The organism is Vibrio sp. ER1A, from assembly GCF_000733315.1.
Taxonomy (GTDB): domain Bacteria; phylum Pseudomonadota; class Gammaproteobacteria; order Enterobacterales; family Vibrionaceae; genus Vibrio; species Vibrio mediterranei.
In genome coordinates this window covers 931,384-978,110 of the sequence record NZ_JPJA01000086.1, presented here as the reverse complement: position 1 = coordinate 978,110, position 46,727 = coordinate 931,384, and the positions used below count along the sequence as shown (strand labels likewise).

General features: G+C 43.9%; 40 protein-coding genes and 1 pseudogene. 23 read left to right on the top strand and 18 right to left on the bottom strand.

The window, feature by feature from the left end; translation table 11 throughout:
• Positions 1-445: 445 nt before the first annotated feature.
• Entirely contained in the window at positions 446-715 is a 270-nt protein-coding gene (locus tag HW45_RS11425; RefSeq protein WP_006069509.1) for a hypothetical protein, read from the top strand.
• Positions 716-799: 84 nt separating this feature from the next.
• On the opposite strand, the gene HW45_RS11420 is transcribed toward HW45_RS11425, so the two are convergent.
• Positions 800-2,581, bottom strand: a complete 1,782-nt coding sequence (locus tag HW45_RS11420; protein ID WP_038227059.1) for an ABC transporter ATP-binding protein/permease — start codon at positions 2,579-2,581, stop codon at positions 800-802.
• A gap of 355 nt (positions 2,582-2,936) precedes the next feature.
• Here HW45_RS11420 and HW45_RS11415 point away from each other — a divergent pair, with 355 nt between their 5' ends.
• The 6 genes and pseudogenes from HW45_RS11415 (at position 2,937) to HW45_RS11390 (ending at position 10,767) form a co-directional block, all read left to right on the top strand.
• Positions 2,937-4,058, top strand: a complete 1,122-nt coding sequence (locus HW45_RS11415; RefSeq protein ID WP_235225450.1) for an ABC transporter substrate-binding protein — start codon at positions 2,937-2,939, stop codon at positions 4,056-4,058.
• A 116-nt stretch (positions 4,059-4,174) separates the two neighbouring features.
• Entirely contained in the window at positions 4,175-5,116 is a 942-nt protein-coding gene (locus tag HW45_RS11410) for a sensor domain-containing diguanylate cyclase (protein ID WP_160171216.1), read from the top strand.
• A gap of 197 nt (positions 5,117-5,313) precedes the next feature.
• On the top strand, positions 5,314-7,110 hold the full coding sequence (locus tag HW45_RS11405) for an extracellular solute-binding protein (protein ID WP_235225488.1): 1,797 nt from the start codon (positions 5,314-5,316) through the stop codon (positions 7,108-7,110).
• A gap of 9 nt (positions 7,111-7,119) precedes the next feature.
• On the top strand, positions 7,120-8,208 hold the full coding sequence (locus HW45_RS11400) for a microcin C ABC transporter permease YejB (RefSeq protein WP_038227056.1): 1,089 nt from the start codon (positions 7,120-7,122) through the stop codon (positions 8,206-8,208).
• A complete protein-coding gene (locus tag HW45_RS11395; RefSeq protein ID WP_006069525.1) occupies positions 8,209-9,231 on the top strand; it encodes an ABC transporter permease in 1,023 nt (340 codons plus the stop codon). It begins immediately after the preceding gene.
• A 10-nt stretch (positions 9,232-9,241) separates the two neighbouring features.
• Positions 9,242-10,767, top strand: a pseudogene (locus tag HW45_RS11390) (ABC transporter ATP-binding protein).
• Positions 10,768-10,841: 74 nt separating this feature from the next.
• Here HW45_RS11390 and HW45_RS11385 read toward each other — a convergent pair.
• The 4 genes from HW45_RS11385 to HW45_RS11370 form a co-directional block, all read right to left on the bottom strand.
• Positions 10,842-11,381, bottom strand: a complete 540-nt coding sequence (locus tag HW45_RS11385; protein ID WP_038227055.1) for a hypothetical protein — start codon at positions 11,379-11,381, stop codon at positions 10,842-10,844.
• Positions 11,382-11,391: 10 nt separating this feature from the next.
• Positions 11,392-12,075: a hypothetical protein gene (locus tag HW45_RS11380; RefSeq protein WP_038227054.1), complete on the bottom strand. Its 684-nt coding sequence runs from the start codon at positions 12,073-12,075 to the stop codon at positions 11,392-11,394.
• 73 nt (positions 12,076-12,148) lie between these two features.
• Entirely contained in the window at positions 12,149-13,171 is a 1,023-nt protein-coding gene (locus HW45_RS28380) for a hypothetical protein (RefSeq protein WP_051868018.1), read from the bottom strand.
• A gap of 179 nt (positions 13,172-13,350) precedes the next feature.
• Complete coding sequence (locus HW45_RS11370) at positions 13,351-14,268, bottom strand: LysR family transcriptional regulator (protein ID WP_038227053.1); 918 nt, start codon at positions 14,266-14,268, stop codon at positions 13,351-13,353.
• Positions 14,269-14,425: 157 nt separating this feature from the next.
• Here HW45_RS11370 and HW45_RS11365 point away from each other — a divergent pair, with 157 nt between their 5' ends.
• Positions 14,426-16,423, top strand: a complete 1,998-nt coding sequence (locus HW45_RS11365; RefSeq protein ID WP_038227052.1) for a methyl-accepting chemotaxis protein — start codon at positions 14,426-14,428, stop codon at positions 16,421-16,423.
• Positions 16,424-16,484: 61 nt separating this feature from the next.
• On the opposite strand, the gene HW45_RS11360 is transcribed toward HW45_RS11365, so the two are convergent.
• The 3 genes from HW45_RS11360 to HW45_RS11350 form a co-directional block, all read right to left on the bottom strand.
• Complete coding sequence (locus HW45_RS11360; RefSeq protein WP_006069530.1) at positions 16,485-16,952, bottom strand: YjiG family protein; 468 nt, start codon at positions 16,950-16,952, stop codon at positions 16,485-16,487.
• Positions 16,949-17,686, bottom strand: a complete 738-nt coding sequence (locus HW45_RS11355; protein ID WP_006069531.1) for a nucleoside recognition domain-containing protein — start codon at positions 17,684-17,686, stop codon at positions 16,949-16,951. The genes HW45_RS11360 and HW45_RS11355 overlap by 4 nt, the downstream gene beginning before the upstream one ends.
• Positions 17,687-17,996: 310 nt before the next feature.
• Complete coding sequence (locus tag HW45_RS11350; protein WP_038227051.1) at positions 17,997-19,142, bottom strand: ribosomal protein uL16 3-hydroxylase; 1,146 nt, start codon at positions 19,140-19,142, stop codon at positions 17,997-17,999.
• Between the two features lie 158 nt (positions 19,143-19,300).
• Here HW45_RS11350 and HW45_RS11345 point away from each other — a divergent pair, with 158 nt between their 5' ends.
• Complete coding sequence (locus tag HW45_RS11345; protein WP_006069534.1) at positions 19,301-19,960, top strand: DUF3313 family protein; 660 nt, start codon at positions 19,301-19,303, stop codon at positions 19,958-19,960.
• Between the two features lie 49 nt (positions 19,961-20,009).
• Here HW45_RS11345 and pstB read toward each other — a convergent pair whose 3' ends face one another.
• The 4 genes from pstB to pstS all read right to left on the bottom strand — a co-directional run bounded on the left by pstB (position 20,010) and on the right by pstS (position 23,732).
• Positions 20,010-20,756: a phosphate ABC transporter ATP-binding protein PstB gene (pstB, locus tag HW45_RS11340; RefSeq protein WP_327196417.1), complete on the bottom strand. Its 747-nt coding sequence runs from the start codon at positions 20,754-20,756 to the stop codon at positions 20,010-20,012.
• Positions 20,757-20,872: 116 nt separating this feature from the next.
• A complete protein-coding gene (pstA, locus tag HW45_RS11335) occupies positions 20,873-21,709 on the bottom strand; it encodes a phosphate ABC transporter permease PstA (protein ID WP_038227050.1) in 837 nt (278 codons plus the stop codon).
• Positions 21,706-22,635 carry a phosphate ABC transporter permease subunit PstC gene (pstC, locus tag HW45_RS11330; protein ID WP_038227049.1) on the bottom strand — a complete coding sequence of 310 codons (930 nt, stop codon included), beginning with the start codon at positions 22,633-22,635 and terminating at the stop codon, positions 21,706-21,708. Before pstC ends, pstA begins: the two co-directional genes overlap by 4 nt.
• A gap of 53 nt (positions 22,636-22,688) precedes the next feature.
• On the bottom strand, positions 22,689-23,732 hold the full coding sequence (gene pstS / locus HW45_RS11325) for a phosphate ABC transporter substrate-binding protein PstS (RefSeq protein WP_038227048.1): 1,044 nt from the start codon (positions 23,730-23,732) through the stop codon (positions 22,689-22,691).
• Positions 23,733-24,169: 437 nt separating this feature from the next.
• Between pstS and HW45_RS11320 the strand changes: the two genes are divergently transcribed.
• Entirely contained in the window at positions 24,170-25,444 is a 1,275-nt protein-coding gene (locus tag HW45_RS11320; protein WP_235225448.1) for a sensor histidine kinase, read from the top strand.
• Entirely contained in the window at positions 25,441-26,073 is a 633-nt protein-coding gene (locus tag HW45_RS11315; RefSeq protein WP_031496042.1) for a response regulator, read from the top strand. The genes HW45_RS11320 and HW45_RS11315 overlap by 4 nt, the downstream gene beginning before the upstream one ends.
• Positions 26,074-26,232: 159 nt before the next feature.
• On the opposite strand, the gene HW45_RS11310 is transcribed toward HW45_RS11315, so the two are convergent.
• Positions 26,233-27,510, bottom strand: coding sequence for an NAD(P)/FAD-dependent oxidoreductase (locus HW45_RS11310; protein ID WP_038227046.1), 1,278 nt, complete (start codon positions 27,508-27,510; stop codon positions 26,233-26,235).
• A 13-nt stretch (positions 27,511-27,523) separates the two neighbouring features.
• Positions 27,524-28,936: a glutamine synthetase family protein gene (locus tag HW45_RS11305; protein WP_038227754.1), complete on the bottom strand. Its 1,413-nt coding sequence runs from the start codon at positions 28,934-28,936 to the stop codon at positions 27,524-27,526.
• A gap of 236 nt (positions 28,937-29,172) precedes the next feature.
• Between HW45_RS11305 and HW45_RS11300 the strand changes: the two genes are divergently transcribed.
• From HW45_RS11300 to HW45_RS11265, 8 genes are all read left to right on the top strand, one after another.
• On the top strand, positions 29,173-30,504 hold the full coding sequence (locus HW45_RS11300; protein ID WP_038227045.1) for a glutamine synthetase family protein: 1,332 nt from the start codon (positions 29,173-29,175) through the stop codon (positions 30,502-30,504).
• 60 nt (positions 30,505-30,564) lie between these two features.
• On the top strand, positions 30,565-31,929 hold the full coding sequence (locus HW45_RS11295; RefSeq protein ID WP_006069544.1) for an aspartate aminotransferase family protein: 1,365 nt from the start codon (positions 30,565-30,567) through the stop codon (positions 31,927-31,929).
• Between the two features lie 58 nt (positions 31,930-31,987).
• Positions 31,988-33,097, top strand: coding sequence for a polyamine ABC transporter substrate-binding protein (locus HW45_RS11290; protein WP_038227044.1), 1,110 nt, complete (start codon positions 31,988-31,990; stop codon positions 33,095-33,097).
• 55 nt (positions 33,098-33,152) lie between these two features.
• Positions 33,153-34,295, top strand: coding sequence for a putrescine ABC transporter ATP-binding subunit PotG (gene potG / locus HW45_RS11285; RefSeq protein ID WP_031494535.1), 1,143 nt, complete (start codon positions 33,153-33,155; stop codon positions 34,293-34,295).
• Positions 34,292-35,209, top strand: coding sequence for a putrescine ABC transporter permease PotH (gene potH / locus HW45_RS11280; RefSeq protein ID WP_006069547.1), 918 nt, complete (start codon positions 34,292-34,294; stop codon positions 35,207-35,209). Before potG ends, potH begins: the two co-directional genes overlap by 4 nt.
• A complete protein-coding gene (locus HW45_RS11275) occupies positions 35,206-36,048 on the top strand; it encodes an ABC transporter permease subunit (RefSeq protein WP_006069548.1) in 843 nt (280 codons plus the stop codon). Before potH ends, HW45_RS11275 begins: the two co-directional genes overlap by 4 nt.
• A gap of 50 nt (positions 36,049-36,098) precedes the next feature.
• Positions 36,099-36,641 carry a cupin domain-containing protein gene (locus HW45_RS11270; protein ID WP_006069549.1) on the top strand — a complete coding sequence of 181 codons (543 nt, stop codon included), beginning with the start codon at positions 36,099-36,101 and terminating at the stop codon, positions 36,639-36,641.
• A gap of 209 nt (positions 36,642-36,850) precedes the next feature.
• Positions 36,851-37,381, top strand: coding sequence for a hypothetical protein (locus tag HW45_RS11265; protein ID WP_143696320.1), 531 nt, complete (start codon positions 36,851-36,853; stop codon positions 37,379-37,381).
• A 54-nt stretch (positions 37,382-37,435) separates the two neighbouring features.
• On the opposite strand, the gene HW45_RS11260 is transcribed toward HW45_RS11265, so the two are convergent.
• Positions 37,436-38,923 carry an aldehyde dehydrogenase gene (locus HW45_RS11260; RefSeq protein WP_038227042.1) on the bottom strand — a complete coding sequence of 496 codons (1,488 nt, stop codon included), beginning with the start codon at positions 38,921-38,923 and terminating at the stop codon, positions 37,436-37,438.
• Positions 38,924-38,940: 17 nt separating this feature from the next.
• Entirely contained in the window at positions 38,941-39,489 is a 549-nt protein-coding gene (locus HW45_RS11255) for a cupin domain-containing protein (RefSeq protein WP_038227041.1), read from the bottom strand.
• Positions 39,490-39,726: 237 nt separating this feature from the next.
• Here HW45_RS11255 and HW45_RS11250 point away from each other — a divergent pair, with 237 nt between their 5' ends.
• From HW45_RS11250 to HW45_RS11240, 3 genes are read left to right on the top strand one after another with little or no spacing between them, the layout of a single operon-like run.
• The gene (locus HW45_RS11250; protein ID WP_038227040.1) at positions 39,727-41,073 is read left to right on the top strand and encodes an aspartate aminotransferase family protein; all 1,347 of its coding nucleotides are present in this window, start codon (positions 39,727-39,729) and stop codon (positions 41,071-41,073) included.
• 4 nt (positions 41,074-41,077) lie between these two features.
• On the top strand, positions 41,078-42,574 hold the full coding sequence (locus HW45_RS11245) for a CoA-acylating methylmalonate-semialdehyde dehydrogenase (protein WP_038227039.1): 1,497 nt from the start codon (positions 41,078-41,080) through the stop codon (positions 42,572-42,574).
• Positions 42,575-42,581: 7 nt separating this feature from the next.
• Positions 42,582-43,322: a type 1 glutamine amidotransferase gene (locus tag HW45_RS11240; RefSeq protein WP_038227038.1), complete on the top strand. Its 741-nt coding sequence runs from the start codon at positions 42,582-42,584 to the stop codon at positions 43,320-43,322.
• 195 nt (positions 43,323-43,517) lie between these two features.
• Here the strand turns inward: HW45_RS11240 and HW45_RS11235 are convergent, their stop codons facing one another.
• Positions 43,518-43,877, bottom strand: coding sequence for a glutaredoxin domain-containing protein (locus HW45_RS11235; protein WP_038227037.1), 360 nt, complete (start codon positions 43,875-43,877; stop codon positions 43,518-43,520).
• A 107-nt stretch (positions 43,878-43,984) separates the two neighbouring features.
• The gene (gene norR, locus HW45_RS11230; protein ID WP_006069556.1) at positions 43,985-45,568 is read right to left on the bottom strand and encodes a nitric oxide reductase transcriptional regulator NorR; all 1,584 of its coding nucleotides are present in this window, start codon (positions 45,566-45,568) and stop codon (positions 43,985-43,987) included.
• A 302-nt stretch (positions 45,569-45,870) separates the two neighbouring features.
• Between norR and hmpA the strand changes: the two genes are divergently transcribed.
• Positions 45,871-46,727: NO-inducible flavohemoprotein (gene hmpA / locus HW45_RS29565; protein WP_081875806.1), on the top strand; the 857-nt coding region annotated here is incomplete at its 3' end.

Sequence of the window (46,727 nt, the reverse complement as noted above, 5' to 3'; positions counted from 1 at the left end):
GTCGTCTACTCGACAAAAATAAGCTAGCCTCGTCACTTAGTTTGCTGGGTGGACCATATGATTCAGTGGGCGTTGTCAGTAGATTCCTGCCTTCGCAGGAATGACAGGGTTTGAGTTTGGGCATTTTCCAGTCATTAGCTCAACTCTGAAAAGAGCAATAATAAGCTAGCCTCGTCACTCAGTTTGCGGAGTGGACCATATGATTCAGTGGCGCTGTCAGTAGATTCCTGCCTTCGCAGGAATAACGGGGTTTGAGTTTGGGTATTTTTCTTTGGAAATTTGCCCATCCTGAAATGCGCAGGGGAGTCGAAGAATTACAGTGACGGGTGTTGTAAATGTCAGCGTATTAATGAGTGATCACTCAAGATTTGACAGTTTGTGTTGGCGAAATGACCAGACTTGGCTAGCTTCATAGAGTGACTACACTAACGACAAGGAGAATGCGATGGATTGTAGCTCGCTTGCGGTTTGCATGAATATTAACGGAACGGATTTGACGTTAGCATGGGGACCTAACAAAACTAAACAGCAGTGTCTTGACGAATACCACAGTATAACGGCCGACCTTAATGCTAAAACCTATACGCTCAACCTGAAAGATCATGCTGGCTCAACGCTGGTTAAACCGATTTCACACCGAAAAGCCTCTGAGTTAATGGACGAGTGGGGTGATATACAAAACAACTTGAACCAAGATCTAGATATCCACTGGTAGCGGTTCGAATAGAAGCTTCTAAGCCCTTGTTTGGATTTGACTAAACAAGGGCTTTTACACTAATGATTTGTATAACTGCCGCTATTATCTCACGATGGGCTGTTTAAACTGTAACTCCACCAAACGCTTATATAGTTCGCAATTTTCTAGCAACGAATGATGATCGCCAATATCGACCAAACGACCATGGTCTAACACCGCAATTTGATCTGCGTGCTGAATAGTTGAAAGACGGTGCGCGATGATGATAGTGGTTCTTCCGACCATTAACTCTTCTAATGCTTGTTGTACATGATGTTCACTCTCGCTATCGAGGGCGCTTGTGGCTTCATCAAGCAGAAGGATTTTTGGATCTTTGAGGATAGCGCGCGCAATAGCGATGCGTTGGCGTTGTCCTCCAGAAAGTCGCACGCCCCTTTCTCCTAGGAAGCTGTGATAGCCATCTGGCAATTGCATGATGAAATCATGGGCATGGGCTTTTTTCGCCGCTTCAATTACTTGCTCATCGGTCGCGTCTGGATTGCCGTAACGGATATTGTGAAAGACATCGTGACTAAACAAAGCGGGTTGTTGTGGAACTAGGGCCATTTGCTTGCGAAGTTCGTGAGGGTCAAACTCTCGAATATCGACGTTACCTAACTTCACTTGTCCGGCTTGAGGGTCGTAGAAACGCTGCAAAAGCTCGAATACCGTTGTTTTACCTGCTCCAGACGGCCCAACGAGTGCAAGTACTTTACCTTCGTCTGCTTTGAGTGTTAACCGTTCAGTGGCAGGTTGAGAAGGTCGGGAAGGGTAGTGGAAGGTTACATCGTCAAAGGTAACTTCAGATCGCAGCGTATTGGTAGCATTGAAGATGCTTTTGGGCGCCTTGATATGGCTGTCAACTTGCAGGATTTCGACCAAGCGCTCGGTTGCGCCTGCAGCGCGTTGCAGCTCACCTAAGACTTCTGAAATGGTCGCTAAAGAAGAAGCCACCATAATGGCGTAGAAAACAAAAGCACCAAGGTCACCGGCTGACATAGTGCCGTGGATCACGTCGCTGCCCCCAACCCAAAGCATGCCAGCAATAGCAGTAAAAACAATAACGATAACGCCAGAAATCAAGATAGCGCGCTGCTTAACGCGCCTACGTCCAATGTCATAAGCTCGTTCTACTTCCTCAGCAAAAGCCGCACGCTCTTGCGCCTCAAAACTGTAACTTTGGACCGTTTTGATATGTTCAATCGCTTCGCCTGCGTAGCTGCCTACGTCCGCCATAGAGTCTTGGCTTTGACGTGAGAGTGCTCTTACACGACGCCCGTAGAACAAGATGGGAATCAAAATAAACGGAACCGATGCTAACACAATGAGCGTCAACTTAATGTTGGTGGCAAACAGCATGATAATGGCACCAATACACATAAGCGCACTGCGCATTGCCATAGAAAAAGAAGAACCAATGATACTTTGCAATAGCGTCGTATCCGTGGTTATTCGAGACATGATATCGCCGCTGCCGTTGGTCTCAAAATAACTCGGATGCAGGGTAATGATGTGATTGAATACCGCGAGGCGAATATCTGCGCTGACGCGTTCACCAACAGAAGAAACTAAATAGAATCTAAAAAAGGTGCCAATGGAAATGCACACGGTGACCAACATGATAAATTGAATCGCATTACCCAAGTCTTGCAGTGATTGCTGAGCAAAGCCTTGGTCAATTAGGATTCGAACACCATGACCAACAGACAGAGTGAGGCCTGCGGTGAAGATGAGTGCTACCAGAGCGGCAAATACTTTGGCTTGGTATGGGCGAATGAAGTTAACCAGTTCTAATAGAATACCTAAGTTTTTGCTCTTAGCTCTGGATTGATCTTGTTGTTGCATTGATGTGCCTAATCGTTCGCTTTATTACTTAAGGTTATGGGGGTGGATTAACAAATAGCAACACTATTGCCTATTTCTGATCCCAAAAGCGTGAGCTTGAATAGCCAGAGAATGAATTTTCATGAAATATTTCAACCTAAAGCAATGATTAATATAAGTTAAATTATGCAAATTATAGAAAAGTTTCATGAGTGAGAAGGTTTCTGTGCAACGCTTTTTAGTTTTAACAAATAGGCAACCCATTGCCGATCCAATGTGGTTTTAGTCACGTTTATAAACCGAATTCCTCGCTAGTATCCTTGAAAAACAACGATAACGAACTTCGCCTACACAGTTCATAAACAAGGATAGATAGATGAAAAAAACGCTGCTTCTTACTTCTGCAATTGCTGCATCAATGGTTATCCCCGCTCACGCTGAAGAGTCGTCTTCCATGCCAAACTTGAAGATTCTCAACGAATTCTCAACTGGCTGGGTGCGTAACTTTAACCCTTGGTTTGGTGGTCGTTCAGACTTTGCTTATGAATCGCTATACATCTTCGATATCTTAGACTCGAAAAATGTCCATCCTTGGTTAGCAACAGGCTATGAACTAAGCGATGATTTGACGGTACTGACTGTTGATCTTCGTGAGGGTGTTCTTTGGTCTGATGGGAAACCGTTCACGGCTGATGATGTTGTGTTTACTTACGAGTATCCGAAAGCACATCCAGAGATCGATACCGGCGGTGTCAGCGGTAAAGTTGACAAAGTCGAGAAGGTTAATGACCTACAAGTTAAAATCTATCTAAAAGAACCGAATGCGTTTGCAGCGCGCGATGTTCTTGGTGAAACGGTTCGTATCGTCCCTAAACATATTTGGGAAGGTAATGATTCGCCAGCCCAAAGCACGAATGATAACCCGGTGGGCACGGGCCCATTCACAGAAATCCAGCGTTTTACACCACAAGTTTATGTTCAGTGTCGTAACCCAAATTACTGGAATAAAGACCTCAAAATCGACTGTTTAGAGTTCCCGCAATTCTCAAGTAACGATGCAGCGCTTGAGATGCTTTCAAAAGGAATCGTGGACTGGGCAGGTATCTTTATTCCTGATATCGAGCGTACGTTTGTTTCTAAACATCCAAATAACAAGTACTGGTTCCCATCAAACGATGGTGTTCGAATCACATTCAACTACAAAACAGAGAATGAAGGCGCAAATAAAGCCTTCCATGATGTGAACTTCCGTAAAGCGGTAAGCCTATCAATGGACCGTGAAGCCATGATGATGATTGGTTCCTATGGTTACGTTGTCGGTGGAAACCCAGCAACAAACTTACCAAAAGGTATGTGGAATTGGCGTGACGAACAAGCCGACAAAACTTGGGCTGAAGTGAACCAGTACGACATTAACAAAGCTAAGCAGTTATTAGCAGACGGCGGTTACAAATTATGTGATGTTGGTTCAAAAATGTGGAGCGTCTACCAAATTTAAACTTTTGGCTTAAAAAAAGGGATATCGTCGAAGCAATATCGCTAACTAGGGTTTAGACTCTATTATTCGATATTCAACGTTATGCACTTTTTTTACGATTTATGCTTGAACTTATATTGTCAGCACATCAAGGTTCCTCCGAAGAATTACTAGGCTTATCCGAAGTCTTTGATGCGGTGGATGCTTATATTTTCATTAAAGACAATAAAGGGAAGTACCAGTATGTGAATCGTAAAGTACTCGACAACTTTGATGTCACAATGAAAGGGATAAAAGGCAAAACGGATTGGCACCTGTTCAACTTCAGTGTTGCTAAAAAAATGCGTATCAATGACAAAAAGGTGATTGCAACTAAGAAGCCGACGCAGCAAAAAATCCCTTTCAATATCGATAATCAGGAGTTGTACCACTTAACGGTTTCGTCACCCATTATCAAGAGCGGCAAAGTGCTTGGAGTTATTGGGTTTGCTGTTGATGTCTCAAAGGATATGGAAGAACGTCAGACCTTGCTAGAAGAAGCTAACACTGATGGCCTTACCGGATGTTTCAATCGACGTTACCTGCATTTAGCCTTAGAACAGCAAAAACAGAACTTTGCTCAGAGCCAAACGCCAAGTTCACTGCTTATTATTGATGTAGATCGCTTTAAACCAATTAATGATAAATATGGTCACTCCATAGGAGATAGAGTATTAATTGACGTCGTTAAGGTTATTAAACGCTTCACGCGTGAAGAAGATATGCTGTGCCGATATGGCGGTGATGAGTTTGTACTTTTGTTGCCGGGCAGCAATATCGATCAAGCCTATGCATTAGCGGGGCGTTTGTCCGAAAAAATAGATAAGTTAACCTTTAATAGCAGCGGGGGTAAGTCGTTCAATGTTTCTTGCTCCATCGGGGTAGCTACTCATACGGTCGACGATGCGAACATCATTGAGCTGGCTGATAAAGCTTTGTATGTCTCGAAGAAAGGCTGTTCAGAAAAAGTACATATGCATTGTCCTAAAACTCAACAAATCCTTCATTGTCACTATTGTGATGCAGAAGTGAGCGCCTAGCTCCAACTGTTGCAAAGATTAACTGTTTATTAGCACGCTAGAGCCTTCCTCCCCTTGAAAACCCTGTGAAATACAGCTATTTATATCAGTATAAATACGTTTAAGCATCACGATGATGATAAGAAGAGAAAGGACGTTTCAACTCGGCCTTTCTCTATTTTGGGGAGAAAGGAATGGCGCTATTGAAGAGAGCAGCAATGGCTGTGGGAGTTGGTTTATTCACGAGTAGCGTATGGGCTGCCAATGTAATAGAGACGACAACCTTGGTGGGTTTTGGAACCGCAAAATACCCCGCAGACTTTAAACACTTCGATTATGTCAATCCTGACGCACCCAAATACGGAAAAGTAACCTACGGCCAAAACGGCACGTTTGATAACTTCAACCGATACGCCTCTCGCGGACAACCTGCTGCCGCTACTGGTAACCTCTACGATACACTTATGTTCTCTCCAAGCGATGAGATCGATGCATTTTATCCTCTGATTGCTGAGAAAGTGCGTTACTCAGACGATTATTCGTGGCTTGAAGTCGATATCAATCCTAAAGCGAAATTTAACGATGGTGTTCCTATTACCGCCAAAGACGTTGAGTTTACTTATGCCAAGTTTGTAAAAGAGGGGGTACCGCAATTTCGTGCATACTATAAAGACGTTAAAAGCGTAAAAGCAATTTCTGATCTCACTGTGCGTATCGAAATGTCGGTTCCAAATAAGGAAAAGTTATTCAGTTTAGCGCAAAGCACTCGTGTGTTGCCTGAGCACTACTGGAAAGATAAGAACTTTTCGGAGCCGTTAAATGAACCTCCTGTTGGCAGTGGTGCTTATAAGATCGTCGATTATAAGATGGGACAATCTCTAACTTACCAACTCGATGAAAACTATTGGGCAAAAGATCTTCCGGTGAATGTCGGACGCAATAACTTCAAAACGATTCAGTACGATTACTATCGTGATGACACTGTTATGTTAGAAGCATTCAAAGCAGGGGAGTTTGATTTTAGGGAAGAGTCCAGTGCTAAGTTTTGGGCTAGTTCCTATAACGGTGTGAATTTTGATAAAGGTTATATCAAGAAAGAAGAGATTGAGCACCACAAACCAATGGCTACTCAAGCATTTGTGTTTAACACGGAGCGTCCTGTATTTAGCGACCCCAAAGTGCGCGAAGCTCTAAACTACGCCATGGATTTTGAGTGGATGAACAAGAATATGTTCTATAGCCAGTACACTCGAACTCGTAGTTATTTCCAAAACACCGACTATGAAGCGAAGGGTCTACCATCTGAAGCAGAACTTGAGGTCTTAAATAAATATAAAGGTAAGATCCCAGAGCGCGTCTTCACCGATGAATATAATCCACCGGTCACAGACGGGTCAGGTCGCATCAGACCACAAATGCGCAAGGCCTTTGCACTGCTAAAAGAAGCCGGCTGGCAGTTAAAGAATAAAGTCATGACTAACATGGAAACGGGTGAGCCGCTGAGCTTTGAACTATTGATTTATAGCCCAACTTCCGAACGATTCGCGATTCCGGTGCAAAAGAACATGCGTGCTATGGGTATCTATATGCGTATTCGTACTGTCGACACTACGCAATATTTGAAACGTTGGCGTGACCGAGACTTTGACATGGTCTCATCTCGTTACACAGCACATCCATATCCAAGCTCTGACTTGAAGATTGTTTGGAACTCTAATTTCATCGATTCGACCTATAACCAAGCGGGCGTTAAGGATCCTGTTATTGATGATCTGACTGACTTGATTGAACAAAATCAGCAAAACCCTGAAAACTTATTAGCGTTGGGAAGGTCTTTAGATAGAGTACTTCAGTGGAACTTTTACATTATCCCTCAGTGGTATATCAAAAAATACCGTGTAGCCACTTGGGATAAATTTGAGCGCCCTGATGTCTTACCTACTTACGACTTAGGTGTCGATACTTGGTGGGTGTCTAAAGAGAAAGCTGAAAAGCTTCCTGCAAAACGTCGATAAGAGGGATAGATGGCGGCTTATATATTCCGGCGCTTGTTGCTGGTGATTCCAACACTTTGGGCAATTATAACCATTAACTTCTTCATTATTCAGATTGCACCTGGAGGGCCTGTAGAACAGGCTCTTGCTCAAATGCAAGGTCTGGAATCTGGAGTCATGGAGCGCTTTAGTGGCGGCGGGAGCGAGGTTGATCTTGATTCAGGCCCTAGTGATGAAGCAACGGGATACAAAGGTTCCCGTGGGCTAGATCCTGAAGTTGTAGAGGCAATTAAAAAGCAGTTTGGTTTTGATAAACCAATGCATGAACGCTATTTTGACATGCTCAAAAACTACGCGATGTTCAACTTTGGAGACAGTTTGTTTCGTGGCGGTAATGTCATAGCTCTCATTAAAGAGCGGCTGCCAGTATCGATATCATTGGGGTTATGGAGTACCCTAATTATCTACTTGATATCGATACCATTAGGCATTCTTAAAGCGATACATCATGGATCTCGCTTCGATATTTGGTCGAGCGCAGTTGTCATTGTCGGTTATGCTATCCCAGGCTTTTTGTTCGCTATTATCCTCATCATCTTTTTTGCCAGCGGCAATTATTTCAGTTGGTTCCCATTAAGAGGTTTGGTGTCGAGCAACTTTGATCAATTGACTTGGTATCAGCAAATCGTCGACTATTTTTGGCATTTAACCTTGCCGATTCTAGCTATGGTTATTGGCGGTTTTGCTACGCTCAGTATGCTGACCAAAAACTCTTTCCTAGATGAAATTAACAAGCAATATGTGGTGACAGCTAGAGCGAAAGGGCTTGATGAAAGCAGTATTCTCTACAAGCATGTATTCCGAAATGCAATGCTGATCATCATTGCCGGTTTCCCTAGTGCTTTTATCAGCATTTTCTTCACCGGTTCTATGTTGATAGAGGTCATGTTCTCGCTTGAGGGGATAGGGTTACTTGGTTTTGAATCTACTATTCAACGTGATTACCCCGTGGTATTCAGTTCTCTCTACATTATGACGTTACTAGGTCTGATCTTGAGTATTATTTCTGACTTAACTTATACGTGGGTTGACCCTCGTATCGATTTCGAGGCGCGTTAAATGGCAATGAATCCTCTTACAAGAGCTCGTTGGCAGCGTTTTAAAGCCAATAAACGTGGGTACTGGTCAACATGGGTATTCTTCGTTCTTTTTTTCTTAAGTCTGTTTGCTGAGTTTATCGCCAACGATAAGCCACTACTGGTGGAATACGACAACCAATGGTATTACCCAATTTTCACACAGTATGCAGAAACGAAGTTTGGTGGGGAGTTTGAAACAGAAGCAGATTATACCGATCCATATGTTATTGACCTTATTGAAGAAAAAGGCTTTATCATTTGGCCATTAATCCGCTTTAGCTACGATACCATCAACTACGATATAGTGGCGTCAGTTCCGTCTGCACCGGATAACGTCAACTGGCTGGGTACAGATGATAAAGGTCGGGATGTGTTAGCTCGGATTATTTATGGCTTTCGAATATCTGTATTGTTCGGCTTTATCCTAACCATAGTATCCAGTGTGATAGGTGTTGCAGTGGGTGCGACACAAGGTTATTACGGCGGTTGGATAGATTTATTCGGTCAACGCTTTATTGAAGTGTGGTCTGGCATGCCGACTCTGTTCTTATTGATTATCTTATCGAGTTTTGTTGAACCAAACTTCTGGTGGCTACTGGGTATTATGGTGCTATTCAGTTGGATGAGTTTAGTTGGTGTCGTTCGGGCTGAATTTCTAAGATGCCGAAATTTCGATTACGTGAAAGCGGCTCATGCGATGGGCGTAGACGACAAGCGAATCATGCTTAGGCATATGTTACCCAATGCGATGGTTGCGTCACTGACGATGATGCCATTCATCCTCTCTGGCTCAGTGACTACGCTAACGTCGCTAGACTTCTTAGGATTTGGTTTACCCGCAGGGTCGCCGTCGCTAGGTGAATTGCTGGCGCAAGGGAAAGCTAACCTACAAGCGCCTTGGCTTGGTTTGTCGGCGTTTGCCGTTCTATCGATAATGTTAACGCTACTTGTATTTGCTGGTGAAGCGGTACGAGACGCATTTGACCCTCATCAGCAAGGTTAATAGGCAACGTATGACGAAAGATGATCCAAAACACGTACTTGCTATTGAGGACCTTTCCGTTGGGTTTGGTAGAGGTAAGCAAGTAGAACAAGTGACCTATGATGTTTCCCTAAAAATCCGCAAAGGGGAAACTTTAGCATTAGTAGGAGAGAGTGGTTCAGGTAAATCGGTAACAGCCAACGCGATCCTTAAGCTGCTGCCGAAAGGCTCTAGCCACTATCTAAACGGTCACATTACGTTTGATGATATCGATATGCTTAATTGCTCCGAGCGGCAACTTCGAGGTATTCGAGGTGGTCGCATCGGAATGATTTTCCAAGAGCCGATGGTGTCATTGAACCCGTTGCATAAAATAGGCAAACAGCTCGTAGAAACTTTAGCGATTCACCGAGGTATGAGAACCAGTAAAGCAGAGTCGCTGGCGAGCGTCAACGTGTCATGATTGCCATGGCGCTGATTAACGAACCTGAACTCCTAATCGCTGATGAACCTACCACTGCACTAGATGTGTCGGTCCAAGCACAGATTTTGGACCTTCTGAAAGATCTACAACATGAACTCGGCATGGCGATGCTGTTTATTACTCATGATTTGAGTATTGTGCGCCGTATTGCTGATAGAGTGGCGGTCATGCAACAAGGTCGTTTGGTTGAGGTTGGCGAGTGTCATCAAGTGTTTAATGCACCTGAACATCCTTATACACAAAAGCTGATCAACTCCGACCCTAGAGGCTTACCCGTTGAGGTCTCTGCCTCCGCGAAACCACTGCTTGCTGTTGATGATTTGAAAGTTTGGTTTCCTATCACGGGTGGCTTGTTCAAACGCGTTGTCAGTCATGTCAAAGCAGTAACCAATATGCAGTTTGAACTTAAGCAGGGTTACTCGATTGGCTTAGTTGGAGAGAGCGGTTCAGGCAAATCAACGACGGGCATGGCGATTCTTAAGTTAGTTCAAAGTGAAGGTATCATTGAGTTTGATGGCCAAGACATTCAGACGTTGGACCGCAAAGGTATGTTGCCTTTTAGAAGCCGAATGCAGGTTGTGTTTCAAGATCCTTTCTCAGCACTAAACCCAAGAATGTCTGTGGCACAGGTCATTGGAGAAGGATTAAGAGTTCATTTTGAGCACGACGAGGCAACTCTAGAAAAGATGATTTGTGACGTGATGCAAGAGGTGGACTTAGACCCTGAAACAAGACACCGATATCCAAATGAGTTCTCTGGAGGACAAAGGCAGCGTATTGCGATTGCAAGGGCATTGATTCTCAAACCAGAATTTATCTTGCTAGATGAGCCTACGTCTTCTCTAGATAGAACAGTGCAAGCACAAGTTCTTGATTTGCTCAAAGAGCTACAAATAAAACATGGGCTGACTTATCTATTTATTAGCCACGACTTGAATGTTGTAAAGTCACTTTGCCATTACACCATCGTAATGAAAGATGGCGAAATTGTGGAGCAGGGCGATACACAAACGCTGTTCGCAACACCTCAAAAAGACTACACAAAGACCTTGGTTTCGTTATCGGCATTCTAGAATGGCTGCGAGAAAAATCCCCCTACCAAAACAGAGAGGTAGGGGGTGAGCTACCAATGAAACTTGGCAAAAATCTAAAAGCTCCAGCCGATTCGTGTAATGAAGTGAGTGAGCTGCCCATTGTGAGAGTCCACTAAGCTGGTTTCTAATCCTCCTGATAGAGTTAAACCAAAATCGAAACTAGCAAGTACTCCGGTGCCTAATGCAAGAGCTTTGTTGTCCTCATCTTTATAACGATAATCACCTACACCGCCTGAGAAATAGAACGCGACGTTATCAGTAAATCCGTAAGAAGCACCGAGCATATAGGTTTGAAGTGACGGCTTTTCTCCGCGTATCTCAGAGTATTTTAAGTGTTGGTAACTCAATAGCGGCGCCCAGCCATCCTTACTAGGCATTTTTCCAGCCATGGCACCGATATTGTGTTGTAGAGAGTTGCTCCATGTGTCGCTCCAAGCAAAGCCTGCTGACACGAATAGTTTGTTTTTGTCTTCACTGTTAATAGCGTCGTCTTGCTTCGCTTCCGCAAGTGAAAGCCCTCCTAATAAAAGGAAGACTGTTGCAATTAATTTAGATATCCAAGATGGTTTAGCTTGCTCTGATTGCATATTCATATTGTCACTTCTATTTAAAGTTGAGATTGAAACCAAATTCGTAAGTACCTTCCGTGGTTCGAGGTTCACCTGGACGCACACGGTGCTGCCCATATCGGTACTTCACATAGGGTTCAATGTATTTAGGTTTAAAAGTAAGAGTAAAGTCGGCGTGATAAATACTAGGCTCTAGTGTGGTTTCCGACATAATTCGCTCGTGGTTTAACGAGTAGCTAAAGTTAAGCCAGTTAATTGGCGTATAACTTGTTCCAATGCTCGCTTTCCATTCTCGATGAGTGTTGAAGTTTGGACTTAAAATCGGGAAGTCATCACTTTGAAATACACTCTTACGCCATTCGTACGACGTAGAACCGAAAATTAAGACTTCATTGGTGAGCATTTTTCCAGCGAAAACGCCAAGGTTATATATATCAGCGAGGTCGGCCCTACCGTATGTGGCGAACGCTTCGGTATAGGTTTCTCCTAGTAACATACCGTAGCCAGCTCCTAGCTCGAGGTAACCAGTCGAATCGACCTCAAACCCAAGGTTTATTTCTTCAGTCGCTTGAACTGTTCCAGAAAGCGTTCCAACCCAAGTATCACCAACCTTTGATGTTTGAAAACTCATTGTTGGTTCGTAATACGACAGTTCGTGATGGTCCGCCATTACCAATATAGGTAGAAACGCCATCGCTGTAACAATGTATTTATTCATGTTTCATTCGCTCAAAATAAAAGGAGTCGAATAAATCCGACTCCTTTGGTTTTATTTTATTATTGTGTTTCTATTAAGAGCGACCAACACGGTCTTTAACTGCCTGTTTAATTTGCTGGCGTTGTTCTTGGGTTAGAGATTGAAGTTTAGATTTCAATTCCTGACGATCGATATCGTTACTAGGAAGGTGCCCAACACTGCCTTCAATTTTGTCTCGGAAGAACGCTTTTGCCTGTTCATTCGCATGAATGCTTACAATCTTACCATGTTGGTCAGTTGTAAATTCAACATCTCCTCCGTTGAAGCCAGAAACGCGAACTATCACTGTTCCGTCTGGTCCTTCAAAACGGTCTACTTGCTTAATGATTCGGTCATTACCAAAGCCTGGGTCAGTTTCAATTGGGTGGTCTATTTCAGGAGCGTCCCAACCAATACGACTAATTACACCATTGTCGATTGTTATTGCTAGGCGACCTTTGCCAGGAACTTTAATCTCAACGTATCCGCCATAGTTGATTACTTGAATTAACTTTACCTCGCCAGAATCACCAATGACTACTTCATAAGTGCCTGTTCCATCGACAACATTGTCTGTTGGAGTAACTGTTCCGACGGTTTCTCCGTTGAATTTTAGTTCGCCTGTTTCAGTATCTATGTACCAGACATCACTTACGTCTGGACCATCAAAACCTGGGTCACGCTCACTGTGAATAACGTCTGATACGATAAGGCGACCATTCTCTACGTGTAAGCGATACTCGTCACCAGTCTCCAAACGGAGTATTAGTGATTCACCTTCTTTTTGTACATGACCAACAATTTCTGCTTGGTCATTGATAACTGCGTTTCCGTCAGTAACGAAGAAGTTTTCGCCGTTGACGTTGATTAGAGCTTGGCCTTCTGAGTTACCTGTAACTACAACGTTGTTACCATTGTCACCCTTTATTAAGACTGAGTTGGTGTCTTCATTGTATATGACATCAGCAACGCCATCTTGTGGTGCAGGGCCAGACTCGCCACCATTACTAGAACCACTAGATGAACAACCCGCTAAAAATGATGCCGCGATAACTGCACTGATTAATTTAAGTTTCATTTGTATCTCTCAAAAATGTGTTGGAACAAAAGGATGCGTCTTGCTTATGAGTTGGCGTTCCTGGCCGATGAGAGAAGTCTATTTAAATGGAAAAAAAGGCTCTAATGAAAGGCTTTAATAAGGCAGATTACCCTAAGTTATTAATAAGGAAGGGGAATGGAAGTGATAACCAAAGGTTATCACTTGTTTAGGATATCGGACAACATGGTTCGTAACCATTGAGTGGTTGGGTTATTTCGGTGTTTAAAGTGGTAGAAAGCGTTTATATCTGTATTGATCTCAGTGTTTCCAAATAAAATATCTAGCGCACGGAGTCCAGGGTGTGCATCCAAATTTAAGTACTTAGAACCTGGGAAAAGGATGTCGCTGTTCTTAACTACATCAATAACCGCCGAGGGCAGCTCTGAACGAAAAACCACATTGGGCTGGAATCCACGCATCTTTAACATTTTTTCTGCATGTGACAAGTTTGAATTCCAATCTGCAGCAATAAGGGTAGCGATTTCAAATTCGACACCATCCTGGAACTCAACATGGTCTTTCTCATATGGATGCTCTTTTCTGACGTACGCTTTAAATCTATCCGCAACCATGTGTTTCTGAATCACTTCTTTGGGTGCATGAGAGATCCCATAGTTCATACCAATGTGAACATCTCCATTTACCAGATCTTGAAGCGTGGTTTTACTCCAATTGAGCAGGTGTATTTGTACATTAGGCGCTTCTATCCTGACTTTAGATAGAAACGGGCTTGCTATACCAGATAAAAAGTAGGGAGAAATCGCGATTTTTATTACGCCATCGAGCTGTGATGGGGAGAACTTCGAGCTATGATTCACTGCGCTGGATAAGTCATCGAGTATCGGTCCAATTGCTTCTGCCAATTGTGTCGCTTTTTGAGTCGCTCTCAATCCATGATGAGTCTTAACAAACAGCTCATCATCAAAATGGTCACGTAGACGTTGGAGCGCTTTACTAATAGCAGGTTGCGATACAAATAGCCTTTCTGACGCTTTTCGCATATTGCGTTCTTGATTAAGAATGATGAAGGTTCTTAGTAGGTTCAAATCTAGGTTCGCGAATAGATCTTTTGCCATTAGAAAGTTCCTAATACTGCTTAGCATTTACTCAATAATAAGTACAAACACTTACCTTCGCAAAGAGTTGGTAACAAATCGTAAAACAAAACATTGAATTTTCGAGATAGATGCCGATATAGTGATAAATTAATCAGGATTTTATAGAGGTTTAAGGATGAAGCTCTCGATATCGGGTAAGCTCAGAACAAGTTTTCTGGCGCTTGGCGTACTTTTTATCGTCTCATCACTTTTTGTGTATCGCAGTGTAGAAAGCGTGCAAGCAGACACCCAGTCTTTGTTATTACATGACCTTCCAACGGTCGATGCCAGTCGGCAACTTGGTCAGTCTATTCAAGAAACGGTTTCAGAATTGCGAGGCTTTCTGCTCTTAGTGGGCTCTGAAGAGCAAGTCGAAAGCTATCGTGGAGAGGTTCTCTCAAAAACAGATCTAGTTGATATCCAGTTGATTAGCTTGGAGTCATTGATTTCTTCTCAGCAATACCAAGTCATCAATGATGAATGGAGCACTATTAAAGCCACTTCAGCTGATATTTTAGCAATAAGCCATACCGATGAAAATTTACCGGCGCATTCTCTATTTATTAATGAAGCCGCTCCTATTGCGGAAGTGGCTCTCGATCAGTTGCAAGGACTTATCAATGATGAAGCCGGAAAAACGGAAGGTGGAGAGAGAAAGCGACTCTTTAAGCTTTATGCCGATGGTTATAACTCTCTCGCAAATGCATTAGCGGCGCTACGTGACTACTTGCAATATGGTGCGCAAGATTATCTAGATAAGTATGCGGACTTGATGAAATTCCACGACCAAGTCGTGACCCAAATTGGTTACAAGCAATCGTTCATGAGTGATAGTGACCAGAGCTTATGGTCTCTATTTAACGAAATGAAAGCGTTGTATGTTCCGCTAGCAAAGCAAGTTATTGAGATACGACAATCGGATGGTTGGAATCGCTCGAATAGTCTGATGTCTGACACTTTGCTGCCTGCGATTAATGTGGTTCAAAATGAACTGAATGGTATCGTTAGCGCACAACAACAAAAAGCGTCATCGACAGAACAAAGTATCAGCAGTAGCGTGACCGCACTTATTACGGTGTTAGGTATCAGTTGTATTGCAGTACTTGTCGCAGCGTTTGTCATTTCTCATATTATGGGACGCCAAATAGGAGGGCGTATTTCCCTTATTGTCAAACGAGCTCAAATAATCGCGGAAGGTAACGTTTCGAGTGAACCACTGGCGGTGTCTGGCAGTGATGAGCTTGCTGATTTGACCAAATCTATTAACGCCATGAACCATGCACTCGCAACATTAGTTGGTCAAGTGACCAATAGTGTAGAAGCTGTTGAACTGAGGATGGGCGATTTAACTCAAAACAGCCGTGAAAGTTTGACTAAAGTTGAACAGCAGTCACAACATGTCGATGAAATCGGTCACTCTTTGTCTGAGGTTGCGGTAGGGTCTGAGCAAACGGCCAGTCAAGTACAGTTGTCGTCCTCTGCATTGGTTGATGCAAAACAAGAACTGGTTTCTGGTGAGGACGTGTTGACTGAAAACCATACCAACATGACTTCGTTAGTCACGACCATTGAAACAACTCAGCAGTTAGTTGAACAATTAAGTAACGAGAGTCAAGCGATCGGTAAAGTGACTGAGGTTATCGAAGGGCTAGCAGAGCAAACCAACTTACTGGCACTGAACGCAGCGATAGAAGCTGCGAGGGCTGGAGAACAAGGGCGAGGCTTTGCCGTTGTTGCTGACGAGGTGCGAATGCTGGCTAGTAGAACGACGGAATCGACAACGGAAATCAACACTATCATTCAAGCTATTCGAACTTCCACAAGTAAAGTTGTAGAGCAAATCAATGTCGGCACCACCATAGCATCCGAAGCTATGGAACAAACTAGTGGCGCATTGAGTCGAATTCAATCATCTGGTGAACAGGTAGAGCTCGTAAATGACCAGATGGCAAGCTTAGCGGCAACCGCGGAGCAGCAGGCGGTGGCTACTCAGTCTATTTCGAAGCTTGTTAACGAGATTAATGAATCGCTTAAATTAGTAGCGGAACAATCTCGCACAACAAACCATGTGACGGAGCAAGTCACCAGCAACGTAGGGGAGTTGCACGCTCAAGTCGCTAAATTCAAGGTCTAGAAAACAAAAAATGCCCTTCATATGAAGGGCATTTTCTTTACATATGTTAAGCGCTGCTGAGTTAAACCAAAATGTTCATTAGGAACATAGCGCCAAACGCGTTCAAGACAGAAATTGCAATCATTACTGGGATATAACGACCCTCTGTACCGATTGGCCCCATGATACGTCCCATATATTGAATTTGAGAACCCATCAAATAGATAGCTGGAGCTAGGATGGCAATATGAGTGCCGTTTAGAATGCCTTGGTCGAATAAAGTGATTACCACACCGACGGCACCGCCCATAGACATCCAAGCACCGATAAGTACAGCAGCAGCTTCACCCGGTAGGCCAAATACAGCCATCACAGGAGAGAATAAAGCGCCCATTGCATCTAATGCGCCTGTTATCTGTAGCGCTTTAATAATGACAAACGCCATTAGAACGTTAGGGACTGTAGATGTGGTCGCAATAACCCAACCTTTCTTAGCACCTTCAACAAAGATGTCCGTCACCATAGGTTTTTTCGCTTTTACTTCACTCATGATGTCGCCTCTTGTTTAGTCATAGTTTCGTCGTCTTTATTCGACTTGTCTTCTTTACCTTCAGTGATATTTAGGTAAACACGGAATAGATTGGCACCGACAAACTTAAATAGGAACATAACGGCTACCGCTAAACCGATTGAGGAAGAAACAGCTAGTGAGCCGTCCATCATCGTTAACGTAAACAGCACCGCGCCAGAAGAGAAGAAGTTAACAATTGCTGCACCAGCAGTGAACTGGAACATAGTGAAGACATCCGTTTCGCGTTTGGTCAAATGACCTTCGTCTTTCAACTGTCGAGTCATCGCAGCACCCGCATCAGTACTTTGAAGTGAAGCGATAAGTGCCAAGCCGGAGTTTCCTGGGATACCCATTAAAGGACGGAGAAGAGGAGAAAGAAGCTTGCGAGCCGCATCAAGTGCTCCGTAGTGCTCTAAAACATTGATCATGCCCAGTGCAAACATAACGGTTGGAATTAGTGTTAGTGCAAAAATGAATCCGTCACGAGCACCGCTACCACCAACACCTCGAAACGAAGTGGTAGCAGCTTGTACGCCAGCTTCCGTTTCAGTTACGTTGTGGGCAACTTGTCCAAATGCGCCGTTGAGTGTTGTAAAGTCAAATACCCCATACCATTCGTTGGATTGGAGTAACCCAGAGAAAAACACAATAGCAAAAGCTAGCGCAATGTAGCTTCCTATCGTTACCTTACGTTCTTTAGTTGAATCAGTCATATGACAGCCTTGAGATAGTGGAACAGTGTGCATATTTTGAGGAGTTTGATGTGCTAGAGAGATGATCGCGGTCAATTAGAATATGTATTTATATGAAGCGACTGTAACAAAATATATATCTGTGAATTAGCTTTGAAATTAGATATAGCTCTGCTAATCCCAAGGTTAAATTTTCTAATGAGAGTGAATGATATCTTCGTTTTTATGTTGCGCGTTGGATAATGTATTGACGGTAAAACGAAATGAGTAAGGCGAGATTATTAATACGCACTTGCATTGAAGTGAGGCAAGTGCGCCTGTTGAGTGACGGCTATTCTACGAACCAGTAACCTTTGTTTACTAGTTCAGTGATTAATGAAACCAATGCTGAGCTTTGGGTCAAACATTCACCACTATTTTCAAGAGAGATTGCATCTTGGTCAGTGAGCAGTTTTGCGAAGTTCGTTAACTCTTCAGGAATTTTGAACATCTCTCCGTTTACATAGATGATGTTTGGTTCTGCTTCGTGTATAAGCGCTCTTAGCCCCAATACTTTGAATATCTCGCCACCATTCTCTAGGTGCTGATACACATCCTCGCAACTCCACTTTGAACTAGGTTCAATAATGTTAAGTTGGTGTCGAGATTGGCTCAGCATGCATCCCATAAAATCTTTGATAGTGTCTTCGTCATCCAGTTTCGATTTTAGCATGCTGACTAGGGATTCTAAGTCGCTCGTTGAAATCTTACCAAAGTTGTCTTGTGTGCGAAGCTCGGGCTTGTGGAGATGCTCATCACCATAATCGTGAGCCAAAATGTAATCTGCGAAGTTACTAATAAGTTCTTGTTCTTTTGGAGAGCGGAATCCAACAGAGTAGCTCATTGAAAGTTCAAGGGCGTATCCATCGTGTGGGAAACCAGGTGGAATGTAAAGAATGTCACCGGGTTCCAAAATGTCATCAATCTCTGCTTCGAAAGATTCGATTTGGCGTAGCGCTTCATGGCGCTGAGTTTCTTTATACTGTCCAACATCTTTTGCGCCAACTCGCCAATGACGTTTACCCATACCCTGAATAATGAATACATCATATTGATCGATATGAGGACCAACACCACCACCCTCGACAGAGTAGCTAATCATTAGATCATCAAATAACCATTGCGGCATAGTTTGAAAAGGTTTAACAAGTTGCGCTGCGCCGTCATGCCAATGGTTCGCCGCCTGAACGATAAAAGACCAATTACTCTCAGGCAGAGAGGCGAACTTATCATCACCAAAAGGACCGTGTTCGGCTTGCCAATTATTATCAAGATTAGATACAAAACGTGAGTCGACCACTTCTTCCATCGTTAATCCTGCGAGCTCCTCGGGAGTGAGAGGGTCTTGAAATTCAGCGAATCCCCCCTTGATGATTGTTGGCTGTTTTTGCCAATAATTGCGTAAGAACTCGTCGAGAGAGATGGTCAATTTATACATGGTTTTACCTAGTCTTCGTTTGATTGCGGAGGGATTCTAACAAAAACAGCTAGCAACACCCACGATAATCACGATGGCTCACGTTTTTCACTCTCGACACTGTTTATTAAGTGAGTGGCGCCTATGCTTGAAAGGTGACAATTGAGGAGGTCCGGAGCTTGAAAGTAAAAATCTTGGTGTTATCGATGATGTTAGCTGTGACGGGATGTACAAATACGCTTCCAACGCAGTCAGACTATAAGCCGCAAGACAGTTATCGACACTTTGCGGTGGAAACCATAGGTACGTATGACGGCGTTTCTTGGTATGAACAAGGCTTTAGTCTCAATAACTACGCTGCTCTAGAATTAGGAACCGTCACCGCGGAGCGTAAAGCAAACCAAGCGTATGTGTCACAGAGTGTCGTTGATACATTGCGCTCTGAACTTGAGCAATCGCTACGAAAGCGAATAGAAAATCACTCTGTGAAATCATCGATGAATAGCAAACAAACTCTGGAAGTGGCTGTTGATGTACAGAACATTGAAGGAGTTTCCGGTGCAGTGAAGCCAACGGATTTCATTCCTATTGGTGCGGTTATCGATTTAGCTAAGGTTGTTTCAGGCACACGTGATCGTAACCTGCGATTGATTGTGTCCGTCGAACTTGTTGAGAGCGAGAGCAAACAAGTAGTAGGAAAGAGATTATTCGTTATCACTGATAAAGGGGTATTGGAGAATCGAAACTCAGAAATAACAGTAAAGTTACTTGAGCCAGATGTTAAAGAAATCTCTGATAACGTTTCTGCTTTCATCGAATATTTGAGTCAGAGAAGTTAGCCCACTCGATAAGAGCGGGCCATGAAGATGAGTCGTTGGTTGCGTAATACTAACCAAAGTCCCCTGAAATATAGCGCCTTGTGCGCTCGTTTGCCGGGTTATGGAAGATGGTCTCAGTAAGGGAAAACTCTTCGAGTTCTCCCAAATACATAAAGCCTGTGTAGTCAGAGATACGCATTGCTTGTTGCATATTATGTGTGACGATAACGATCGTGTATTTCTCTCGTAACTCTGTGATTAAGGTTTCTATTGCGGCAGTCGCAATAGGATCAAGCGCCGAAGTCGGTTCATCCATCAAAATAACTTCAGGCTCAAGGGCAATCGTACGTGCAATACATAGCCGTTGCTGCTGCCCACCCGAAAGGCCATTCGCATCGTGATGCAACTTATCTTTTACTTCTTCCCATAGGTGCGCTCGTTTAAGTGCCGATTGAATACGAGCGTCAATCTCGGCTTTTGATAGCTCGCCTTGTATCTTTAACCCAAACGCCATGTTGTCGTAAATAGACATTGGGAATGGTGTGGGTTTTTGGAATACCATCCCGACTTTAGAGCGCAGTTCATTTACATCGGTATTAGAAAATATGGATTCGCCATCAAGAAGAATCTCACCTTCTGCGTATTGGTTACCATAAAGATCATAAATGCGATTTAAGGTACGCAGTAGCGTGGATTTTCCACAGCCTGACGGTCCAATTAGTGCCGTTACTCGGTTTTTATAAATCGGCATTGACACATTCTTCAATGCTGGATTTAGCCCTTTAGCATAGAAAAAGTTTAGATTCTGAATATCCATGCGGTGTGTCAGATTCGACACGTCGTTGGCGTTGTTTGTCTCACAATCAAGGGTAGAAATGCAGCTTCCAAGAATGGATTGTTCGCTATTTTGAATTATGTTTGCAGTCGCCATATTTATGCCTTTCTCGCTTTTAGAAGTTTCGGCAAAGCTGTTGCCGTGATATTAACAATCAAAATAAAGGTGGTAACGATGAGAGCGCCCGCCCATGCTAGTTCTTGCCAAGAGGCGAAAGGACTCATAGCAAATTGATATATGGTGACAGGCAAGTTAGCCATTGGTTTGCTCAAATCAGTAGTTAAGAAACTGCTGTTCAATGAAGTGAAAAGCAGAGGAGCCGTTTCGCCAGAAATACGTGCGATAGACAGTAATACGGCAGTCATAATTCCGGGTCCAGCGGCTCGATATCCAAGCTGGGTGATGACTCGCCACTTCGGAGCGCCTAGGCCACTTCCTGCTTCTTTCAATGTTGGCGGAACCAAGCGTAGCATCTCTTCTGTCGACGCTACGATTACAGGTAACGCCAATATTGCTAATGCAATTGCACCTGCCCAGCCTGAATAACCTCCGGTTGGAACCACGATAACCGCATAAACAAACAAGCCAACTAGGATTGAAGGCGCACTCATAAGCATTCCGTTTAGGAAGCGAATTGATTCGGCAACTTTATTGCCAGGCTGAGCCTCTGCTAACCATGTTCCAGCAAGTACCCCGATAGGTGTAGCTATGAGGATACCTATAGTGGTGAGCATTAAGCTCCCTAATAGAGCATTTTTGAGTCCACCGTGACTGCCAGGACCTGGAGTAATCTCAGTAAAGACTGCCCACGTGATGCCTTTGATTCCTTCACCCACTAAGGTATACAGTACGCAAGCCAATACAAACACACCACATGCTGCAGAGAAGGTACAGAATGCAAGAAACAGCTGATTCTTTAGCTTTCTTATTTTCATGATGCTCTCCCTACTAGACGACGAGCAAATCCCATCACGAAGAACGTAATAAAGAAAAGTACAACGCCAAGCGCAATCAGTGATGCAATATGCGTTGGGTCGGTGGCTTCATTAAACTGCTGAGCGATCGTCGATGAGATTGATGCAGCAGGCATAAAGAAAGAAGTTTCAATACGGTTTGCACCTCCAATCACAAATGCGACCGCCATGGTTTCGCCTAGTGCTCGACCCAAACCCAGGATACCAGCACTCACGGTTGCATTTTTAACTTTAGGAATCAGTACCTTGGTAATCACCTCAAAAGGTGTCGCTCCGGTACCATAAGCTGCTTCTCTCAACACATTGGGGATAGACTTTAGTGCATCTCGTGTAAGTGACGTCATGATTGGTAAAATCATGAAGGACAGAATAATGCCCGCAGTAAGAAGTCCGATGCCAATAGGCGGACCATTAAACCAAGGTCCGATGATGGGGATTTCAATAAGGTGTTGACCAGCCCAGGTTTGGAAGCCATTTGAGAACCAAGGAGAAAAGACAAAAAGACCCCACATACCATAAATAATGCTCGGAATAGCCGCTAGCAATTCGATCGCTTTACTTACCGGTACGCTGACCCATTTAGGCGCTAACTCGGCGAGAAATATTGCTGTACCTAAGGCAATAGGGACGGCAATAATAATGGCAATTAGTGATGTCACTAGAGTACCGTAGATGGCTGACGCAGCGCCGAACTGACCTCGAATTGGATCCCACACGTTATGGAATACAAAGCCCGGTCCGAATTCTTTAAATGCAGGCCATCCTCCATCAATGAGTGACAGTAAGATTCCAGAAAGAGTAACAAGAATAAGTAGGGCACTAGTAAAGCTCAATCGTTCGAAAATTGAGTCGCCATTTACTTTGTTGGATAAAGTTAAAGTAGTCATAATACTGGGAATACGAGCCTGAACCTCGAGAGGCTAGGCTCGTTAATAGTGAATTATTTAATAATGGCTTGATTGTTGGTTTTTAGACTTTGTTTCCAAGTGTCATTAACCATGCTAACGACTTTCTTCGGCATTGGAATATAGTCGAGTTCTTCAGCAGCTTTGCCTTGGGTATAGCTCCATTCAAAGAACTTAATAATCTCTTGTGCTTTCTTGGCGTCAGGTTGGTCCTTATGCATTAAGATGAAAGTTGCGGCGGTCATCGGCCACGAATCAGCTCCCGGTTGGTTGTTAAGAAGTAAATGATATCCTGGAGCGTCTTCCCAATCGGCGTTTGCGGCAGCGGCTTGGAAGGTTTTCATGGTTGGCATTAGATATGCACCATCGCGAGCCTGCATTTGTGTGTACGCCAAATCATTTTGTTTAGCGAATGCATATTCTACGTAGCCGATAGCACCACGAGTGCGCGTAACGAAGTTGGCGACACCAGCGTTACCGTTTCCACCAATTGCCGTCGCTGCCGAAGGCAATGCAATGTCTTTACTTGCACCGATTTTTTCGTGCCATTCGGGGCTAACTTGATCAAGATATTCAGTGAAATTGAATGTAGTACCTGACCCATCCGAGCGGTGGACAACATAAATAGGTTGGTTCGGGAGCGCTATATCTGGGTTAAGTCCCGTAATAGCTTTATCGTTCCAGTTCTTGATATTTCCTAAGTAGATATCAGCTAATACTTCGCCTGTCAGTTTTAATTGACCCGCCTTGATACCCGGTAGGTTGATCACAGGGACAATCGCGCCCATGACCATAGGAAATTGAATCATGTCTTCTTTATTCAACTCTTCGATGGTAAGCGGTGCATCTGTCGCGCCAAAGTCTACCGTTTTTGCTGTGATCTGACGAATGCCACCACCAGAACCGATAGCTTGATAGTTGATCTGGATACCCGTTTCCTTTTGGTATTGCTCAGCCCACTTTGCATAGATTGGATGAGGGAAAGTCGCGCCCGCACCGTTAATAGTGGTCTTTGCTGCCAAGCCGAATGATGCAGTGACTAACACAGAAGACAAGAGAGCTGATCTGATAAATTTCACAATATATCTCCGATATAATTCGTTTAGTGTGGGCCATTAAAAAGGAGTAATACTTTTTAATGGCCCGGTTTAGTTTTGTGTTCAAATAAAACTAAGGTGATTGAAACTACTCAATCCATTAATCGGTATGTACCAATCAACAAAGCGGAGATTAAGAACCAAATATTACAGTTATATTAATCGAATACGTGACAGTGCTATTTAACGCAAAGTTTTATATAAAACGATGCCCATCTGATAATAAAACTTCACAACATTTTACTTGGTTGTTTTAGCATGTAATACTTCTATTAACAGGTAACTTAACGATGTGAATTAAAATATTACAAAGTATGGATGAATTACTTACTTTTTCAGTTTATTTGGTTTATGGACTCGCTTTCTTTGCGATCTTTTTCGCTATATTGTTTCGAGACCTGAGTCAAAGTCGTATTACAATGGCATCGGCACTACCGACGCTTGCTGCGTTCGGTTTATTACATGGTCTACATGAGTGGTCTGAGCTATATCTTGTTATTTACGCTGACGACCTAGAAAGTGTCACGGGCTTAGCAACCTTCAAGGTCGCCAAGTTGTGGCTGTCGTATATTGCATTGGGTGCTTTTGCGTGGCAGTTGCTTTCAGTCACCACTTGGCGGCAGATAAGATGGATAAAAGCATTAGGTTGCGCTGCGTTTATCTATTTCATGTTCAGTGTGGTTATCCAGTACTGGGCGTTAAGCTATAGCGATTACCTGCAACTGATTGCCAATCAAGTTCGCTTGATTTTTGGCTTTGGTGCTGCTTGTTCAGCAGGGTTAGTGATGTATGTTTACGCGAATGAGCTTGAACACGAAGGGCATGGTGCTTCAAAACCGTTTAAATTAACTGGACTCGCATTAGTTTTATATGGCATATCAGCAGGAGTACTTACTGCCGAGCTTGGTATCTGGGTGATAATACTGCGAACGGTTAGCGCAATACTCATACTCATCTTCATTTGGAGAGCTTTGCGAGTCTTTGATCGTGAGCGAGATATACAGTTAGAAACTCGGCTTCAGCAGTCACTGCATGACGTGAAACTTCGTGAATTGGGAGAGCTATCGTCAGCCGTGGCCCACGAAATCAAGACACCACTCTCAAGTGCAACGATGGGCTGTGATATTCTTGAGCGTCAGCTACCTGAAAACGATGTATATCAACGCCAGTTGACGCGAATTCGTACTGGGCTTGAACGAGCTGCAGATATCAGTCAAGAAGTCCTAAATTACGCACATAAAAAGCCCGTATTACGAGAACGAGTGAACGTACAAGACGTGATCTACAATACATTTGAGCTTAATCGATTTCGACTTGATGGCACTGACTGGCAAGTAGATTGTCAACATGATTTAGAGGTAGTTGGTGATGCTCAAGCTTTGCAAGATGTAATTTCTAACCTGATATCGAATGCTTGTGATGCTAGAAAAGATGGGTTAATTATAACCTTTAAGGCCTATCAAGAGCAGTTGAACGCAGTCCTAGTGTTTAAAGATAATGCTGGCGGTATGAGTAAAGAGATCATTGCGAATGCTTGTAAGCCATTTTTCACAACGAAACCAAAAGGTGAAGGGATAGGGATGGGGCTTGCTATAGTGAATCAATTGGTAATGCAGCACAATGGGTCAATGAACCTCTACAACGAAGGTTGTGGTTTGACCGTAGAAATAAAACTTCCGAGATATTTGAAATGACACTGAGATTGTTACTAGCAGAAGATGACAAAGAACTGCAAGAAGCACTGATTGAAGCACTTAGCCTCGAGTCATTTGATGTCGTTGCATTTGATAATGCCGAAGATGCCATTGAGGCTGCATTGGTACAACACTTTGATGTTGCGTTACTCGATGTTGTGATGCCTGGTATAACGGGCATAGAAGCGTTATCAAGTCTTCGTCGAATTCACCCGAACATTGGCATAGTGATTTCTACGGCATTTGCGACGGTTGATGTTGCTGTGGATGCGATGAAAAAGGGAGCGGACGAGTTTCTTACCAAACCTTTTAACCTCACTACGGTTTCGACAACCTTGAAACGAATTCATGCTCAGCGATCTCCTAAGTCCCCTAAGCTAGAGCGGGATGATGATTTAGTGTTTAGCGCTCTGTCGAATCCTATTCGACGACAAGTGCTTAAACAATTACGACTGCATCGTAAAATGAAGTTCATGGATCTATGTCGAGTAGTGGGGGTAGAAGATCACACCAAATTCAATTTTCATTTGCGTCAATTAGTTAAAGCCGGGCTGGTGTTCAAGGGTGAAGGGAAAATTTATTCTTTGACCCAAATGGGGCTGCAAGTCCATTCAGGGTTATTAAAATAATGATGGGGGATTTAATTGATATAACAATTAAATCCCTAAGAAAAGCATTACACATTATCTATCAAACTATGACGTTAATATAACTCAATAGCTTGTTGGTTAATTCAATATTTAGAAATCTAAAAAAAGGAGCTACTATCAGCTCCTTTTTTATCTACTTTATAAAAGGTCTCGAACTCTAAAATAAGACATGGCTAGAACCAACGCTGGGGTTCTAAACATTCGACCACCCGGGAAGGGCATGTGTTTGATTTTATCAAATATAGAGAATCGCTCTGCTGTGGTCGCAATACACTCCGCCATTAATGTACCTGCCATACCTGTCGCGGCGATACCATGGCCTGAAAAACCTTGCGCAAAATAGACGTTTGGTTTTAGCCGGCCAAAGTGGGGGGCTCGATTCATAGTGATGGCGACATTTCCGCCCCAAGCGTATTCGATTTTTGTGTCTTTAAGCTGTGGGAATATATCAAGCATCCGCGCGCGCATGGCTTTTTCTAAGTTAAATGGTGCGACGCCTGAATAACTCACCCTTCCACCAAATAGCATACGGTGATCACCGGAACATCGGTAGTAATCGAGAACGAAGTTGATATCGCAAGCTGAGATATGATCTTGCATCAGCGCACCTGTTACTTCCTCGCCCAATGGCTCGGTCGCGCAAATATAAGTACCAACCGGCATTACTTTATTTTCGAGTTTCGATTCCAGCCCTTCCATATAGGCATTACAAGCAAGAATGACGTGATTTGCTTTTACTTTTCCATCTCTAGTAAACAGCGTTGCCGGATCACCATGTTCAATCTTGTTTACTGCGCTATCTTCATAAAATTCTGCCCCAGCGATTTTGGCTGCATTAACCAAACCTAAGGTATAGTTGAGCGGGTGTAAGTGGCCACTGTTACTATCAAACATTCCAGAGGTATACTTGGTACTTGCAATGCGACTGGCAACTTCATCTTTGTCCCACATTTCTAATGATTCATAACCATAGTTTTCAGTTAAATCGTCATACCATGCTTTTAACTCTTTATCGTGGCGTGGTTTCATACCCACATGAACCATGCCATCACGCCAGTCGCAATCAATGTTGTATTTGTTGATGTTCGATTTCGTTAACGCCAGCGCTTCGACAGAGATGTCCCAAAGCTTTTTTGCATCGGATTTACCGACTAATTTCTCAAGAGTGTCTTGCTCTGATGCCCAACCGAAGATGGCTTGGCCTCCACTGCGACCAGATGCCCCCCAGCCCACGCGGTTAGCTTCTAACACAATGACTTTAAAGCCTTTGTTAGCCAGCTCTAATGCAGCGGTGGCTCCGGTGATTCCGGAGCCTATCACACAGACGTCGGCAACATGTTCTCCCATAAGTTTGGGGAAATCGAAATGCTGATTTCTTGATGCTGCATAGTAAGAGTCTGTGTGTTTGACTTTCATTTTGTATCCTTACTTATTTGTACCACTGGTATTCTAATGGAGAGACTTGTGCTGAAAAGCGCGCCTGTTCATGTTTTTTATTGGCAAGATAGACTTTACAAAACTCTTCACCAAAACTGCTTTTCATAAACTGACTGTTTTCAAACTCATGGAGAGACATATCCCATGAAATAGGAAGCATAGGCAGTTCTAGTAGGGTCGCATCCCCTTCAATTGGTGCTGGTGGAGTCAGTTTGTTCTCTATTCCGTCGATTATTGATGCTAGCAATACTGCTACGGTGAGATAAGGGTTTACGTCCGCGCCGGAGAGTCGATGTTCAATTCTTTTGTCTTCGGTACCGCTCGCTGGAATTCTTACTGCTACAGTGCGATTGTCCCATCCCCATGTAGCGTGAAGTGGTACAAACATATTGGGTTGAAGTCGACGATAGGAGTTCGCATTGGGCGCAAATATTGCCATGCTATCCTCTAAATGAGCGAGAACGCCCGCGATGGCATTGAGTAGTAGTTCTTCATTTTCACCAAATACGTTGTTGCCGACGTCGTCTTGCAGGCTAATGTGGACATGGCAGCCGTTACCAGCATACTCGGTGTAGGGCTTGGCCATAAAGTTGGCGTAGAAGCCGTGTTTCTTAGCTACTGCTCGCACTACGCGTTTTAGCAGCATAGCTTGGTCACACGCCAGAAGTACGTCGCTCGTATGTTTGAGGTTGACCTCAAATTGTCCAGGTGCGTATTCGGCGGTGATATTGTCGGCAGGGATATTTTGAGCGTTGCAGGTCTCAATCACCTCATCTAGAAACGCTTTAAACTCATCGAGCTCTTCGAGTGAGTAGACTTGCGTTTGTGTCATCCTTTCACCGCTTATCGGCATTAATGGTGGTTGCGGGTTACCCGCTTCATCGGGCTCAAGGTCTTGTAAGTAAAACTCGAGCTCAACGGCTATACAGGGCTTTAAGCCTTTCGTAGCTAATTTGTCTAGCTGTACTTCTAGTACGTGGCGAGGATCGGCAAAAAACGGTTGATTGGATGTGGGCTCAAACATAGTCACAATGGCTTGAGCACTGTTTTCCTGCCATGGTGTAGTAACCAAAGAACTTGTGACCATACGACAAATTCTGTCACCATCGCCTTTTTCGAATCCCAAACCAGTTTCTTCTACGGTTTCTCCGCAAATATCTAAGGCAAATACAGAAGCCGGAAGACAGATACCTTGCTCTAGTACCTTATTTAGTTGTGATAAAGGAACGCGCTTACCTCTCACTACGCCGTTCATATCGAACAATATGAGATCCAACGTAGTCACGTCAGGGTGGTGTTCAATAAATCGTTCAATTGTTAGCTTATCGTGACTAACCTGTATTGGTTCTATGTTGTCAGCACTGTTTGAAAGTTGACTTGTTCCCACTGTGGCTCCTCCACTTATCTCCAACCTATCCATGTATAGCAAGCCTTTGTTTTGAATCTTGCGCCACTGGTTGCTTTTTAACCATAGACATAATGTTCAGTAAAAGACAACACAAATGTATATAAAATGTTAATCAGTATCTCAAAAGTTACAAAATAATTAACATATTTGTTTGACAATTGTACAGCTTGCTGCCAATCCTAAATGGAGCTTATTGATAAATTCGTTGAGCAATTTTTGAAAAAGAAGGATTTATGGAAACGATTAGGAAATGGATAGAAGAGAACCGTATTACTGAAGTTGAGTGCCTGATCCCCGATATTACAGGCAACGCGCGAGGCAAGATTATGCCTGCGAAAAAATTCCTTCGAGAAGGGGGCATGCGTCTTCCCGAAGTGGTTTTTTTCCAGACTGTAACCGGAGACTGGCCAGACGATGAAAGTATGATCGACCTGACAGAGAAGGATATGACTCTGGAGCCTGACCAAAATACCATTCGTTTTGTTCCATGGACAAAAGAGCCTACCGCTCAGGTTATCCATGATTGTTTTACCGTCGATGGAGACCCGGTAGATATCTCACCGAGAGCCGTGCTGCGTCGAGTGCTAAACCTCTATGCTAAAGAGGGGTGGCAACCTGTAGTTGCCCCAGAACTTGAGTTCTTTCTGGTACAGAAGAATCTAGATTGGGACTATCCATTAGAGCCGCCAATTGGTCGAAATGGACGCCCTGAAACAGCTCGTCAGTCTTTTAGTATTGATGCGGTGAATGAGTTCGATCCTATTTTTGAAGACATGTACGACTACTGTGAAGCTCAAGAATTGGACGTCGATACTTTGGTGCATGAATCTGGCGCTGCACAAATGGAGTTGAACTTTGACCACGGTGAGCCGCTCGATAGAGCTGACCAAGTGTTCTTATTTAAACGCACTGTACGTGAAGCAGCTTTAAGACATGATGTGTATGCCACCTTTATGGCAAAACCATTGGAAGATGAGCCTGGTAGTGCAATGCATATTCACCAGAGTTTGGTGGATAAAAACGGAAAAAACCTGTTTGCCAATGAAGATGGTACTAACAGTGACCTTTTCTTGAATTATATCGGCGGTATGCAGAAATACACGCCAGCGGCTATTGCGTTCTTCGCGCCTAACGTGAACTCCTATCGCCGTTTAGTATTTGGTGACTCTGCACCAACGAACGTGGCTTGGGGTGAAGATAATCGTACTGTTGGATTACGTGTGCCTATCTCTGATAAAGAGTCTCGCCGTCTTGAAAACCGTTACGCCGGCGCGGATGCAAACCCTTATCTCGCCATGGCATTGACGTTGGCATGTGGCTACTTAGGTATGAAAGAGAAGCTTACACCAACGGAAAAAAGCACAGGTGATATGACCACTGAGCCATACTCACTTCCTCATAACCTAGAAGACGCTTTGGTGTTGTTAGAAAACAGTGACGAGCTGAGAGAAATTTTAGGTGACCGATTCGTATCTGCTTACGTAGCCATCAAACGTAAGGAGTACAGAACGTATTTCCAAGTCATCAGTTCTTGGGAAAGAGAGTTCTTATTATTGAACGTTTAATACAGGCAACGCTATAGAGAAAAGCAAACCCGTTAATACAGCGAGAAATGGAATTAAGTTATGTCAAAACAAACTGGGTCTAAATGGATTGAACAAGATAGTGCACACTGCTTGCACCCATTTACCAACTTTAAAGCACTCAACGATAAAGGCTCACGCGTTATTACCCGAGCGGAAGGCATTTATATTTACGACGAAGATGACAACAAAATCCTAGATGGAATGGCAGGGTTATGGTGCGTCAATATGGGCTATAACTGCCAGCCACTTATCGAGGCTGCGACGAATCAACTTCAAGAGTTGCCTTACTACAATTTGTTTTTCCAAACCACTCATCCACCAGCTGTAGAGCTTTCAACTTTGCTTGCCGAAGTAGCGCCTGAAGGCATGAACCACGTGTTCTTTACCGGTTCAGGCTCAGAGTGCAACGACACCGTGGTTAGAATGGTGCGCCATTACTGGGCAAGCTTAGATAAGCCAAATAAACAAACCATTATCAGTCGCAAGAATGCATATCACGGCAGTACGATGGCAGGGGCAAGTCTAGGTGGCATGGCATTTATGCATGCCCAAGGTGGTCTACCACTACCGAATATTGTTCATATTGATCAACCTTATCATTTTGGTGAAGGACAAGGGATCGACGCGAATGAATTTGGTCTAGAACGTGCGCAGCAGCTTGAAGCCAAAATCCTAGAACTGGGTGAAGACAATGTCGCTGCGTTTATTGCGGAACCCATTCAGGGTGCAGGTGGCGTTATTATTCCGCCTGACAGTTATTGGCCTGAAATTCAACGTATCTGTGACAAGTATGAAGTCTTACTTATTGCTGATGAAGTCATTTGCGGCTTTGGGCGCACCGGTGAGTGGTTCGCAAGCCAAACATTCAACATCAAACCTGATCTGATGTGTATGGCGAAAGGCATTACTTCTGGGTATTTACCACTTGGCGGTGTAATGGTTCGAGACCATGTCGCACAAGTGTTGACAGACGCAGATACTGAATTCGCTCATGGCTTTACCTATTCGGGTCACCCAGCGGCATGTGCAGTTGCTATCGCCAACATTAAAGAGATGCAAAAACACAATATTGTTAATCGTGTGCGTGAAGATATTGCTCCGTATTTTGCTTCTCGGTGGAATGAACTTCTTGAACACCCAATGGTGGCAGAAGCTAGAACGAAAGGACTGGTCGGGGCTATTGAATTAGTCAAAGACAAGACCACCAATGAGCGTTTTGACAAAGAACTTGATGTCGGTACTCGATGTCGTGAACACTGCTTTGCCGCGGGTGTCGTGTTGCGAGCTGTTGGCGACACCATGATCTGTTCACCACCGCTTATCATTACACGTGCAGAAATTGATGAGTTTATCGACAAGGCAAAAATAGCCTTAGACAACACACTCGCCGACGTTTCGCAGTAGCCGACGAGATTTATACCCAAAGGTATTAACCAAAGAGCAAACAGGAACGGAGATCCAAATGGAGAAAACAAAAGCATGCTTCGGTATCGCGTTAGGGATGACGATAGGACTTAGCTCAATGACATCCTATGCGGCTGAGGAAAAAGTGCTCAATATCTATAACTGGTCAGACTATATCGCGGAAGATACGATTAAAAAGTTTGAGGAAGAGACAGGCATCAAGGTGGTTTACGATGTATTCGACTCAAATGAAGTATTAGAGGCGAAGATATTATCTGGTAATACAGGCTTTGACTTAGTTGTGCCAAGTAATGATTTTCTGGGACGTCAAGCCAAAGCTGGCGCGTTCCAAAAGCTGGATAAGTCAAAGCTAACTAACTACAGCAACCTAGACCCTAAATTAATGGGGATTCTGGCGGACACTGTCGACCCCGACAACGCTTACTCTGTGCCATATCTTTGGGGCACAACGGGCATCGGTTACAACGTTGCTAAAGTGAAAGAGGTCTTGGGTGAAGACGCGCCAGTGGATAGCTGGGATTTAGTATTCAAACCAGAAAACATGGAGAAACTTTCTAAGTGTGGTGTTGGTTTCCTGAATGCACCGACAGAGATCATGGCAGCGGCGCTGAACTATATCGGCAAAGATCCAAACAGTGCTGATCCTAACGCTTATAAAAAAGATGCGCTTGCACTGCTTAAACAAGTTCGTCCTTATGTAACCTATTTCCACTCATCACAATACATCAATGACCTAGCTAACGGCGATGTATGTGTGGCGATTGGTTGGTCAGGCGATGTTCTGCAAGCGGCAGATCGTGCAGCTGAAGCAGATAATGGCGTAGAAGTGGCTTACTCGATTCCAAAAGAGGGAGCGCTTGCCTGGTTTGATTTAATAGCGATTCCAAAAGAAGCGAAGCACCCAGAAAACGCTCACTTGTTTATCAACTATCTACTTCGTCCAGAAGTGATTGCTGAAATCAGTAACTATGTTTGGTATGCGAATCCAAACCCACCATCACGTGAGTTTATTGACGCAGAAATCTTGGAAGATCCAGGAATCTACCCAACAGAAGAAGCGCAAGCGAAGTTATATAGCTCAAAGATGTTACCGCATAAGACATCACGTGCTATGACTCGTGCTTGGACGGATTTCATTAAGAACTGATCAAACCCTAATTTGGCGACTCGCTTTGAGTCGCCAATTTTGCTTGGAGACTACCATGACAGTGATGTCACTTGATACAGAACTCAATCACCAACATGTTTCGCCGGTGCCACCAAAACCATTATTAGAAATCCGAGGACTGACGAAGGACTTCGGCGGCCATCTTGCGGTAGATAACATCGATCTTACGATCAACCAAGGTGAACTGTTTGCGCTATTAGGCGCGTCGGGGTGCGGAAAATCAACCTTGCTACGAATGCTCGCTGGATTTGAACAACCAAGCGCAGGACAGATTATTCTTGATGGTGAAGATCTTGCCGATATCCCTCCATACAAACGACCTGTCAATATGATGTTTCAGTCCTATGCACTGTTTCCTCACATGACCGTAGAAAAGAACATTGCGTTTGGGTTAAAGCAAGACGGTATGCCAAGCCAAGAAATTGCTAGTACCGTTAAGCATATGCTTGAGCTGGTCAGAATGACAGATTTCGCGAAGCGTAAACCGCACCAATTATCTGGTGGTCAAAAACAACGTGTTGCACTCGCCAGAAGCCTAGCTAAAAAACCAAAGTTACTTTTGCTAGACGAGCCAATGGGTGCACTGGATAAAAACTTACGCGAAAAAATGCAGCTTGAGGTGGTCGACATACTGGAAAGTGTGGGTGTTACCTGTGTGATGGTCACGCATGACCAAGAAGAAGCGATGACCATGGCAACACGTATCGCCATTATGAACAAAGGCCAGTTTGTGCAAATTGGTTCTCCAGAAGCTATTTACGAGCATCCGAACTCGAAGTTTGCCGCGAAATTCATCGGCTCGGTCAATATTTTTGAGGGTGTTCTAGAAACCAATCTTAGCGATAAATCGACGGTTCGAACCCCAGACCTATCGAATGTGATTACTATTAATCATGGTATTTCAGGTGCTCCGGGTATCCCTTTGATGATAGCTGTTCGACCAGAAAAAATGACGCTATGTGACCATACCCATCACTCTAGTAATTCTTGTAGTGGGGTGGTGGAAGATATCGCCTATATGGGCAACCAATCCATTTACCATGTTCGTTTGGATTCCGGCAAGTTGGTCACTGCAACGCTACAAAACACGAGCCGTGTGAGAAAAGGTATGCCAACGTGGGAGCAAAGAGTCAATCTTTGCTGGGACATGGAAAGCTGCGTGGTACTGAAACTATGAAGAAACAAGCCAAACTCAATATTTGGCGTATTGTTCCCACGCCAAAGTGCTTATTGCTTGCTGTTCCCTACGGATGGTTACTGCTGTTCTTTCTATTGCCGTTTCTAATCGTATTCAAAATCAGTTTTGCTGAAGCTCAAATATCGATTCCACCTTATTCTGAATTGCTTAGTTATGCTGAGCAGCAGTTGCAGCTGTTACTCAACGTCGGCAACTATCAATATTTGATAGAAGATGACTTATACGCGTCGTCGTATTTACAGTCGATTCGTATTGCACTTATCTCTACATTACTCTGCTTAGTGATTGGTTTTCCGATTGCCTGGGCTATTGTTCATTCGAAGCCGTCAACTCGAAATGTGTTATTAATGCTGATCATATTGCCATCGTGGACCAGCTTTTTGATTCGTGTTTATGCTTGGATAGGAATCCTTAAGAATAACGGCCTTCTGAACAATATGTTGATGACCTTTGGTGTTATTGAGGAACCGCTAAAGATATTGCACACAGATACTGCAGTTTATATTGGTATTATCTATACCTATTTACCCTTTATGGTTCTGCCTCTTTATACCGCATTGATGCGAGTGGATTACTCGTTACTGGAAGCGGCAAGTGATCTCGGGGCGAAACCAGTAACGACACTATTCACTGTCCTCGTACCATTGACACGTGCCGGTATTATCGCAGGGTCGATGTTAGTGTTCATCCCTGCTGTGGGAGAGTTTGTTATACCTGAACTACTTGGCGGGCCTGATACAGTACTGATCGGTAAAGTCTTGTGGCAAGAGTTCTTTAACAACCGAGATTGGCCAGTCGCTTCGGCGGTAGCTATCGTAATGTTGCTTATTTTGATGTTGCCTATCTTATGGTTCCATCGTTATCAAAAACGTGAACTGGAGGCGCAAGCATGAACGACATTCCGGTCTATAACAGTAAACTGAAGTGGTGTATTTTGGCGGCGGGTTTTACCTTTCTCTATCTGCCAATCCTGATTCTGATTGTTTATTCATTTAACGAAAACCGATTGGTTACCGTATGGTCTGGTTTTTCGTTCAAATGGTATTTTGAGCTGTTAGAAGATGATCTGCTCATGGGCGGTGTGAAGCTGAGCCTGATGATAGGCTTTTTATCAGCCAGCGCGGCTGTTGTTCTAGGTACTATTGCTGCATTTGTATTGAACCGCTTTGGGAAATTTAAAGGTGAAACTGGGTTTGCCTTTATGATCACGGCGCCCTTAGTTATGCCAGAGGTTATTACAGGTCTTTCTCTACTATTGTTATTCATTGCGATGGGACAAGTGTTTGACCTCTTTAGCCAGCGAGGCATGATGACCATTTGGATTGCCCATGTAACTTTCTGTACGGCTTATGTCACGGTAGTAGTGAGCTCTCGACTTCAAGAAGTCGATCGTTCTATCGAAGAAGCTGCTATGGACTTGGGCGCGCCACCTTGGAAAGTGTTCTTACAGATAACACTGCCTTCGATTGCACCCGCTATTTTGGCGGGGTGGTTATTAGCGTTCACCTTGTCATTAGATGACTTAGTGATTGCGAGCTTCGTATCTGGTCCGAGTGCGACAACATTACCTATGGTGGTATTCTCAAGTGTCCGTTTAGGTGTTAGCCCTAAAATCAATGCATTAGCAACACTGACCATATTAGCAGTGTCTTGTGCCACGTTTATTGCGTGGTGGTTGATGGCGAAGGCGGAAAAGCGTAGGCTGCTTGAAATGAAAATGAGTCAACAATAGTTCAGCAAGTGGTTGATGCTAAGTAATCGGTTCTAATTTGGGAGAAAGACATGGATGTAGGTAAGCAACTAAAAACAATTCGTACCATGCGTGGGATGTCACAGCGTGAACTTGCTAAACGAAGTGGTGTAACCAACTCCATGATCTCTCAAATAGAACAGAACTTAGTAAACCCGTCCGTTGGCTCTTTGAAAAAGATCCTCGATGCTATACCAATCTCAATGGGAGAGTTCTTCACCCTCGACGTTGAGCCTAAAGATGACATCTTCTTTAGTGCGGAACAGATGGCGGATTTAGGGGATGGACAGATAAAAATGTTGCTAGTTGGTGCAAAGCGAGAAGGTCGCCAATTAGCAGTCTTAAGAGAAATCTATCCGCCAGGCTCAGATACTGGTACTGACTTCATTGAGCATGATGGAGAAGAGGGTGGCGTCATAATTCGCGGAGAGATTGAGATTACGGTTGGTAGCCATACCAGAGTATTGAAGGCGGGCGACTCGTATTACTTTGAAACTCGCAAACCACATCGCTTCCGCAACAAGGGAAAGGTCGAATGTGAACTTATTAGTGCGGCGACACCTCCAACTTTCTAAATCTATCCCTCCTGTTACTTATGGCGAAGCTATGCTTCGCCATTTTTCATTCCTACAAACTATTACGAACTCATTCAAAGCAGGACAAAGAATAAGTATATTTCACTTATTGATTTGTAAATAATAATTGTTATTCCTATGCCGTCGTATAGTTAGCTGCGAACCTATATAGACATTTAACCTATCATTTACATTAATAAATAATAACAATGAAAAAATACATATTCACTTTGTTGTCGTTCATGCTATTTGGTTGCTCTACGACGCCACCTGCGTCTACTGTTGAGTACCAGAAACACTCGTTTGTCTATGACACTACATTGACTTCGTTTCATTGGCAGGGTGGGTATTCCACTTCGGTTAACAATAAACATAAAATCGAACTTGTTCGAGGTCTAGTGTATGAAGGCTCACACGCAAACCTCACATTTGAATTTGATACTACCCCCTTTCGCGTGAAGAACCTTGAGCTGTCTGACGAGGGGAACAAATCGGTTATTGTGATGCCACGAGTAGGGGCGTCATCAACCAAGAGTGGAAAAGTTCGTAACACGTTTAAACTCAGCTGTGCCGATCTGGATGCATTGCCAACCCTAGACACCGCTTATTTGTCAGTTATCGAAGGAAAGTCGAAAAAGCAACATAAGTTGCAGGGCAGCCCCTTAGCCGATTTCCTAAAAGAGATTCATGACTACTGTCATATGAGTAACAATGGTCAAACAGCTTACGCTCAGCGTTAGGTTATTTTGGTAGAGTTTAATAATAAGGCCTAGCGTTAGCTAGGCCTTGTCATTTTAGTCTAATTCAATCCAAGTTGATTTTACTTCAGTGTACTTATGCAGCGCATGCAGCGATTTATCACGACCGTTGCCACTTTGCTTGTAGCCACCAAACGGCATGGTCATGTCACCACCGTCCCAGTTATTTACGAATACCGTTCCCGCTCTTAATGCACGAGAGCATTTAATGGCTGTTGACATGTCAGATGTCCAAATACCTGCCGCCAACCCGTATTCGCTATCGTTAGCAAGTTGGATCGCTTCATCAATCGAGTCAAAACTAGTAACACATATAACGGGCCCAAAAATCTCTTCTTTATAGATGCGCATATTGGGTGTGACATCAGTAAACAAGGCGGGTTGAATAAAGAAACCATCGGTGTTGCTCATTGCGGGCTTACCACCGTAAGCTAGTGTTGCTCCTTCTGTCTGACCAATGTCGATGTAACTTAATACACGCTCATACTGTGCAGCATCTACTATCGCACCGACCCGCGTATCACTCTCAAGAGGATCGGCAGGCTGCCAATTCGCCATGTATTTCTTAACCAGTTCAATAAACTCATCTTTAATAGAGGAATGAACCAGAAGTCGTGAACCTGCTGTACACACTTCCCCTTGGTTGTAACAGATAGCGGAGGCGGCGGTTGCAGCAGCTTTTTCTATATCTTTAACATCGTGATGTACAATGTGGGGGCTCTTGCCGCCACATTCCATAAATGCACGTTTTAGGTTGGATTCACCCGCGAAAGATAACAGCTTTTTACCTACGGCGGTTGAACCAGTAAAAGTGATACAATCGACATCGTTGTGAAGCGCTAATGCTTGTCCTGCCTCATGGCCAAAGCCAGGTAGCACTTGAAACACTCCGTCTGGAATACCTGCTTGTTTGGCCAAGTCGGCGAGCAAAATAGCGGTGAGAGGTGATTTCTCAGAAGGCTTCACAATAACTGAATTACCGGTTGCTAATGCGGGCCCAATCTTCCAAGCCGCCATAACAGTAGGGAAGTTCCAAGGTACGATTGCCGCAACGACACCTAGTGCCTCGTGAGTCACAAGTGCTAATGCTCCTTCTGTTACTGGGGCTACTTCATCATATACTTTGTCTATGGCTTCTGCGTTCCATTGAATGCAGCGCGCGGTAGCCGGCGCGTCATATCCCATTGCATCTGATATCGGTTTACCCATATCGAGTGACTCGAGAAGGGCAAACTCTTCTTTATGTTCGTCAATGAGCTTAGCGTAGTTAAGTAGGATCGCTTTACGCTCTGCTGGTGGTAGACCGCACCAGACACGGCTCTCAAACGCTTGGCGAGCAGCATTTACCGCAATCTCAACATCTTTATCTGTGCAGCGGGCGACATGCGCCAATAGGTGACCTGTTGCCGGGTTGATGATTTCAAACGTATCGCCGGAGACTGAATCAACAAAGTGTCCGTTGATAAAGGCCTGAGTACGAAAACTCAACGCTTCGGCTTTATCATGCCAAGTCATAGTGTCCATATTGTTTACCTTCTTCCTTAAAAACTGGCTGGTGAGTTTGCACTGACAATGATGCAATCAATATCAGAAGTATTTCTAAATCGGTGAGTACGTGTACTGTCGAAATAATAGCTGTCGCCTTCATGTAGAACGACGACTTCACTGTCGACCGTGAGCTCTAACTCGCCTTGAACAATAACACCGCATTCTTGACCTTCGTGAGCGAGCATCTCATCTCCGGTGTCTGCACCTGGAGCGAGGGTTTCTCTCAACATGCCAATTTGCCTGTCGTCGTGATAGTGACCTATCTGGCGATAGCTGATCTTTCCTCGGCCTATTTCTGGTTGTTGCTGTTTGCGTGAAAAAAACTGATCAGGCTTTGGTTCATCAACAGCAAAAAACTCCGCCATAGATGAAGGGATCTTGCTAAGTAGTTTACTCAGCGACGCGACAGAAGGGCTTACGGCGTTACTTTCAATCTGAGAAATGAATCCATTGGTCACGCCGGCTCTTTTGGCTAACTCACGCTGTGATAAGCCTGCACGCTCTCTTAGTGCTTTAAACCTTGGTCCTATTTCTGTTTCCATTGGGCGAAATCTCCAACTCTTCCCTTTGTGATTAGTAAACTAAACACAATCCTAGCTCACTAAACAGAAAAAACCAGCAAATGTTTATAATTTAATCATTGAATAGGCAAATAAAACGTTCTATAGTCAATTTTGTTCATTATTTAATAACATTGCATTTACATGTTGTGGTTCGAGTGTTTAGCGGTGTTTAGTAAAAGAAACAATGCTGTTCAGCATTTTTAGTTGGAGTGCACGATGCAAGGTATAAACAAGCAAGGTACAACTAGTTCAGGGAATATGGATGCTTTTTGGATGCCGTTTACTGCTAACTCGCAGTTTAAATCAGCGCCACGCATGTTAGTTTCAGCTGAAGGGATGTACTACACGTCAGAAGATAAACGCAAGATACTCGACGGTACAGCAGGTCTATGGTGCTGTAATGCAGGACACGGGCGTCATGAAATCAGTGAAGCGGTGGCGAGTCAGATTCACAATCTAGACTTTGCGCCAACATTCCAAATGGGTCACCCATTGCCATTTGAATTTGCTGAATCACTCTCAGAAATAGCGCCATCAGGTTTGAATCGCGTATTTTTCACTAACTCAGGTTCTGAATCTGTTGATACCGCACTAAAAATCGCGTTGGCTTATCAGAGATGCATTGGTCAGGGGACTCGTACGCGTCTAATTGGTCGAGAGCGTGGTTATCACGGTGTCGGGTTTGGTGGTATTTCCGTAGGTGGAATTGTAAATAACCGCAAGACATTTGGCAGTCTGTTAACTGGTGTCGACCACCTTCCACATACATTGAGCATTGAAAATAGCGGCTTTAGCAAAGGGCTACCTGATTACGATCCCGGCTGGGCGGAAAGCCTAAACAATATCGTTACTCTGCATGATGCAAGTAACATTGCTGCGGTTATTGTTGAGCCGATTGCAGGATCTACAGGGGTAATTCTTCCTCCTAAAGGTTACTTGAAACGTCTTCGTGAGATCTGTACTCAACATGGCATCCTATTAATATTTGATGAAGTTATTACTGGATTTGGTCGCATCGGTAGTCCTTTTGCCGCGCAAGAGTTTGACGTCAAGCCTGACATTATTACTACCGCTAAAGGCTTAACTAATGGTGCTATTCCTATGGGAGCCGTTTTTGTCAGTGACGAGATTTACCAAGCGATGGTGGCTCCAGGTAGTCAAGCTATCGAGTTGTTCCATGGTTACACCTATTCCGGCCATCCAGTAGCCGCAGCGGCTGGTTTAGCGACACTAGATATTTATCGCAATGAGAATCTCTATACACGAGCGGCTGAGCTCTCAGACTATTGGGAGCAAGCGGTCCATAGCTTGAAAGGGCTACCTCACGTAAAAGACCTTCGCAATTATGGTTTGATTGCTGGTATTGAGTTAGAAGGAATTGCGGGTAAGCCAGGATCTAGAGCGTTCCAAGTCTTTACCAAGTGTTTCGAGAAGGGCGCATTGATTCGTGTCACTGGGGACATCATCGCACTTTCTCCGCCGCTGATTATTGAGAAGCAGCATATCGACGATTTATTTACTCTGATTGCAGACGTTTTGCAGAATATTGATTACAAGGAATAAGACTATGTCAGTTTTGGTATCTAATTTTATCAACGGCCAAATGGTAGAGAGCCACAGCGGAAGAAACGCAGACTTGTTTAACCCAGCAAATGGTGAGTTGCGAGGACAAGTCCAACTATCGAGTGCTAATGAAGCGCTAGAAGCCGTCGCTGTGGCGAAAAAGGCGCAAGAGGCTTGGCAAGCAACGCCACCACTGCAACGTGCTCGAGTTATGTTCAGATTCAAAGCTTTGCTTGAAGAAAACGCGGATGAGCTCGCTACGTTAATTTCTACCGAACATGGCAAAGTACACAGCGATGCACTAGGAGAACTGACACGTGGATTAGAAGTGGTTGAGTTTTCTTGTGGTATCCCACATCTGCTAAAAGGTGAACATTCACTTAATGTTGGACGCGAGATAGACAGCTATTCTTTAATGCAGCCAGTTGGTGTCTGCGTTGGTATTACACCATTTAACTTCCCTGTGATGGTACCGCTATGGATGATCCCAGTAGCGCTTGCCTGCGGAAACAGCTTTATCCTTAAACCATCTGAAAAAGATCCGAGTGCGTCTTTGAAGCTGGCTGAGTTATTGAAACAAGCAGGTCTTCCTGATGGCGTTTTTAATGTTGTCCAAGGTGATAAAGAAGTGGTTGATGCGCTTCTTGAGTCACCAGACGTTGCAGCCGTGAGTTTCGTAGGTTCAACGCCGATCGCTGAAGCTATCTACAGCAAAGGAAGTGCAAATGGCAAACGAGTTCAAGCGTTAGGCGGTGCTAAGAACCACTTAGTTGTTATGCCAGATGCAGACCTTGAAGGGGCGACAAATGCTATTATGGGAGCGGCCTATGGTGCGGCGGGAGAGCGTTGTATGGCTATCTCAGTGGCGGTTGCTGTCGGTGATGAAACTGCCGATCGATTAGTGGCACAGTTGAAACAAAAAGTGGAAGCACTGCGCGTAGGCCCAGGGTTGGGAGTATCGCCTGAAAACGAAATGGGTCCATTGGTGAGCGAGCCTCACATGAACAAGGTAACGGAATACATTCAAAGTGGTGTTGATCAAGGCGCAACGCTTGTAGTAGACGGGCGTGGCATCAATACATCTGCTCCAGGTTACTTTGTAGGTGGGACGTTGTTTGACAATGTTACTCCAGATATGACTATCTATAACGAAGAGATTTTTGGTCCCGTTTTGTCGGTAGTACGTGCCAAAGATTATCAAGAAGCACTGCAACTTATTAATGAGCACGAATTCGGTAATGGTACTGCAATTTTCACTCGTGATGGTGATACCGCGCGCGACTTCTCAGAAAAAGTAGAAATCGGTATGGTAGGGGTGAACGTGCCAATTCCAGTGCCAATGGCATTTCATAGCTTTGGTGGTTGGAAGCGCTCAATCTTTGGACCTCTCAATGTTCATGGCAATGATGGCGTGCGCTTCTATACTCGTATGAAGACGGTTACTGCTCGCTGGCCTAAAGGGCAAAGAGAAAGTGAATTTGTAATGCCAACAATGAAGTAGGTGATAAATGAAGATAGGGATATTAACGTGCGGCCATGTGGACTCGCCATTATCAGATGACCATGGTCAATATGCAGACATGATTGAGGCCTCTCTCTATGAGGTCAACAATGAGTTCACTTTTCAGAACTACGATGCGACAAAAGGAGAGTTACCTCATCATGATGAATGCCATGGGTTTATAATCACAGGTAGTGTACACAATGCTTACGATAATCATCCCTGGATTCTCAAACTCATAGACTGGATAACGCGCTGTGAAGCTCGTCGACGTCCACTAGTAGGCATCTGTTTTGGACATCAGATTATTGCGAGAGCTCTCGGCGGCAAGGTGCAAAAATCGGAAAAAGGGTGGGGACTTGGCAGCTATGAAGTTCAAATTACCGCTCAGAAGAAATGGATGAATCTGTCTGTAGACTCTGCGCGACTATTAGTGAGTCATCAAGACCAAGTGATTATTGTTCCTGGCGGCGTGAAAGTTATTGCTACTAATGATTTTTGTCCTAACTTTATGCTTGTGAAAGATAATCATATATTCACAGTCCAAGGACATCCTGAGTTTAGCTCCAGCTTCACAGAAAAATTGGTGGAGAAGCGTAAGCATCTCCTAACTCCTCAGCATTATGACCAAGCGTTTATTGAAATAAACAAAGCACAAGACTCTGCGTTAATACTGCATTGGATTGATAATTTCTTTGTAATGGCGCAGCAAGGTAAATATGCTGAAAACTTGCAACAAGCCGTGTAGTGGCAATGAGGAAACTAAAAAAGAGCTCATTATGAGCTCTTTTTTTAGGTAAGTTATAAAAGCGAGTTGTAGACTCCGTCGCTGAAATAGGCGTCACCCCTTCGCAGGCAGAGAGCTACTCACAACTCGTGTCGGGCTCTGAGCATTCTTACCTTAATTACTAAACGTACCATGGAATAACGGTTTGTATAACGCCTAAGCAAACTCTTTTTGCAGATAAGAAACAATGTCGGAAGACTCATACATCCATTTCTCTTCACCACCTTGAGTGATCTTCAGACAAGGTACTTTTACTTTACCGCCACCCACTAGCAGCTCGTCACGCGCAACTGAGTCATTTTTAGCATCTTTCAACGCAATGTTGACTGATTGACGTTTCATTTCTCTACGTACTTTCACACAAAAGGGACACGCTTCAAATTGATAGAGCTGCATAGTTTGCGCTTTTTGATCGGCTTGTTGCTGTGCTTCAGGCGTGCGTTTAACGCCACGCGGAGAGAAAACGAAATTTAATAGCAGTATGATTTTACCAAGAATAATACGGATGAACTTCATAAATAACCTGTTGAGCAGTCTTGTTGTTTTTAGAAAATTATAATGACGGTATGCGAGACATACCGTCGAATATTAACATCTTATTTACGATTCTGGTACGGTTAACATTAACTGCGAGAAAGGGTATGGCTTTTGGTCACACTAATTCCCAACCGTTTCGATAAGCGAATCAAGTTAGCTCGATCAGTTTTAAGGACTCTGCTTGCCTTAGCCCAGTTATACTCGCATTCAATTAAGGCATTGGATATCAAGCTTCTTTGATATTCTTCGGTGGACTCTCGAATGCCTTTCGAGTGGTCTATCATTGGAGCGCTTGTTTTACTTTGCTTGGTCGGAGTGATGCGGCTTTCATCGTCAAAATGACCACAGTCGTCAATGCTTACGGTGACCACCTTCTTATCAAACAGCCTTGCTTTCGCTTTCAGAGCTGCTCGGTTAATAACATGTTCTAGCTCTCGAACATTACCTGGCCATGAATAGCGGTTCAAATGAGATACGACATTTGGACTTAGCTTGATTTGGTTAATGCCAAGCTTACGTCGAGCTTGTTCCAGAAAGAAGCCAGCCAGTAACTCTATATCTCCGTTTCTTTCACGCAATGGCGGTACAGAAATTGGGTAAACACTGAGTCGGTGATAAAGGTCTGCGCGGAACTTACCTTGTTCAACTTCTTCCTTGAGTTCACGGTTGGTTGCGGCGAGGACTCTAACATTGATCTTTTGAATCTCATCCTTACCAACGGGTTGTATTTCGTTATTCTGTAATGCTCGTAAAAGCTTACTTTGTGCCGCAAGCGGGAGCTCGCCAATTTCATCCAAAAATAGTGTCCCGCCATCGGCTAGCGCAAACTTACCCATGCGATTTTTATCTGCACCCGTGAACGCCCCTTTTACATGACCAAATAGCTCACTCTCGATGAGGTTTTCAGGAATTGCCGCACAGTTAACATAGACTAACGGATTCTGTCGGCGAGTTGATTGGTAATGTAGATTACGTGCCACCAACTCTTTACCAACACCGGTCTCACCATGAATTAAGATATTAAAATCTGATGGCGCGACAATTTCGATATCGGATTTCAACACGCGCATTAACTCGCTATCACCGATCATATCGCTGCCATCTCGTTCCCAAGCTTCGACGTTGAGTTCTTCAAGCAGCTGTTTGGATTGTTTGGCTTGGTATTCCAACTGAGAAAAAGTTAGTGCCATTTTTAATGTGGATGCAGCAATGGCAGACAATACTTCTAGGCTGCGCGTTGGAATGTGGTCAAAAGCATTAGTCCCTAGGCTATCGAGGGTGAGGGCTCCCAACATCTTGTCGCCAAAAATCAAAGGCAAACCCATACAAGAGTGCATTGGAAGATCGCCATGGTGGTCAATGAGCAAGCCGTCAAATGGGTCAGGCAACTCAGAATCGGCGTCAAAGATAACCGGAGATGTGGATGCGCAAATCTGAGCGAATCTTGGATGTTCACTAATAACGAACCTGCGCCCTAGAGTATCGCGGCCTAAGCCCTGCATCGCGAGAGGAACAAGCGTATCACCTTGAAGTGATAACAAGGCAACACAGTCACACATGATGGTTTTTCTGATGGTATTGATAAGCGAATCGAAGCGTTCTTGGTCGTTATTGCTGCTGGCTAGGCCAATAGTCAGCTCCATTAAGTTGGAAGGAGAAATGTCTTGCATAGGAGATTACAACTTATGGTAATGAGTATGCTAGGCATTATAGAGTCATATTGACCTAAATTAAAGTAGTCATTTTGACTGATATTTAATAGTTAGCTCTTGAATAAGTGAGGGTTTTTAAGGTTTTCAAAATTGGCACGCTCTGTGCTTTGTAGGTATTCGTTGAAAAACAAATAAGTGTGATTCTCAACTCGCACTATACCTGAGAGAGATATCTCAAGGGATAAAACTAAAACTATAAAAAACAATATGAGACAGTCGAAGCTCGTACTGTAAAAGTCTAAGCCTTCTAGGGAGCGTATATGCTAAATAACAACCATATCGAAATCATCAAGAGCACAATTCCATTACTTGAGTCTGCAGGTCCTGCTTTGACTCAGCATTTCTATCAAAGAATGTTCTCTCACAACCCTGAGCTGAAGGACATCTTCAATATGACGCACCAAAAGACAGGGCGTCAAAGTGTTGCTCTATTCGAAGCTGTTGCTGCGTATGCTAAAAATATTGAAAACTTAGCGGCGCTTACTACAGCCGTTGAACGTATCGCGCACAAACACACTAGTTTTAATATCAAAGCAGAACACTATCAAATCGTTGGTCACCACCTCATTGAGACCTTAAGAGAGCTGGCGCCAGATGCATTTACCAAAGATGTTGAAGAAGCTTGGACTGAAGCTTACTTGTTCTTAGCGCAAATCTTTATTGATCGTGAGGAAGAGCTATACCAGTTGCGTGAAAAGGCGACCGGTGGCTGGCGTGGCACTCGCCGATTTGTGGTGACCGATAAAAAGCCTGAATCTGAACTGGTGATGAGTTTTGTTCTTACTCCAGAAGATGGCGGTAAAGTCCTTGATTATGAAGTAGGGCAGTATCTAGGTGTGCAAGTCACACCTTCAAAAGGTGAGAATGTAGAAATTCGCCAGTATTCACTTTCCCAAGCTCCAAATGGTGAAAATTACCGAATTTCTGTTAAGAAGGAAGGAAATAACAGCGATCAGCTAGGTTTGGTATCTCACTATTTGCATGATGAGGTGGAAGTGGGTGCGGTAATCGAAATACTGCCTCCGGCAGGGGACTTCTTCTACAAAGAAGTTAATAAGCCGGTCGTTCTGATTTCTGCAGGTGTTGGCTGTACGCCAAGGCTTTGTTGCCGAATTCA

Excerpts from the sequence above, each read along its gene's own strand:
- HW45_RS11425 (WP_006069509.1), top strand. The coding sequence starts at position 446 with ATGGATTGTAGCTCGCTTGCGGTTTGCATGAATATTAACGGAACGGAT.
- HW45_RS11420 (WP_038227059.1), bottom strand. The coding sequence starts at position 2,581 with ATGCAACAACAAGATCAATCCAGAGCTAAGAGCAAAAACTTAGGTATT.
- HW45_RS11415 (WP_235225450.1), top strand. The coding sequence starts at position 2,937 with ATGAAAAAAACGCTGCTTCTTACTTCTGCAATTGCTGCATCAATGGTT.
- HW45_RS11405 (WP_235225488.1), top strand. The coding sequence starts at position 5,314 with ATGGCTGTGGGAGTTGGTTTATTCACGAGTAGCGTATGGGCTGCCAAT.
- HW45_RS11400 (WP_038227056.1), top strand. The coding sequence starts at position 7,120 with ATGGCGGCTTATATATTCCGGCGCTTGTTGCTGGTGATTCCAACACTT.
- HW45_RS11395 (WP_006069525.1), top strand. The coding sequence starts at position 8,209 with ATGGCAATGAATCCTCTTACAAGAGCTCGTTGGCAGCGTTTTAAAGCC.
- HW45_RS11385 (WP_038227055.1), bottom strand. The coding sequence starts at position 11,381 with ATGAATATGCAATCAGAGCAAGCTAAACCATCTTGGATATCTAAATTA.
- HW45_RS11380 (WP_038227054.1), bottom strand. The coding sequence starts at position 12,075 with ATGAATAAATACATTGTTACAGCGATGGCGTTTCTACCTATATTGGTA.
- HW45_RS28380 (WP_051868018.1), bottom strand. The coding sequence starts at position 13,171 with ATGAAACTTAAATTAATCAGTGCAGTTATCGCGGCATCATTTTTAGCG.
- HW45_RS11370 (WP_038227053.1), bottom strand. The coding sequence starts at position 14,268 with ATGGCAAAAGATCTATTCGCGAACCTAGATTTGAACCTACTAAGAACC.
- HW45_RS11365 (WP_038227052.1), top strand. The coding sequence starts at position 14,426 with ATGAAGCTCTCGATATCGGGTAAGCTCAGAACAAGTTTTCTGGCGCTT.
- HW45_RS11360 (WP_006069530.1), bottom strand. The coding sequence starts at position 16,952 with ATGAGTGAAGTAAAAGCGAAAAAACCTATGGTGACGGACATCTTTGTT.
- HW45_RS11355 (WP_006069531.1), bottom strand. The coding sequence starts at position 17,686 with ATGACTGATTCAACTAAAGAACGTAAGGTAACGATAGGAAGCTACATT.
- HW45_RS11350 (WP_038227051.1), bottom strand. The coding sequence starts at position 19,142 with ATGTATAAATTGACCATCTCTCTCGACGAGTTCTTACGCAATTATTGG.
- pstB (WP_327196417.1), bottom strand. The coding sequence starts at position 20,756 with ATGGATATTCAGAATCTAAACTTTTTCTATGCTAAAGGGCTAAATCCA.
- pstA (WP_038227050.1), bottom strand. The coding sequence starts at position 21,709 with ATGAAAATAAGAAAGCTAAAGAATCAGCTGTTTCTTGCATTCTGTACC.
- pstC (WP_038227049.1), bottom strand. The coding sequence starts at position 22,635 with ATGACTACTTTAACTTTATCCAACAAAGTAAATGGCGACTCAATTTTC.
- HW45_RS11320 (WP_235225448.1), top strand. The coding sequence starts at position 24,170 with ATGGCATCGGCACTACCGACGCTTGCTGCGTTCGGTTTATTACATGGT.
- HW45_RS11315 (WP_031496042.1), top strand. The coding sequence starts at position 25,441 with ATGACACTGAGATTGTTACTAGCAGAAGATGACAAAGAACTGCAAGAA.
- HW45_RS11310 (WP_038227046.1), bottom strand. The coding sequence starts at position 27,510 with ATGAAAGTCAAACACACAGACTCTTACTATGCAGCATCAAGAAATCAG.
- HW45_RS11300 (WP_038227045.1), top strand. The coding sequence starts at position 29,173 with ATGGAAACGATTAGGAAATGGATAGAAGAGAACCGTATTACTGAAGTT.
- HW45_RS11295 (WP_006069544.1), top strand. The coding sequence starts at position 30,565 with ATGTCAAAACAAACTGGGTCTAAATGGATTGAACAAGATAGTGCACAC.
- HW45_RS11290 (WP_038227044.1), top strand. The coding sequence starts at position 31,988 with ATGGAGAAAACAAAAGCATGCTTCGGTATCGCGTTAGGGATGACGATA.
- potG (WP_031494535.1), top strand. The coding sequence starts at position 33,153 with ATGACAGTGATGTCACTTGATACAGAACTCAATCACCAACATGTTTCG.
- potH (WP_006069547.1), top strand. The coding sequence starts at position 34,292 with ATGAAGAAACAAGCCAAACTCAATATTTGGCGTATTGTTCCCACGCCA.
- HW45_RS11275 (WP_006069548.1), top strand. The coding sequence starts at position 35,206 with ATGAACGACATTCCGGTCTATAACAGTAAACTGAAGTGGTGTATTTTG.
- HW45_RS11270 (WP_006069549.1), top strand. The coding sequence starts at position 36,099 with ATGGATGTAGGTAAGCAACTAAAAACAATTCGTACCATGCGTGGGATG.
- HW45_RS11265 (WP_143696320.1), top strand. The coding sequence starts at position 36,851 with ATGAAAAAATACATATTCACTTTGTTGTCGTTCATGCTATTTGGTTGC.
- HW45_RS11260 (WP_038227042.1), bottom strand. The coding sequence starts at position 38,923 with ATGGACACTATGACTTGGCATGATAAAGCCGAAGCGTTGAGTTTTCGT.
- HW45_RS11255 (WP_038227041.1), bottom strand. The coding sequence starts at position 39,489 with ATGGAAACAGAAATAGGACCAAGGTTTAAAGCACTAAGAGAGCGTGCA.
- HW45_RS11250 (WP_038227040.1), top strand. The coding sequence starts at position 39,727 with ATGCAAGGTATAAACAAGCAAGGTACAACTAGTTCAGGGAATATGGAT.
- HW45_RS11245 (WP_038227039.1), top strand. The coding sequence starts at position 41,078 with ATGTCAGTTTTGGTATCTAATTTTATCAACGGCCAAATGGTAGAGAGC.
- HW45_RS11240 (WP_038227038.1), top strand. The coding sequence starts at position 42,582 with ATGAAGATAGGGATATTAACGTGCGGCCATGTGGACTCGCCATTATCA.
- HW45_RS11235 (WP_038227037.1), bottom strand. The coding sequence starts at position 43,877 with ATGAAGTTCATCCGTATTATTCTTGGTAAAATCATACTGCTATTAAAT.
- norR (WP_006069556.1), bottom strand. The coding sequence starts at position 45,568 with ATGCAAGACATTTCTCCTTCCAACTTAATGGAGCTGACTATTGGCCTA.